We start from the raw sequence: 55587 nt of genomic DNA on the forward strand, positions 1-55587 counted from the left end.
AGAGTGACGGTGCTTTCCAACGATGCGCCGCGCCAGCCGGGCAGTGCCGTCTATGACGAAGCGCCGCCGATGGAGCGACCGGAATCCTCCTATGGCCCGCCCGGCCCTGCCGCCCCTTCGTCAGGCTTGGGCGACGAGCGGGAGAACGCCACTTTCGAGGCCGCCGTAATCGACCAGCTGGTGAGCGCGGGCTATGACACGCAGAGCGGCCCGCAGGGCCAGCTGGTGGAACTGCGCATTGCCCATGGCGTCGCCCAACCCGCGGAGCCGCCGCGCAAGCCGGTGAGCGGCGAGATGGATGTGGGCGTTTCCAATCGCGGCTCGATGGTGGGGCTCGGCCTCAATCTCGATTTCACCAAGCCGAAGAAGGCCCTGCTTTCCACAAAGCTGGAAGCGCGTATCCGCGACGAGGCAACCGGCACCGTCCTGTGGGAAGGCCGCGCGGAAATCGCCACGCGCGACGGCAGCGACAAATGGACCGGACAGGCTATCGCCAGCAAACTGGCCGAGGCGCTGTTCCGCAAATTTCCGGGCAAGAATGGCGAGGATTACAGCCTGCGCTAAACACGCCTGCCGCACGCCGCGCTTGCATCCGCGCCGCTTCGCACCCAGAATCGGCGGCACGGCCCAGGGAGGGGCACAGGAATGATCGATATCCGCACTGCCATCCTCGCCGCATCGGCCACGGCCCTGCTGGGCCTGTCGGGCTGCATGACGCCCATTGGCCCGGTGGAAGTGACCCGCTTTCACGATGCGGCGCGGCTTTCGCAGCTGGGCCATGGCACGATCGCGGTGGAAAGCGCTGCAGGGCTGGACCCCAAATCGCTCGAACTGGCGAGCTACAAGCTGGCCGTGGGGCGCGAACTGACCCGGCTGGGCTATGACGTGGTGGCAGAAGGCGCGGGCGCGCAGGTGGCCGTGGTGCGGCTGGAACGCGCCACGATCCAGCCCGATGGCGGGCGCAGCCCGGTGAGCGTGGGCGGCGGGGCTTCGGTCGGCTCCTATGGCTCGGGCGTAGGCCTCGGCATCGGGATCGACCTTTCGGGCAAGCCCAAGGCGCAGGTCGATACGCGGCTGGGCGTGATGATCCGCGACCGGGCGAGCGACCAGACCCTGTGGGAAGGCCGCGCCAGCTTCACCGTGCGCGCCGATGCACCGCTGGCGCAAAGCCAGCTGGGCGCGCCCAAGATGGCCGCCGCCCTGTTCAGCGATTTTCCCGGCAACAATGGCCAGACGGTTGAAGTGAAGTGAGCAAGCAACCCATCAGGATCGACGCGGCATTCGATGCCGGCAATATCGAAGTGCTGGAGATTTCCGGCGCCACAGCGAAGCTGGCGATCCGCAAGGATCACCTTTCGGACTTCTGCCAGTGGTTCCACTTCCGCGTCTCCGGCGCGGCGGGGCGCGAACTGGTGCTGAAGATCACCGGCCTCAATGCGTCAGCCTATCCCGATGGCTGGCCCGGCTATCGCGCCTGCGTTTCGGAAGACCGGGACTATTGGGCGCGCACGGAAACCAGCTTTGACCGGGCGGAGGAAAACGGCACGCTGACAATCCGCTACACGCCCGAAGGCGGCACGGCATGGTTCGCCTATTTCGCGCCCTATTCGATGGAGCGGCATCACGATCTGGTGGCGGAATCCGCCTGCTATGAAGGGGTGAGCCACCGCGTGCTGGGCACTTCGCTCGACGGGCAGCCGATCGACTGCCTCGAAATGGGCGAAGGCGAAACACAGGTGTGGCTCTATGCCCGCCAGCATCCGGGCGAGAGCATGGCCGAATGGTGGATGGAAGGGGCGCTGGAATGCCTCACCGATCCGGCCGATCCGGTGGGCCGCACCCTACGCGCCAAATGCCGCCTGCATGTGGTGCCCAATGCCAATCCCGACGGGTCACGGCGCGGGCATCTGCGCACCAATGCGGCAGGCATCAACCTCAATCGCGAATGGGCCGACCCGAGCGCGGAGAAAAGCCCCGAAGTGCTGGCCCTGCGCAATGCGATGGATGAAACCGGCGTGCACTTCGCCATGGATGTGCATGGGGACGAGGCGATTGCGGCCGTGTTCCTGGCAGGCTTCGAAGGCATCCCGTCCTGGACCGACGAACTGGGCGCGGCCTATGAACGCTACCGCTCGATCCTGAAGCGCCGCACGCCCGATTTCCAGACCGCCAAGGGCTATCCCGTGGCCCGGCCCGGACAGGCGAACCTCACCATGTCCACCAACCAGCTGGCCGAACGCTACGGCGCCTGTTCGATGACGCTGGAAATGCCGTTCAAGGACAATGACGATCTGCCTTGCGAAGAGCAGGGCTGGAGTGCGGAACGTTCGAAGATTCTCGGCCGCGATTGCCTTGCCGCGCTGGTGGAGTGGCTGGAGGGGTGAGGGACAGCACGTAACCCCGGGCATTGTGATTGCCCCGGTCGTTTTCATGCGGCATCCGTGTCGCAGGGGTAAAGTGGGGCGTTCATGAACATCTTCTCGTCACGCAAGGCGCGGATCGTCGCGGCCTTGCCGCTGCTCATGCTGCTGACGGCGGCGCGGGCCTCGGTCACGCAGTTGCCGGAAACGATCATACCGGCGGATTCGGGCATCGCCCTCAATACGCCGACAATAGTGCGCGAGGGTGACGTCGTTCTGCGCGCCAAGGTCTACGATACCGAAGTCGTGACGCTCGATGTGCCCGTTTCGGTCTCAATCGCGAAATTCTCCCAGGATATTGATGCCGGCACCCGGCTCGATCCCGTGCTGGTGCCCGAGAAGACTACCCGGCTGACGGGGGCAGACGGCCGGATCTATTGCGGCGAGGATCAACGCACCCGCTCGAAGTTCATGGCAGCGATGCTGGGTGACTGGTTTTCGAAATATGAGGCTGTAGTTCGCTTCTGCTTCGTCGATACCGATGACGACAAGAAGCTGGATCACGTCTTCCTCGCCGGAGCAAAAGACAAAGAGGATCTGGCGAGCGTCGAGATTCCGCCCACGCCCTACACATTGCGCATGTTCCAAAAGGACGATGACGCGGGCGTGCTCGAATTACGCGTCGACAAGATCAAGCCGGGGAAAGACGGCGACAAGATCCGCTTCAAACTGTTCATGACCAAGAACGGTGCCGCATACCCGTTCGATTATATCGTGACCGTCACTGACGGGAAAAGGGAACAGACCTATCCGCAGTTTGAGAGCAACCCTCGCAAGGTTCCGTACCCCGCCTATTTCAACGATATATTGGGGGCATCGGTCGGCATCACCCGGGTCGATGCGGCTGAGGGAGAGGCTGAGATCAATGTCTATCGTCGCTTCAAGACACAATTGTTCAAGCCGGTGAGCATTACGATCACATACGTCTACATCTATTACTGACGCCGGACGGGTGGCATGAAGCAAGTCATGCCTAGCGATCGTCGGATGGCTGGCGAGCCCCATTCCGGCGTTTGCGCTCCATCCGGTCTTCCAGCAGGCGCAGCGCGGTTATCATCACCAGGCTGATGGCCGTGCCCACTGCCACCAGTGGCCACTGGCCCGCCCCGCAAGCAATGCCCACCACGGCGGCAAGCCAGAGATTGGCAGCAGTGGTCAGATTGCGCAGGCGGCCCTTGCTGAACACGATCAGCCCGGCCCCGATGATCCCCACGAAGGAACCCGCCGCCTCGAAGATACGCAAGGGGTCCATCCGGCTGCCGGTATTGGGTGCGCCGAGTTGGAGGTAAAGCGCGATGACGGAGATCGTCATCGCCGCTGCGGAAAAACAGACCAGACCATGGGTACGCAGGCCCGCCGCGTGGCCACGGACTTCACGGTCGAACCCCAGCAGCAGGCCGATCAGGGCCGCCGCGCCAAGCCGCAGCAGGATTTCCGCATCAATGGCACCGAGCGGGGCGGATGGGTTGAGCAGCATGAATGTCTCTCCCTCCCCGTCCCGGTTCTGCCCTAGTCCAGACTGCCCGGTCCGAAGGCGCGGGGCAGCAATGCGGAAAGGAGCACCTGCTCCACATCTTCCGAACTGGCGCACCACACCGCAGGATCGGTCGCGCCCAGATCGGCCAGTTCGAACAACATCTGGCGGCAGCGGCCGCAAGGCGTCACCGGTTTCTTGCCCGATCCGATCACGGCCACGGCTTCCAGCCCGCCGCGATGCCCTTCGTTCATGGCCCGGGCCACCGCCGCCGCTTCGGCGCAGAGCGACAGGCCATAGCTGGCATTTTCCACATTGGCCCCGGTCACGATCGTACCGTCGGCAAAGCGCAGCGCGGCGCCCACGCGGAACTTCGAATAGGGCGCATAGGCATTTTCCTGAGCACGCCTGGCCGCAATCACCAGTTCGTCACGGTCAGAATCGTCGCTCATCGAAATATCCTCAAGGCTGTACCACTACCCAGCGCACCGGAACCGGGCTTGCTTCGGAGCGTAGCGCGGAATTGGCCGTCCACAAAGTCCACGGGCGCCCGGCATAGTCCGGTTCGAACCGGTCGCGCGTCAGCCACAGGTTGCGATCGAGCGCGGTGGCAAGGCGATAGCGCTTCTCGAAGGCGCTGGATATCTTGAGCAGCGCCGGCTTGCCCGCATGGCCTTCCACCTGATTGAGGAAAGTCATCAGCTCGCTTTCCACGGCCTGATCGCTCACTGGCTTGGCGCAATCGTCCGCCGTCTCGTCCAGTTCGATGGCCGGGGGCAGCAGGCTGTCGTCACGCGGCACGACAGTGACGAAATTGGCCGCCTGCCGGTCTGCCGGAACGCAGGGATCGTAATGATGCACCGCGCCAAACTGCATCCCGGCGGCGCGCACGGCCTCAAGGTTGCGGGCAAAGGCGGCATCGCGCTTCACCGCGCCGTTCGACGCTTCGAGATAGGCGAAATCCGCCCCGATGGCCTTGAAGGCGACAAAGCTGGTCCGCCCGTCGCCCGCGCTCACCAGAATGCCCTGCACCGGATAGGCCTCGCGCAGGGGGGTCCAGTGGATGAACTGCCACCACTGCCACGCACCGCCGATCAGCGCAGCCAGCAACAGCGCAGCCATCACGCGCCAGCGCGTGGGAAATCGCTTCTTTCTGCCCATCGGGGAATCGCCTTTCGCTCAGCCCTTGATATGCAGCACGCAGATCAGGGTAAAGAGCCGCCGGGCCGTGGCGAAGTCCGTTTCCACCTTGCCGTCCAGCCTTTCAAGCAAAAGCCGCGCGGCCTGATCGTGGATTCCGCGCCGGGCCATGTCGATCGTTTCGATTTCCTGCGCGGAAGCCTTGCGGATCGCCTGATAATAGGAATCGCAGATGGCGAAATATTCGCGGATCGGGCGGCGGAACCGGGCGAGGCCGAGCAGCAGGGTTTCCACCGGATTGCCCGCCTCGTCGGCAATATCCATCGCCAGCCGGCCATCCTGCACCGCCAGCCGCAGGCGCCAGGGGCCGGACAGGCCGGAAGCGGCGGCACGCACCGGCTTGAAGCGGTTTTCCTCGATCAGGTCGAAGATCGCGACGCGGCGTTCCTGCTCGATATCTGCGTTGCGCCACAGGATCGTCGCCTCGTCTAGCTCGATATGGCTGATGCGGTGGTCGTCCATGGCTGCCGTTCCTTTCGCACCCGGCAGGGAAGGCGGCAAGAAATTTGCAGGTGGCAGGAAATTTGCTGGCCGACCGGAATTTACTCCATCCCCGATATCCACAGCACCAAGGCCCGGCTGGCAGCTTGCGCCGCGCGGCAAGTCCGGCGCATGAGGGGCCGATGTCCGACGAAGACCTCCTGATCCGCTCCCCCGAAGCATCCCCCGAAGCGCGCCCGCGCAGCCTGCCCGCCAATATCGAGGCGGAGGCCGCCTTTATCGGCGCCGTGCTGATCGACAATCGCGTGATCGAGGAACTGTCCACGCCCCTGCGGCCGGACCATTTCTTCGAGCCGGTGCACCAGCGCATCTACGAACGGGTGCTGACCCTGCTGGATCGCAATGCTGTGGTCACTCCCGTGACCCTGCGCCCCTATTTCGAAGCGGACGAAGCGCTGAAGGAACTGGGCGGCATTGCCTATCTCGCGCGGCTGACGGCGGACGGGCAAGGCCTGCTCGCCCCGCGCGAACTCGCCTCGCAGATCTATGATCTCGCCTTGCTGCGCGAACTGGTGAATGTCGGCCGCAATCTGGTGGAAGAGGCGCTGGATACGTCCGAAAGCGTCGAACCGCTCAAGCAGATCGAATATGCCGAAGCCGCGCTCTACAAGGTGGCGGAAGGCGCCGCGACCGCCAATGAAGCCTCCAGCTTCCGCACCGCCACCCATACGGCGCTGAGCCAGATCGAGGCCGCGATCAATTCGGGCGGCCATATCTCGGGCAAGACCACCGGCCTTACCAGCGTGAACGAGAAGATCGGCGGCCTCCACGATTCCGACCTTATCATCCTTGCCGGCCGTCCGGGCATGGGCAAGACCTCGCTGGCCACCAATATCGCCTTCAACTGCGCCGAGCGCCTGCTGAACGACCGCGAGATGGGCATCGAACGCTCCGTGGGTGCGGGCGTGGTGTTCTTCAGCCTGGAAATGAGCGCGGACCAGCTGGCCACGCGTATCCTTGCCGAACAGGCGGAGGTTTCCAGCGAGGCGCTGCGCATGGGCCGCATCAGCCGCGACCAGTTCCAGAAACTGTCTTTCGCGGCCCAGCGCCTTGCCGAACTGCCGCTCTATATCGACGACACGCCCGCCCTTTCCATCGCCGCCCTGCGCGCCCGCGCGCGGCGGCTGAAGCGGCGGCATGACATCGGGCTGATTGTGGTCGACTATCTCCAGCTGCTGCAGGGCACCGGCCGGGGCAACGACAACCGCGTGAACGAAATCTCAGAAATCAGCCGCGGCCTGAAGACACTGGCCAAGGAACTGAGCGTGCCGGTGATCGCGCTTTCCCAGCTCAGCCGTGCGGTGGAACAGCGCGAGGACAAGCGGCCCCAGTTGTCCGACCTTCGCGAATCCGGCTCGATCGAACAGGACGCCGACATGGTGTGGTTCATCTACCGCGCCGAATATTACCACAATGCCCTTAAGCCCGACGGGCCGGGGCCGAACGGCTTCGCCAATGCCGAAGCCGAGGCGAAATACAGCGAGTGGGAGCAGCGCCACAGCGATCTGGTGAACCGCGCCACGCTGATCGTGGCCAAGCAGCGCCACGGTTCCACCGGCAATATCCCGCTCCAGTTCCAGAGCGAGATCACCAAGTTCTCCGACCTTGCCGAAAGCAGCCGCGGCTACGACGATTACGAGTAGGGCACTCAAGGACAGAGATCGTCATTGCGAGGACCGCAGGGGCGAAGCAATCCATGGCGCCTGCGCGCTGGGCCGTGGATTGCCGCGCTGCTTTGCTGCTCACAATGACGATCAACCGGCCTTAAGCCCCAGGTTCAGCCTGCGCGTGACGGTGTAATCCACCACCGTCACCAGGAACCAGCTGAGGCTCCAGCGGATGCGGGTCCACCACGTGCGGCGCCGGTGGTGCAGTTCGGGCGTGACTTCGGTGGAATAGGGCAGGTGCTGCGTGATGAACTGCCGCATCCGCTCGGCCAGCGCCTTGTCCTCGATCCGCAGCATGATCTCCAGGTTGAGATAGAGGCTGCGCATGTCGAAATTGGCCGAGCCGATATAGGTCACATCGTCCACCACGAAGATCTTGGCGTGCAGCTTGCACGGCTCGAATTCGTGGATCTGCACACCCCGGCGCAGCATGCGGCCGTAATTGGCTCGCGCCGCGCCGATCGTGGCCGCATTGTCGGATTTGGCCGCCAGCATCAGCCGCGCCTCGCCCCGTTCGGCAACATGGCCGATCCGCTGCACCATCGCCCGGCGCGGCGAGAAATAGGCGACCATCACGTCCAGCCTGCTGGCCATGGAAATATCGGTGACGATGCAGCGCGCCCAGGGACTCATCGTCTGTGAAGGGCCGCCCAGCAGCCAGCGCACCGATGTGGTGCCGGAATTCCAGCGCCGCACTTCTCGCCGCGTTTCCAGCAGGCGTACTGGCCGCTCGTCTGTCCAGCGGGCAAGGATGGCGAACCAATCGCACAGGCGCTTCACCGCATCGCCTTCCACCAGCACGCCCAGATCGTTCCAGCCGTTCTTCTCGGGCGGATCGAAATAGGCCTGTTCGATGTTGAACCCGCCGATCATCGCGGCCTCGCCATCCCGGATTGCCATCTTCTGGTGGTTGCGGATGAGATAGCGCACGTTCCAGTGCGAACTGAAACGCTGCACCACGCCGCCAGCCCCGGTCAGCGGTTCGAAGAAGCGGGCATCGGCGGTCGATCCGAAATCGTCCACGATCAGCGTCACCGCCACGCCGCGCCCTGCCGCCGCCGCCAGCGCATCGCGCACGGTGACGGCGCAGCGATCTGTGGCGAAGATGTAGTAATAGAGCTGCAGGCTGTGCTGCGCGGCGCGGATCAGGTCCAGCAGGGCGGCGAGCCGATCCTCCCCGCGGGGAAAGAAAGTCAGCTGCTGGTCCTGCGCGCGAATCGTGAAGGGATCGGGATCGCGATAGGGGGCCGGGCCTGCCGGTTCGGTACGCTCGCTCTCCATGACTGCAAGCAAAGAGCATAGCGGCTCCGCGCGGGCAACCCCGCGATCCCGCCGCGCACTTGCCATACGCCCGCCCCTTGGGGCCGTGCGGCGGCATTTCCTTGACTTTCGCGCCCCCCAAACCTAATTGGCGTGCTTTCCCGGCAGATTCATTTTCACTGGAGTGCCCATGGCGCGCGTTACCGTCGAAGATTGCGTCGACAAGGTTCCGAACCGTTTCGATCTCGTCCTGCTTGCCGCACAGCGTGCGCGCGAGATTTCCGGCGGCGCAGAACTGACCGTTGATCGCGATCGTGACAAGAACCCGGTGGTCGCCCTGCGCGAAATCGCCGACGAAACCGTGCGCCCGCGCGATCTGAAAGAATCGCTCACCCAGTCGCTGCAGCGCGTGCTGCCTGACGATGAGGATGAAGCGGATGAAATCGGTTCGCTGAGCCAGTCGGCCGAAGCGCTGCGCATCACTGCCGCGGCTCCGACCCGCTCGACTTCGATCGGCGCCGATTACGACGGCTGATCTTCCTCGCAGAAGATTGTCACGATCAAGGGGCCGCGCCGCAAGGTGCGGCCCTTTTGCTTTGCCCGCCCGCGATGTCCCTCCCCATGACCGGGGAATGACCGGGGGCCTCCCGGACTTGAATACCGTCATCGAACTGTAACAAAGTGCCCTCCAGCGGTTCGCACCGCACTGACTTGGGGGATAACCGGCATGGCCGTGATTGCGGTGTACAGCGTGAAGGGCGGCGTGGGCAAAACCACCATTGCCGCCAATCTGGCCTGGTGTTCCGCCGTGCAGGGTGAAAAGCGCACCCTGCTGTGGGATCTGGACCCGTCCAGCGGCGCCGCCTTCCTGTTCGGCGTGGAACCCAAGGCGAAGAAGAAAAGCGGTGCCGCCGGCATCTTCCGGGGCAAGGAAGAACCGCAGGACATGATCCTGCCCAGCGGATATTGGGGGCTGGACCTGCTGCCTGCAGATGACAGCCTGCGCGAGCTGGAACACAATCTGCTGGCGCTGGGCAAGAAGAAGCGGCTGGCCAAACTGGCCGAAGACCTGTCCGGCCAGTATCAGCGCATCATTCTGGATTGCCCACCGGTGCTGAACGAGATTTCCGCGCAAGTGATCCGCGCGGCGGATGTGGTGATCGTGCCCCTGCCGCCTTCGCCGCTGTCACAACGGGCGCTGGCATCCATCCGCAAGGAACTGGCCGCCAATCACAAACGCCATCCGCCGATCCTGCCGGTGCTGTCGATGTTCGATGCACGCCGGGGCCTGCACAAGCAGTTGAAGGCCGGAATGCCGGACTGGCCGGTGATCCCGATGAGCAGCGCGATAGAGCAGGTGGCGGAGCGGCAGGCCCCGCTCGGCAGCTTCGCCCCGAATTCACCCGGCGCCGCAGCTTTTGCCGGGCTGTGGCAGGCGATCGAGGCGAAGCTGGAAGAGCTTGGCGTGGCCTGAGAGGCCACACCCTCAATCTTATTCGGCCGCGGCTTCGCTGGCCGCGCCCTTCACATCAGCGGCAGTATCATTGGCCGCATCTTCCGCCGCGCCGATGGCATCTTCAACACCCTGCGATGCATCGTCCGCAGCCGAGCTGACCGTATCGCCCATGGCTTCGGCGGTATCGCCGGCCTGTTCCATCGCGGCATCGGCATTGTCTTCGGTTTCCTGCGAGCAGGCAGCCAAGGCAAGGCCGAGGATCGGGGCGGCCAGAAACAGCTTCTTCGCCATCAGCTTCTTCATCGCAATCTCCCTTTGTTGTCTGTGATCTGGGATTGTCGTGAAGGCACGCGCAGCGGCGCACCACCTTTGAAACGGCCGAACGGCGGACGGGGTTTCCCCATCCGCCGTTCCTGAGGCTCGCCCCACCCCGCAAGGGGCACTGCGCGCCGTCTGCCGTTATCAGGCCCCCTGCGGAGCCGCGCCACCGGAAAAGCGCTTGCCAGCCTTGGGAATGGCCGAACCATGCACCGGGCGGACGATGGACGGGCCGGAAGGATGTTCGGGCCGGTCGATCTTGCCTTCTTCCAGCAGCTGCTTGATTTCCTCGCCGCTCAGCGTTTCATATTCCAGCAGAGCCTGCGCCAGCAGTTCGAGCTGTTCGCGATGTTCGTTCAGCAGATCGGTCGCGCGCTTATGGGCGCCGTCCACCAATCCACGAATTTCAGCGTCGATCAGCTTGTTCGTTTCGTCCGACATCATGGTGCGGTGCGATCCGCCCATGCCCAGATAGCCTTCCTGCTGTTCTTCATATTGCAGCGGGCCAAGCTTGTCAGACATGCCCCATTTGGTGACCATGTTGCGGGCAAGGCTGGTGGCATACTGAATGTCGGAGCTGGCGCCGGAACTGACCTTGTCATGCCCGAAGATCAGTTCTTCCGCCACGCGCCCGCCCATGCTGACTGACAGGTTCGCATGCATCTTGTCGCGGTGATAGGAATAGCTGTCGCGTTCGGGCAGGCGCATCACCATGCCCAGCGCGCGGCCGCGCGGGATGATGGTGGCCTTGTGGATCGGGTCCGAAGCCGGTTCGTGGACGGAAACGATTGCGTGGCCGGCCTCGTGATAGGCGGTCATCTTCTTCTCGTCCTCGGTCATCACCATGGAGCGGCGTTCCGCACCCATCATGACCTTGTCCTTCGCGTCCTCGAATTCCTGCATGGCGACAAGGCGCTTGTTGCGCCGCGCGGCCAGCAGGGCAGCCTCGTTCACGAGGTTGGCAAGATCCGCACCGGAAAAGCCGGGCGTGCCGCGCGCGATGGTGCGCGGGTTCACGTCAGGCGCCAGCGGCACCTTCTTCATGTGAACCGAAAGGATCTTCTCGCGGCCTTCGATATCGGGGATCGGCACCACGACCTGGCGGTCGAAACGACCCGGGCGCAGCAGCGCCGGGTCCAGCACGTCAGGCCGGTTGGTGGCGGCGATGATGATGATGCCTTCGTTCGCCTCGAAGCCGTCCATTTCGACCAGGAGCTGGTTCAGCGTCTGCTCGCGCTCGTCATTCGAATTGCCGAGGCCATGGCCGCGATGGCGGCCCACGGCGTCGATTTCGTCGATGAAAACGATGCAGGGCGCGTTCTTCTTGGCCTGTTCGAACATGTCGCGCACGCGGCTGGCGCCGACGCCCACGAACATTTCGACGAAGTCGGAACCCGAAATGGTGAAGAATGGCACGCCCGCCTCACCCGCGATGGCGCGGGCCAGCAGGGTCTTGCCGGTACCGGGCGAACCGACCAGCAGCGCGCCCTTGGGAATCTGGCCGCCCAGCTTGGAAAAGCGCTGAGGGTCTTTCAGGAACTCGACGATTTCCTGCAGTTCCTCGCGCGCTTCATCGATGCCGGCGACATCGTCGAACGTCACGCGGCCATGGCGTTCGGTCAGCAGCTTGGCCTTCGACTTGCCGAAGCCCATCGCGCCCGAACCACCGCCCTTCTGCACCTGACGCAGCGCGAAATAAGCGACGCCCAGAATCAGCAGGAACGGCAGGGCATTGACCAGCACGACCATCAGCAGGTTCGGCTCGGCCGGGGCCTTGCCTTCATAGCGGACGCCGTTTTCCTCCAGCAGCTTGGGCAGTTCGGTATCGTTCGCCACCGGAATGGTGGTGAAGGGTTCCTTGTTCTTCAGCACACCGTTGATACGGTCGGCCGCGATCTGCACCTGCTCCACACTGCCTTCCGCCACCTTGGAGCGGAATTCGGAATAGGGCATCGAAGTGCCCTGCTGGGCCGCGCCGGAACCGAGCATGGAGACGACCAGCAGCAAAGCCACGAAGATCCCGCCCCATACGGCGAGATTCTTGATCCAGGGATTGCCACCCGGTTCGCGATCGGGGTCGCGGTTGGGATCGGGTCCGTCACTCATTGGTCTGTCCTGCCTTTCAACTCCCGATAATGTAGGTCGGGCGGCGTGAATGGCAAGCTAACGCGCGCAATTCCGCCTAAGGCCTTATGCCGTGGCGGGAATGAAGCTGCGTTCCCCATTGCGGGTTACTTCGATCCGGCAGATCAGCCCGTCACGCAGCGTGTAATCCGCAATCACCGGGGCAAGAAGCACATCGCCCTTGCGCATCGGCCCCAGCGGGCAGTGAGGCGCATCGCGCAGGGCTGTGAAGCGGCTGGTGGCTGTGGCGCGAATATGATGGTCGCTCGCCTCGATACTTTCGAAGGTCACTTCCTCGCGAATGTCGGCAAAGACCGGGCGGTAGAAGTCGATAATCGCCTGTTTGCCCTCGAAAGTCCCGAAAGAGTGGAGCGTGAACACCACATCGTCGGTGTAGAAAGTCGGCCATCGTTCGAAATCGGCATTCGAAAATGCCGCACCATATGCCCGGAAGGCCGCAAGCTGGCTGGCATGGGGGCCAAGGCGGGGCAGCTTGCTCACGCCCTGCTCGGGCGGCCAGACCATGGTTTTCAGTTCCACGATCCGGCCCTGATCGTTGAAGCGATAGCTGGCGAGAAACTTCACCGTTAGCAGATCGCCCGGATGCATCGCACCGAAGGGGAAATCGGGCCGGTGCTTCGTGGCGTGGAAATCCATGTCCACTTCGGCAAACAGCAGCCGGTCGTCGGAAAGGACCGCCTGCGGGCGGATAATCTCGCGCACCCCGTCATGCGCCCAGGCGAGGAATTCGCGCAGCCCCTGCTTGCCGTGGCGGGCGCCGCTGGCGCTCAGCATCACGCAATCCTCGGCATAGAAGCGCCGGATCACTTCCTCGTCATCGCCAGTGTTGAACAATTCCACATAGGTTGCGTAATCGAGCATCCGCCTGTCTCCCCCGAACGGCTCTGTCGCGGCCGCATTGGGCGGCACTATCGCCCTGCTGCGCGGCGTTGGAAAGCCCTGCCGACCATCCCGCTGGCCAAGCGATGCTTTCGCGCTAGGATCGCCAAAACATATTGGGAGACACCCGCCGCATGGCCGACCTTTCGCCGCTGTTCACGCCCTTCCGCCTCAAGGGGCTGGACCTGCCCAATCGCTTCGTCATGCCCGCCATGCAGCGCGGCATGTGTGAGGATGGCAGGCCCAGTGCGGCGCTGGCCGCCTATTACCGCCGCCGGGCGGAAGGGGGCGTGAAGCTGATCGTGGGTGAAAGCGCGGCAGTGGATCACCCCACTGCCACCCGCCAGCCATCCTCCGCCCATATCACGGCGGCCACGCGCGATGCATGGGCGCATTGCGTGGATGAGGTGGGCAAGGCAGGCGGCCACATGCTGATCCAGCTGTGGCACGAAGGCGCGGTGAGAAAGGACGACGGGCTTTCCATCAGTCCTTCCGGCATGGTCCAGCCCGGCCGCCCCAATGGCCGCCCCGCGACGGCGGAAGAACTTGGCGAACTGGTGGAAGCCTATGCCCGCTCCGCCCTCGTGGCGCAGGAAGCCGGCGCGGCGGGCGTGGAAGTGCATGCCGCCCATGGCTATCTGTTGGACCAGTTCCTGTGGGCCGGGATCAACCGGCGCGAAGATGGCTATGGCGGGGAGGACATCCGCAACCGCGCGCGCCTTCCGGCAGAGATCGTGGCCGCCATCCGCGCCGCCTGCGGGCCGGATTTCGTGATCTCGCTGCGCTTCTCGCAATGGAAGGAAGTGGATTATTCCGCCCGCATCGCCGCCACGCCGGAAGAACTGGAAATCTTCACCGGCATGATGAAGGCCGCCGGGGTGGACGTATTACATGCTTCCACCCGCCGTTTCTGGGAGCCGGAATGGCCGGGCGATGCGCGCAATCTGGCGGGCTGGACCAAGGCGAGCAGCGGCCTGCCCGTCATCACCGTGGGCAGCGTGGGGCTGGATACGGATGTGATGACCACTTTCATCGAAGGCAAGGATGCCCGCCCCCGCGTGGCAGAAGCGATCGACGATCTGGAAGCCCGCATCGCCGCCGGTGAATTCGATCTGGTTGCCGTGGGCCGCGCGCTGATCGGCGACCCGGATTTCGTGCGCAAGATCGAAGCGGGCGACCATGGCGCCATCCGCCACTTCGCCCGATCCGATCTCGGCGCGCTGGAATGGGACACAGATATTATCCACGCCGCCCACGCATGACAGGCATTTCCTGCCAATCGTATGCTTGCGACTGAACGGCGCTTGTTGCATGGCCGGGCGCGAGACTGGACTCGCAGGCAAAGGCAAACGGTACTGGCATGGCGAAGAGCGACCCGCTGAACGGAAAACTGGTGGTGCTGCTGGGCGGCAGCGGCTTCGTTGGCACCCATCTGGCGCAGAACCTGCTGGCGCGCGGCGCCCGCCTGCGCATTGCCAGCCGCCACCCGGAACGCGCCTTCAAGCTGAAGCCGCTGGGCAATCTGGGCCAGACCCAGTTCGTGGCCTGCGACGTGACGAAGCCCGACACTGTGCGCGCCGTGCTGACCGGCGCCGATGCGGCGATCTATCTGGTCGGTTCCTTCAGCGGCAATCTCGACGCCATTCAGGCCCGTGGTGCTGGCGTAGCGGCGGAAGCTGCGGCGCAGGCCGGACTGGACAGCTTCGTGCTGGTTTCCGCCATCGGCGCCGATGCCGCTTCGGAATCGGCCTATGCCCGCACCAAGGCTGCCGGTGAGGAAGCCGTGCTGGCCGCCTTCCCCAAGGCAACGATCATCCGCCCCGGCGTGCTGTTTGCCGAAGACGACAAGTTCGTGAACCTGTTCGCCGGCCTCGTCTCAGCCCTCCCGGTCCTCCCGGTGTTCGGCCCCGAAGCAAAGCTGCAGCCCCTGTGGGTGGACGATGCGGCGGAAGCCATCGGCAATGCGCTGGGCGATCCGAAGAAGCATGGCGGCAAGACCTACGAAATCGCGGGACCGGAAGTGCTCACCATGGGCCAGCTTCACCGCCTGATCGCCAAGGGCCAGGAACGCAATCCGCTGCTGCTCGACATGCCCGATGCCATGTCCGCCCTGTTCGCCGCCCTGCCCGGCACTCCGATGAACCGCGATCAGTGGATCATGCTCAAGGCAGGCAGCGTTCCGTCGGGCAAGCTGCCCGGCCTCAAGGCGCTGGGCGTCTCACCCAAGCCGCTGGAGCTGTTCCTGAACAAATGGATGGTCCGCTTCCGCAAGCACGGCCGTTTCGGCACGAAGATCAGCGCGGTGAAGCACCACGAGGGTTGAGCGGAGGGCGCGGCGCCCATTTCCTAGCCCCAACAAGCACCCCGCCCGTTCGTCCTGAGCCTGTCGAAGGACGCGGACGACGTTAATCCCAGGGGACTTCGACCCCGGAGAATTCGCATCACATAAACGGCTTGGCGTGAGCCTTGGTCTGATGCTTGCGCGCGTCCTTCGACAGGCTCAGGACAAACGGGTTTGAGAGGAGGCTCTCACTTCGCCTAAATCGGCTCCACCAACAGCACTGCGCCATCGCTGCCCGTGATCCGCACGCGAGCGCCCGCCGGGGCGTCGGCGCCCTTGGCCAGCCATTCGCTGTCGCCGTAATGGACCTTGCCCGAACCGGCCTCGATCGGCTGGCTGACAATGGCCACTTCGCCCACCAGACGCGCGCCGCGGCGGTTCATCTTGGGGTCGGCCTCGGCCACCGGATTATCGCGCAGATAGCGGCGGCCTAAGAAGACCGCGACGATGGCCAGCACTCCGAAGATCACGATCTCCAGCGGCAGGCCCAGCGGGACGAGCCAGGCAAGGATGCCGGTGATGATCGCTGCGCCTGCCAGCCAGATCAGGAACACGCCCGGCACGGCCATTTCGGCCGCCGCCAGAAACAGCCCGATGGCCAGCCATGCCCAGTGCGAATCGAGGCTGGAGAGTTCCTGCATCACTGCCCACCCCCTGCCGGCGGCACGCTGCGGCGCGGGGCAGGCGGCGGCGTGGGAGCCGGGGGCGCGCTGCCGCCGCCCACTGCATCCTTCACCAGCTCACCGATCCCGCCGAGCGATCCGATCAGCTGCGTCGCCTCAACCGGGAACAGGATCGTCTTGGCATTGGGCGAGGTGGCGAACTTGCCCACCGCATCTGTGTATTTCTGGGCGATGAAGTAATTGATTGCCTTGCTACCGGAGGAGGCAATGGCATCGGACACCATCTGCGTGGCGCGCGCTTCCGCCTCGGCCTCGCGTTCACGCGCTTCGGCATCGCGGAAGGCGGATTCGCGGCGCCCTTCGGCGGCGAGGATCTGCGACTGCTTGAGGCCTTCCGCGCGCAGAATGTCCGAGGCGCGCTTGCCTTCCGCTTCCAGAATCTCCGCGCGCTTCTCGCGCTCGGCCTTCATCTGGCGGGTCATCGCGTCGGAAATGTCGCGCGGCGGGCGGATGTCCTTGATCTCCACGCGGGTGATCTTCACGCCCCACGGCGCCGTGGCGTGATCCACCACGGACAGCAGCTTGGCATTGATCTCGTCACGCTTGGAAAGCGTCTCGTCGAGGTCCATCGAGCCCATCACGGTGCGCAGGTTCGTGGTCGTCAGCGCCATGATCGAGAGATAGAGGTTGTGCACCTCGTAAGCGGCCTTGCCCGCATCCAGCACTTGAAAGAACACCACGGCATCCACGCCAACCATGGCGTTGTCGCGAGTGATGATTTCCTGCCCCGGAATGTCGAGCACCTGTTCCATCATGTTCACCTTCTGCCCGACACGGTCGATGAAGGGGATGATCAGGTGCAGGCCCGGCTCTGCCGCCAGAGTGAACTTGCCCAGCCTTTCGATGGTGTAGACATAGCCCTGGCGCACCACGCGCACGCCCATCATCAGGAACATGAACACCACCACCAGGATGGCGATCAGAAAGCCGCTCATTGTCCGTTCTCCCCTTTGCAGACGGCACGATGTTACCGCAGCCCTGCCCCCGGGCAAGCAAAACCGGACAGGACGGCCCCGCCCCAACCGCTTCACGCCCAATGCCGAAAGGTGACGCAATCCCGCCCGTGAAATGCAAGGCCGTGCCCCGCGTGGAAGCGCCGGTTTTCCATGGTTTCCTGCCCGTCTCCAGTGACAAGATTTGTTACCTTTCGCGCCGTGGCATGAAGCCGAACGAAGAACATTCAGGCAGGCATTTCCTGCCATCCCCAAGGCCGAACCAGATTTGTCGCAAGTAGGAAAGCGGCGATTGTGCACGCCGCTTCAAAGGCCTAATGTGATTGCACAAGGCGCCGCGAACGCGCGAGCCGCATTGCAACAGGGGCTGGAAGAGCGGCCGCAACCGCTCCCGGCGGAAACGGGGATGAGGGAGTTTTCATGAAACGCGTCATTGGCTTGGCAATGGGTGCCGCGCTCGTCTGCACGGGTGCGATCGCTTCGGCACAGACCGACACTGCAACCGCTCCGGCGCCTGCCGCAGAGCCTGCTGCCGCACCGGCCGCGCCTGCCGCTCCCAGTGGCGACGAAGGCGATGCGCCCAAGGCACCCAATCCCTTCCTGCCCGTGCCGCTGGGCGACGGCCCGTGGGATTACCAGACCGAGAAGGCGAAGATCCACGTGGAGGTCGTCACCAAGGGGCTGGAACGCCCCTGGGGCATGGCCTTCCTGCCCAATGGCGACATGCTGGTGACTGAACGGCCCGGCCGCCTGCGCATCGTCAGCAAGGCGGGCGTGCTCGACCCCACTCCGATCGCGGGCCTGCCCGAAGTCTATCACGTCGGCATCGCCGGGCTGATGGACGTGGTGCTGCACCCCGATTTCGCGAAGAACCGGCTGATCTATCTCAGCTATTCCAAGGCCGATCCGAAAGACCCGAAGAACACCACCCTAGCCGTGCTGCGCGCCAAGTGGGACGGCAGCCACCAGCTGAGCGACGTGAAGGAAATCTTCGAGGCCGATGCCTGGTACGGCAAGGAGCCGGTGCCGGCCAAGTGCTGCGGCCAGGGCCCGGTCTACGGCAGCTATGGCGGCCGCATGGCCTTCGACACGGAAGGCTATCTGTTCATCGCCAGCGGCGACCGCAATTATGGCGAAATGGTGCAGAAGACCGACAATCATTTCGGCAAGATCCTGCGCCTGAACGACGATGGCTCCGTGCCTGACGACAATCCCTATGTCGGCGAGAAGGACTGGAAGCCCGAGATCTGGACCATCGGCCACCGCAACCCCACCGGGCTGACGGTCGATTCCGAATATGGCGAGATCTGGTCCACCGAATTCGGCCCGCGCGGCGGCGACGAGTTGAACCGCATCAAGCGCGGCGAGAATTATGGCTGGATGGATGTGACGCAGGGCCATCATTACGACGATACGCCCGCCAAGTTCATCAAGGACGAGCCCGGCTTCGTCGATCCGCTGGCTGTCTGGGGCCCGCCTTCGGCCAATCCCGGCAATCTGACCTTCTATCACGGCCGCAAGATCCCCGGCTGGGACGGCAATCTGTTCATCGCCATGATGAACAAGTCGCTGCTGCGGCTGGAATTTGATTCCAAGGGCGATCCCTCGGGCAAGCAGGAAGCCCTGTTGGAAGATCTGAAGCAGCGCCTGCGCGACGTGCGGCAGGGACCGGACGGCAACCTCTATGTCCTCACGGATGAAAACGCCGGGGTCATGCTGAAGATCACCGCCGGCAAATAAGACCGGCGGGACATACGGGAGAGGAGGACGAAACGATGCTGAACCAAGCCGATAACGAACTCCTCACCCGGATCGGGCCGGGCACGCCGATGGGCGCCATGCTGCGCGAATATTGGGTACCCGCCTGCCGTTCCGCAAAGCTTGAGGCCGATGGCGCGCCGGAGCGCATCCGCCTGTTCGGCGAAAACTTCGTCGCCTTCCGCGCAACCGATGGGCGCGTGGGCTTCATGCAGGAAGCCTGCCCCCATCGCTGCGCCAGCCTGGCCCTTGCACGTAACGAGGATAACGGCCTGCGGTGCATCTTCCATGGCTGGAAATTCAGCGTGGACGGCGTGTGCGTGGACGCGCCGACCGAGCCGCGCGGCCAGCGCGAGAAATTCGCCGAAAGCGTGCCCGTGCGCAGCCACCCCACCCATGAGGCGGGCGGGCTGGTGTGGGTCTATCTCGGGGCCAAGGCCAAGCCGCCGCGCTTCCCGGATTACGAGTTCACCGGCCTGCCCGACAGCCATGTGCAGCCCATGCGCGGCATCATCCGCACCAATTGGCTGCAAGGTCTGGAGGCATTGCTGGACAGCGCCCATGTCGGCTTCCTTCACGCCACCAACCTCGCCAGCGTGATTGGCCGCAATTACTTCAAGGCTGAGAGCGACTACATCCTGAACGATGGCGCGCCCGTATTCGAATTCGACGAGCGTCCCTATGGCTTCCGCGAAGGCGCGATCCGCGAGGAAGGGGAGCATCGGTCCTATGCGCGGGTGCGCGAAGTGGCTCTGCCCTTCTTCTCCTTCATTCCCGCCGCACCCAGCGGGCCGCGCGTAACCTGCTGTTCGATCCCCATCGACGATGTCACCACCGCGCAGTGGTATATCTCCTATGATACGCAGGCCCCGCTCGCTCGCCAGATGATGAGCGCCATGGGCGACTGGTCGGGCGATCCCGACCATTTCAATGCCGATATGGGCGATGCCTCCAACCTCTGGCACCAGGACCGGCAGGCCATGCGCGACGGGCACTGGAGCGGCATCGTCAATCGCAGCAATGCCTATGAGGATTTCGCGGTGCAGGAATCCATGGGCGCCATCGTGGACCGCACGCAGGAATATCTCGGCACCTGCGACCGGGTGATCTACCGCGCGCGGCGCCTGCTGCTCGATGCGGTGAACCGCCATCGGGAAACGGGCGAGCTGTCCTTCGTAGGCGAAGAGATCGACTATGGCGCGATCCGCGCCGTCTCCTTCGCCTTCGGGCGGGAGGAAGACTGGCGCGAGGTGGACTGGCAGGCGATGACGGCCGAAGCCGCCGAATAGCTCAGCGCGCCCCCCGCCCCAACTCGCCCATCTGTTCCAGCCATTGTTCTGCCTGCTTCGGCGCGGCGCCTTCCACCATGCCGATCAGGGTGGAACGCACCGGCTTGATGCCGGAGAATTTCAGGATGTTGCGCTCAAGGCTGCGCAGGCTGTGGGCGCGATAGAAGAAGCGATAGAACGCGGCCGGCATGCCCATGGTGATAACCACGCGGGCCGAGCGGCCTTTGAGCAGGGGCACCGGCATTTTGCCTTCCCCGATGGCGAAATTCGGCCGAGCGACCTGTTCGAAGAAACCCTTCAGCAGTGCGGGCATTTCGCCCAGCCACAGCGGATAGAAGATCGCCAGATGCTGCGCTTTGGTGATTGCCTGCTGCGCGGCAGCGATAGCGGGAACCGGCGGTTCTTCCGCCCATTCATGGCGGCTGCGCAACAGGGGGAAATCCAGCCCGGCAAGGTCGATCCGATCCACCGAATGGCCCGCACCGCGCGCGGCCTCTTCATAGGCATCGGCAAGGGCATGGCCCAGCCGCGCCGGATCGGGATCGGGATGGCCGTCGATAATCAGGATGTCGGTCATGCGGGCGCCTCCGCCGCCGGGGTAGCCGCAAGGAATTGCAGCCACATGACGGCGATGGCGCAGCCTATTGTGCGTTGCCGGGGCAGGCAAGCCGCCCCGGAACCAGCGCGGATCAATCCGCCCAGTAAAGCCGCATCGGATTATCGACCAGCAGCTTGCGCTGCAGTTCCTCAGTCGGGGCGATGCGGGGGATCATTTCCACCAGATGGCCGTCATCGGGGATCTTGTCCTGCATATTGGGGTGCGGCCAGTCCGTGCCCCAGATGCAGCGATCCGAATAATCGGCCACCAGCGGCGCGACTGCTTCGGCGAAGGCGTTCCACGGATCGCCCGTGCCATCGAGGCGATCGGGGCAGGTGGGCTTGAAGTGAATATCCGGCCGGCTGTCCAGCAGGTTGCGGAAGGCCTTCATGTCGGCGCCATCGGGGCCCTGCGTCACGTCGGGGCGGCCCATGTGGTCGATCACCAGCGGCACCGGGATCGCATCCATGAAGGGGCGCAGATCGTCGAGAATATCGGCCTCGAAATAGATCACCACGTGCCAGCCCGCGGGCAGGCGCTTGCTGACTTCAAGGAACTTGTCCTTGGGCGCATCGTCCACCAACCGCTTGAGGAAGTTGAAGCGGATGCCGCGCATGCCGCCTTCATGCAGCTTCGCCAGCTCCTCTTCCGAGATCGCGGGATCGACCACGGCCACGCCGCGCGCCTTGCCGTTGGACTTCGCGATGGCATCCAGCGTGGCGGAATTGTCCGTGCCGTGGCAGCTGGCTTGCACGATCACATTCTTGTCGAACCCCAGATGATCGCGCAGCGCGAACAGCATGTCCGGGCCGGCATCCTCGGGCAGGTACTTCGCCTTGGGGCTGAAGGGGAACTGCGCCATCGGGCCGAACACATGGCAATGCGCATCCACCGCGCCCGGGGGCGGAGTGAACTTCGGCTTCGAAGGGTTGGCATGCCAGCTGGTGATGCGATCGGTGCTCATTACCAATAACTCCGTCTGCCCCGAGTTTGTCGAAGGGCCGTTTTGTTCTTCACCCGTATCCCGGCCTCAAGGAGGAAAGGCGCTCCTTCGACAGGCTCAGGACGGACGGGTTGTGGAAGGGATCAAACGAACACCACCCCGTCCATCAGCTTGCGCGCGGTGCGCAGCAGGGCGGAGCTGGTGACTTCCCCGGCGTCGTTCACTTCCAGCACGCAGCTCATTTCGCCGGTGGGATGTTCCACCGACAGGGTCTTGCGGCTGCCTTCGGGAAGCTGCGCCACTGCATTGGCGGGCGATCCCTTGAGCAGGCTGGCCGTGGCCACGCTGACCGCGGCGAGCACGCCGATGGTCGCATGGGCGCGGTGCGGGATGAAGCTGCGGGTGTTGATCGCCCCGCCATTCTTCGGCGGCGAGACGAGGAACATCTTGGGGACGGACTTTTCCTTCACGTCGCCAAGGTTCATCAGTGGCCCGGCGGCAAGGCGGATGCTCTCGATCTTCGCGCGGATCGCGGCGAAGCCTTCGCCTTCCAGTTCCTCGCGCGTTTCATAGCCCGTGGCGCCAAGGTCTTCTGCCTTCATCACGATGCAGGGCATGCCATTGTCGATCAGCGTGCAGGCCACGCCTTCGATCACATCCACCACATTGCCCGTGGGCAGCAGCGCGCCGCAGGAAGAACCGGCCGTGTCGCGGAATTCCAGCGGCACCGGGGCATGAGTGCCCGGCACGCCGTCGATCCGGGCATCGCCTTCGTAGCTGACTACCCCGCCCGGCGTCTGCACCGTGGCGACGGCGGCCTGGCCGGTATTCTCCATGAAGATCGAAACCCTGGTTTCGTCCCCCGTGGCGGCAACCAGCCCACGCTCGATGGCGAAAGGGCCAATGCCCGCAAGGATATTGCCGCAATTCTGCGCATCGGTGACGATGGCCTGATCGACGAAGACCTGCAGGAACAGGTAATCGACATCGATCCCTTCCCGCTCGCTCTTCTTCACCACGCCTACCTTGCTGGTCAGCGGGTCGGCGCCGCCCATGCCGTCGATCTGGCGCGGATCGGGGCTGCCCATCACGCCCAGCAGGAAGGCATCGCGCTGCGCCAAATCGGCGGGCAGGTCGCTGGCGAGGAAGTACCCCCCCTTGGAGGTACCCCCGCGCATCCACATGACGGGTGCCGATTTCATGTCAGATCCACTTCAGGCCCATGTCGATCAGCTTCTGGCGGAAGCCATACATGTCGAGACCCAGTTCGCCCGATGCAAGGCGTTCGCGCTTGGAACCTTCGTTCGCTTCGCGCGCACGGGCCTTTTCCAGCACCATGGCGGCATCGGCACGCTTGACCACGCAGACGCCGTCATCGTCGGCCACGATCACGTCGCCCGGCTCGATATAGGCACCGGCGCAGACCACCGGCACGTTCACGCTGCCGAGGCTGGCCTTGATCGTGCCCTGCGCGAAGACGCGCTTGGACCAGACGGGGAAGTCCATTTCGGTCAGGTCGCGCACATCGCGCACGCCTGCGTCGATGATCAGGCCCTTCACGCCGCGCGCCTGTGCGCTGGTGGCCAGAAGGTCGCCGAAATAGCCGTCTTCGCAAGGGGAAGTCGGCGCGATCACGAGGATGTCGCCATCCTGGCACTGTTCGATCGCGGCATGGACCATGTAATTGTCGCCCGGGGGCACGCTGATCGTCACGGCCGAAGCGCCGATACGCGCGCCGGAATAGATCGGGCGCATATAGCTGGCGAGCAGGCCGGTGCGGCCCTGCGATTCATGGACGGTGGCGACGCCGCAGGCGCCCAGCCCTTCGACCACTTCGCGTTCCGCACGCTCGATCTTCTGGACGACGACTCCGCTCATCTCGGCTCTCCTCAAGGACTGGTGCCTGTGCATCGACCGACGCACATACAGAAAACACAGCCGGGCGCTTGCATCCGGCAGCGCCCCCGCGTCAAGCCTTCCTTGGGCCGGAAAGCCCTCCCGCCAAACTTGTAAGTAACACTTACATTCTGTAGATCGCCCGCGAGAGAGGAATCGGCGAATCCGAATCATGAGTGCGAACCTGCCCCGTCTGGCCCTGATCGGCTTCGGCGAAGCCGGATCGACCTTTGCCCGCGCCGGGCAATGGGGCGGCAGCGCCCGCGCTTTCGACATCAAGGCAGAACGCGGCGCAATCATGCAGCAATGCGGCATCACTGCCTGCACCAGCGCGGAACAGGCGCTGAGGGATGCGGTGCTGGTCCTGTCCCTTGTTACGGCCGATTCCGCCCTGCCAGTCGCTCGCGATTACGCGCCCTTCCTCACGCCCGGCACCATCTGGTGCGACATGAACTCCGTCTCGCCCGACACGAAGCGCAAGGCCGCGGCCAGCGTGGAGGAAATGGGCGGGCGCTATGTCGATGTGGCGGTGATGGCCCCGGTCGATCCCAAGGCGCTGGCAGTGCCCCTGCTGATCGCGGGCAAGGCCGCGCAAGAGGCAATGGGTCATCTGAACAGGCTGGGTTTTGCCAATACACCCATCGTGGGCGAGGAAGTGGGCCGCGCCAGCGCGATCAAGATGATCCGTTCCGTCATGGTCAAGGGGCTGGAGGCGCTGAGCTGGGAATGCGCGCAGGCGGCGCGCGCCGCCGGCGTGCTGGACGAAGTGACCGCCTCGCTCGACGCCAGCGAGAAGCACGAACCCTGGGCGGAGCGTTTCGCCTATAATCGCGAGCGGATGGAAACCCACGGCCTGCGCCGCGCCGCAGAAATGGAAGAGTCGGCCAAGACCCTTCTCGACCTCGGCATCGAACCCGTTATGACACGCGGCACTGTAGTGCTGCAGCGCCGGGCGGCCAAAGGCTGACAGGCCTGGCCGCACAGAGCGCATTTAGAAAAGGAACCGCACAGCATGACAATGGTGATCGACTGCCACGGCCATTACACCGTCCTGCCCAAGGGGCACGATGCCTGGCGCGAGGAGCAGAAGGCCGCCTTCAAGGCAGGCGTGGCCGCGCCGGCCTATCCCGAAATCTCCGATGACGAGATCCGCGAGACGATCGAGCAGAACCAGCTGCGCCTGATCAAGGAACGCGGCGCGGACCTGACCATCTTCTCCCCCCGCGCCAGCGCCATGGCCCCGCATGTGGGCGACCAGTCGGTCGCCGTGCCGTGGGCGCGCGCCTGCAACGACCTGATCGCGCGCGTGGTCGGCCTGTTCCCCGAAACCTTCGTGGGCGTGTGCATGCTGCCCCAGTCGCAGGAAGCGGACATGACCAGCTCCATCGCGGAGCTGGAACGCTGCGTTACCGAACTGGGCTTCATCGGCTGCAACCTGAACCCCGACGCCAGCGGCGGCTTCTTCAAGCAGCCGGCATTGACCGACAAGTTCTGGTATCCCTTCTACGAGAAGATGGTGGAGCTGGACGTTCCGGCGATGATCCACGTTTCGGGCAGCTGCAACCCGGCGATGCACGCCACGGGCGGCTATTACCTCGCGGCCGATACGGTGGCCTTCATGCAGCTGCTGGAAGGCGATCTGTTCTCCGATTTCCCGACCCTGCGCTTCATCATCCCGCATGGCGGCGGCGCGGTGCCCTATCACTGGGGCCGTTATCGCGGTCTGGCCGATATGCTGAAGAAGCCTGCGCTCGATCAGCATCTGATGAACAACATCTTCTTCGATACCTGCGTTTATCACCAGCCGGGCATCGACCTGCTGGCCGACGTGATCGAGAACAAGAACATCCTGTTCGGCAGCGAAATGGTGGGCGCGGTGCGCGGCATCGACCCGACCACCGGCCATTATTTCGACGATACGAAGCGTTATATCGACGCGCTCGATATCTCTGACACAGAGAAACACGCCATCTTCGAAGGCAATGCGCGTAAGGTGTTCCCGAGGCTTGATGCCAGACTGAAGGAACGTGGCCTATGACCGCAAACGAAACCGCCGCCATTGCAACCGGCCTTGCGCGCTGCGCAAAGCCGGAACGGTATATCCAGCAGCTTGTCAGCCACTGGGGCCACAAGATGGCCACCAGCTATGCCGACGGACTGGGCGCGTTTCCGTTTTCCGAGATCGAGAATGCCACCATGCAGGTGCATGGCGAAGGGATCGCGATCACCCTCGTCACCGGCGATGCGGAACGCAATGTCCACCTGCGCGGCGTGATAGAACGCCATATCGACCGTTTCGCCTTCAAAGAGGCGCCCCTGAGCTACGAATGGAAAGAACAATGAGCGACAAGAAGCAGAGGATCGACATCCACGAATACCTCGCGGCCTTCGACGATATCCCGGGCACCCGGGTGTTCACCGCGAAGCGCGCGCGCAAGGGCTATTGGCTGAACCAGTTCGCGATGAGCCTGATGAAGGCCGAAAACCGCGAACGCTTCAAGGCCGACGAAAGCGCCTATCTCGACGAGTGGAACCTGACCCCGGCGGCCAAGCAGGCCGTGCTGGATCGCAATTACAATGCGATGATCGATGAAGGCGGCAACGTCTACTTCCTGTCCAAGCTGTTCTCCACCGACGGCAAGAGCTTCCAGTTCGCCGCCGGTTCGATGACGGGCATGACTCAGGAAGAATATGCACAAATGATGATCAACGGTGGCCGTTCGCCCGAAGGCGTGCGTTCGATCAAGGGAGGTTTCTGATCATGGCACGCGTTACCACTGGCATTACGTCCAGCCACATTCCCGCGCTGGGCGCCGCCCTGCAGACGAAGACTTCGGACAATGAATATTGGGGCCCGGTCTTCAAGGGCTACGAACCGATCAAGGAATGGATCAAGCAGCCGGGCAACATGCCCGACGTGGTGGTGCTGGTTTATAACGACCACGCTTCCGCCTTCGACATGAACGTGATCCCCACCTTCTCGATCGGTTGCGCCGAAAGCTTCAAGCCCGCCGACGAAGGCTGGGGCCCGCGCCCGGTTCCCGACGTGATCGGCCACCCCGATCTTGCCTGGCACATCGCCCAGAGCCTGATCCTCGACGATTTCGACATGACCATCTTCAACAAGATGGATGTCGACCACGGCTGCACCGTGCCGCTCTCGATGATCTTCGGCGAGCCGGAAGAATGGCCGTGCAAGGTCATCCCCTTCCCCGTCAACGTGGTGACCTATCCGCCGCCGTCGGGCCGCCGCTGCTTCAACCTGGGCGATTCCATCCGCGCCGCGGTGGAAAGCTTCCCGGAAGACCTCAACGTCCATGTCTGGGGCACGGGCGGCATGAGCCACCAGCTGCAGGGTCCGCGCGCGGGCCTGATCAACAAGGAATTCGATCTCAACTTCATCGACAAGCTGATCGAAGACCCCGAAACGCTCAGCAAGATGCCGCATATCGAATATCTGCGCGAAGCAGGCAGCGAAGGCATCGAACTGGTGATGTGGCTGATCATGCGCGGCGCGCTGGGTGACAAGGTGAAGGATCTCTACACCTTCTACCACATCCCGGCTTCCAACACCGCGCTGGGCGCCCTGCTGCTCCAGCCGGAAGAAACCGCCGGCACCCCGCTCGAACCGCGCAAGGTGATGAGCGGCCACAGCCTTACCGCCGAGGCCTGATCGGTCAGGCAGATTTCACGGGCGCCTGCAACAGCGGGCGCCCGTCCCTATTTTCAACTCTAGCGAGACAGGAGAGCAGACATGCGCATTGCACTCGTGGGCGCCGGTGCTTTCGGTGAGAAGCACCTCGATGGCCTGAAGAACGTCGAAGGCGTCGAAATCACCTCCGTCATTTCCCGCCGGGCCGAACAGGCTGCGGAAGTGGCCGCCAAATATGGCGCGAAGCATTCGGGCACCGAACTTTCGGAAGCGCTGGAGCGCGACGATGTGGACGCGGTGATCCTGTGCACCCCCACCCAGATGCACGCCGAACAGGCCATTGCCTGCATGAACGCGGGCAAGCACGTGCAGGTGGAAATCCCCCTGTCCGACAGCTGGGCCGATGCCGAGGCAGTCGAAGCCAAGCAGAAGGAAACGGGCCTGGTCTGCATGGTGGGTCACACCCGCCGCTTCAACCCCAGCCACCAGTATGTTCATAACAAGATCGCAGCGGGCGAACTGAACATCCAGCAGATGGACGTTCAGACCTACTTCTTCCGCCGCAAGAACATGAACGCCAAGGGCGAGCCGCGCAGCTGGACCGACCACCTGCTGTGGCACCACGCGGCCCACACGATCGACCTGTTCGCCTATCAGGCGGGCAAAATCGTGACGGCCAACGCCATCCAGGGCCCCAAGCACCCGGAACTGGGCATCGCCATGGACATGTCGATCCAGCTCAAGAGCGAAACGGGCGCGATCTGCACCCTCTCGCTGTCGTTCAACAATGACGGCCCGCTGGGCACCTTCTTCCGCTACATCGGCGACAATGCGACCTACATCGCCCGTTACGACGATCTCGTCACCGGCAAGGAAGAGCCCATCGACCTGACCGGCACGACCATTTCGAACAATGGCATCGAACTGCAGGACCGTGAATTCGTCGCCGCGATCCGCGAAGGTCGCGAGCCGAATTCCTCGGTCTCCAGCGTGCTCGATTGCTACCGGGTGATCGGCGAACTGGCCGCCAGCCTCGAAGCGCAGGACGGCTGGTCCTGATTTCCGCACCGGCGCGCCGATTCTCCAACGTTTCGGCGCAGTTACGGTTGCGGATTTAGCGGCTAAGGCTAAATCATGACACGGGCTCAACGTAACAGACGTTGGGCCCGTGTTTATTTTGCGGAACTTGGGGGAGTATTCGCTTTGGCTGAGCTTGAGCGTATTTTAGGCGTGATGGAACAGATCAATCGTGAGATGCGGATCGTCGTCCACAAGGCCGGTCCGGACCTCAATGGCCGGATCGTAACCCTGCGCCAGGAATTCTCCACCGAGACGGGCAATCTGATCGGTTGCATGCCCGGCGACGAGCGCCTGCGCTATCGCCCTGACCTGTTCGCGGAATTCCAGCACCGGCTGGACGGCGTGCGCACCAGACTCACCAGCCATCAGGCCCGCTGGTCGCTCCATGCGATCAACACACAGCGCGACGATTACGTTCATTCGGCCGAAGCTGTGCATTCCAGCATCGCCGATTATCTCGACTGGGCGAAGGGCGCACTCTCTTCGCACTGAGCGCGCATCCGGCATCAGCAGCCATTTGCCATCGCGCGCCGTGTGGCTAAAGAGGGCCGGCACGGCGGCATACGCCGCCATCCGCTGAGCCCCATCACGCTCCAGACGAGGAAATCCATGAAGCGCCAACTGGCAAACCGCTCCGTCCATCCCGTCGGCCTCGGCTGCATGAACCTGTCCTGGGCCTATGGCACTCCGCCCAGCCAGGAAGACGGGATCAAACTGCTCAACCGCGCACTCGATCTGGGTTACGATCACCTCGACACTGCCCGCATCTATGGCGCGGGCAAGAACGAGGCGCTGATCGCCGAAGCACTGAAGGGCCGCCGCAAGGAGTTCTTCCTCGCGTCCAAATGCGGCATCGTGGTGGAAGGCCCCAAGCGCGGCGTGGATTGCAGCCCCGAGGCGATCGAAAGCGCGGTCGAGACCAGCCTGAAGCTGCTCGATACCGATCATATCGATCTCTATTACATGCACCGTTTCGATCCCAAGGTGCCGATTGCGGATTCCGTGGGCGCGCTGAAGGCCGCCATCGATGCGGGCAAGATCGGCGCCTATGGCGTTTCCGAATGGAGCTCCGCCCATATTCGCGAGGCCCATGCAATCCATCCGGTGGGCGCGGTGCAGACCGAATATTCGCTGTGGACCCGCAATGTCGAACTGGGCGTGCTGGATACCTGCAAGGAACTGGGCATCCCGCTGGTTGCCTTCTCCCCGGTGGGTCGCGGCGCGCTGGGCGGCGTTCTGAAAGACCCGACCACGCTGGAAGAAGGCGATCTGCGCAACATCATGCCGCGCTTCAACGCGGAAAACTGGCCGAAGAACCTGGCGCTGATCGAACAGTTCGTGGCCCTGGCCGCCGAAGCGGGCGTAACGCCGGGCCAGCTCGCCAATGCCTGGGTGCTGAGCCGCGGGGACAATGTCCATGTCATCCCCGGAACCACCAGCCTCCAGCATCTGGAAGACAATTACAACGCCGCCAACGTTGCCATCGCGCAGGATGTGCTTGACCGGGCGGATGCACTGATCAACCAACAGACCGTTGCCGGCCACCGTTATCACGACGCGATCCGGCCGACGATCGACACGGAAGATTTCGCCTGATCAGGGCGAACACCGCTAGGAGAGGGTAAGGGACATATGGCAGGCGGAAGCGTGCGCGCGGCAATCGGCTATACCGAGGATACCGGCAAGCAGCCCTATTTCTATGCCAATGCGCATGAGAAGGATTATGTCCCCCTCGCCCCGGTGGAAATGGAGATTGCGGACGCGCGAGGCATGGAAACCTCGCTCGACCGTGAGGGTTTCATTCTGGTGGAACATGCCAGCTCCGTTCCCGACCTGACCGATCTGGATGCGGTCGTCCGCATTCATGCCGGTGAGGTGGAGCAATTGCTGAAGGACGTCAGCGGGGCGGATCATATCGTCATGATGCCTCGCGGCATCCTGCGCTTTTCCGAAAGGCTGGGCCAGAACGCCGCGCATGACAATTCGCACCCGGCGCGCTTCGCCCATGTCGACATGTCGATCTCCGCTGCCGAGGAGGCCCGCGACAAGGGCGCACCCGGCCCGGAAATCACCGGCGGACGCAAAATCGTGCGCAGCGCGCAATACAATGTGTGGCGCGTGCTTTCCGGCCCGCCGCAGGACGTGCCGCTGGCCCTGTGCGCCTGGCCGAGCGTCGAGGATGGCGATCTGATCGATTGCCTGGCGATCTTCGATCCACCGGATGGCGGCCCAGAATGGAGCTTCGGCAATTACGTCATCAAGCACAATCCGAACCACCGCTGGTATTATTACAGCAACATGCGCCCCGATGAGGCGATTGTGTTCAAGACCAGCGAGAGCGATACCGGCAAGGCCCGCCTGATGCCGCACGGCGCTTTCGACAATCCGGAAGTCGGCGCCGATGCGCCTGCCCGCGTCAGCCTGGAAATGCGCGGGACCGCTTATTGGTTCGAATAAGCGGTCCCGGCCAAATCGGTCGGCAGATCAGCCCATCTTGCCGTAATTCCACAGCGAGAGCGTACGGGCGCGTTCGGCTTCCACCTGCTCGTATGCGGCGGAATCCACCGTGCACCAGCCGTGATCCGCGGCGAATACTTCGACCCGGGCGCCAACGCCCGCATCTTCCGCCGCGTGGCGCAGGGCCACCTTGTCGTCAGGGCTGCGCTTGTCGTCATTCTGGGCGATGGCGAACAGATAGAGCGCCTTGGTGCCCTTGAGCATCTTGTGCGGGCTGTCCGGCGCCGGAGTGACGAGGCCGCCACCGTGGAACGAGCTGACTGCGCCGACCCGGTCGGGAACGGCAGCGGCAGTGCGCACGGCGTAGGAGCCGGTCATGCAATAGCCTTCGGCCGCGATCTTCTTGCTGGCATCGACTGCAGGGTTGGCATCGAGCCAGGCGACGATTGCCTTGGCATCGCTGACGATGGCCGGAACAGTCAGCTTGGCCATCATCGGCCCCAGCTTCTCGCGCCCTTCCGGGGCAAAGAATTCGGAGATGGTGTTCATCACCGGCGCCTTGGCGCTGCGGTAATAATGGTTCACCGCCACTACGGCATAGCCCGATGCGGCCAGCGTGCGGGCCATCACCTTATAGGCATCGCGCAGCCCGGCAATGTCGGGATACATGATGACGGCGGGATGCTTGCCTTCGGCCGGGTGGACGAAGAACGCATCCATCTTGCCATCGGGCGTGGTGATCGTAACGGTCGATTCGGTCAGCGCCGGGCCGTTGCCCTGCGCGGCGCAAGCAGTGCTGACGGTCAGCGTACCCATCGCTGCCGCACTGATCGCCGCAAAGTCCCTGCGGCTAAGGCCCCGTTTCGCCAGCGTGGCATCATCGGCCACAGCCGTGAAATCATCGCACATCGATTCTCTCCTTGTCTTCTCCCGTCCAGCCGGTGGACGAAGCCCCGCCGGATCGCCTGCCACTATGTTGTTTTTGTCCGGGCCTGCCAATGCCCAATCAGGCACTGGCAGGCACCGAAAGGTGGCTGAGCCTCAGGTCAGATCGTCAAGGCTGATGACCAGCCCGGCTTCGGCGGCCTTCATTGCATCGCGGCGCAGCTGCTCGATCTTCAGGCGGCCAGCGGGCGCCTCTTCCTGCGGCAGGGCGGCCATGGTGGCGGCGTGGATTTCCTCGAAATCAGGCCCATGTTCGGGATGGGTCAGGATCAGGCCCTTCTGCTCCGTCATGCCGGCGAGGATTTTCGTGCCCACTTCATAGGGGTCCATTCCTTCCTCAAACGCGGTGCCGAACTGTTCCAGCTCGCCCTTGGCGACATCGGGGAAGCCGCTGGTGCCGAAACCGTCCGGGCGCTTCAGCGCGCTGGTCCAGGCATTGGTGCGGGTCAGCGCGGGGCAGCACAGCGAACAGCCGATCTTGTGCGGTGCAAGATTGTAACGCAGCGATTCCGTCAACCCGCGCACGGCGAACTTGCTGGCCGTGTAGATGCCCGCCTGCGGGCCGGGCAGGAAGGCGGCCATGCTGGCGATGTTCACCACATGGCGGCGGCCGTGGCTGGCCTTGATCTTGGGCAGGAAGGACACCAGCCCGTTCACCACCCCGCCGAAATTGACGCCCATGATCCAGTCATAATCGTCATAGCTGGCCTCGTCCGTCGGCCCGAAGACCGAAACGCCAGCATTGTTCACCAGCACGTGGACTTCGCCGAAATGCTGCACCACTTCCTCGGCCACTTGTGCGAAGCGGGCGCGGTCGGTCACGTCGAGTTTCAGGAACAGCGGCTGTTCGTAGCCCTTGGCCTTGAACCATTCGGCCACGCGGTTCTTGTCATCCTCGTTGCGGTAGGACAGCGCCAGCCGCATCCCCGCATCCGCAAAGGCCTGCGCCACGCCCAGGCCAATGCCGGTGACTGCGCCAGTGATGAAGGCAACCCGGCCTTCCCAGGGCCGATCAGCAGTGCTCATATTCCGAAAATCCTCTCGCCAAAATTGTCACGGTCGTTAGTAACGTCCCAAACGCAAATTGGGAGAGAGCAAATGAGCGACGTTGAAGCCCGCCTGGCCGAACTGGAACACAAGGTCGGCGTGCTGGAGGACGTGCAGGCCATCCGCCGACTGCACTGGGCCTATGGCTATTACATCGATTTCAACCGCCCTGACGAAGTGGCGGACCTGTTTGCCGAAGACGGCGCGGTGGTGTTCCTTTCGGGCGAATATATCGGCCACGCTGGTGTGAAGCGCCTCTATGGCGACTGGATCGCGGGCCGCTTCACCGGCGGACGTCCCGGCCCGGTCAACGGGTTGCTGCTCGACCATTTCCAGATGCAGGACATCATCACCGTCGCGCCTGACCGGCAGACCGCCAAGGGCCGCTTCCACGGCATTCTGCTGGGCGGCTGGCATGACGACTTCCAGGACACCAAGGAAGAGATGATGCCGCAGCAGTTCATGGAAGCCGGCATTTACGAGAACGATTACGTGAAGGTCGACGGGATCTGGAAGATCAAGCGGCTGGACTACATGATGCAGTGGCAGGGCGATTACGAGCAGGGCTGGGCGCACACCACCGCACACCTCCAGCCGGCGGAAAAGACCTTCCCCGAAGATCCGCTCGGCCCGGACGTGCTGCTGCCCGCCGACCAGCATCGCCAGACCTGGCCCTATCGTCAGGACGTGCCGATGCACTTCGCACATCCCAAGTTCGGCTCGGTTCTGGCCGGACAGGAGAAGAAGTGAGATTGGCCCTGTTTGCGGCGCTGCTGGCATTGCCTGCAGCGCCGTCGCTGGCCGGGGAAGGCCCGGCTGGCGAGGCGGAGAAGCCATGCACGACGCGTGACGTCGCCAATGGCTTTATTCCGCTGTTCTATGAACAGGGCAAGATCCGCGAGGCCTACGAGGCCTGGGTGGCCGAAGACTACATCCAGCATAACCCCCATGCCACCGATGGGCGCGATGCCGCCATCGCCTTTCTGGAACCCTTCTATCAGCGCAATCCCACGCACCGGATGATCGTGCACCGGGTTCTGGTGGATGGGGATCTGATCGCCGTGCACCTGCATGGCCAGACCGGCCCGGACGACCGGGGCGCTGCCGCTGTCGACATATTGCGCGTGAAGGATTGCAAGATCGTGGAGCATTGGGACGTAACCCAGCCCGTGCCCGAACATTCCGCCAATCCGAACGGCATGTTCTGACGGCGAAGAGGGAGACGCATGAAATGACCGATCCCGCCGATACATCAGACCGCGAAAATCTGTCCGTCCGCGAAGTGGCGGAACGCTTCATCGAACTGTTCCACCATCAGGATAATCCGGCCGCCGCCTTCAAGGCCTGGGTCCACCCGGATTATATCCAGCACAATCCCAATGCCCCCACCGGGCGCGATGCGACGCTGGAAGTGCTGGATGCCGCCGTGCGCAACAATCCCGAACTGACGCATGACGTGAAACGCGTGATCCATGGCGAGGAGAAGGATGGCGAAGGGCTGGTAATGGTCCACCATCATTTTCGCCGCCGGCGCGACGACCGCGGCTATGCCGTGGTAGATATTCTGCGGATCAAGGACGGCTATGTCGTCGAACATTGGGACGTGATGCAGGAAGTGCCGGAGACGGCACGCAACGAAAACGGAATGTTCTGACTGACCGGCCCCAAGGCCGGCTGTGGAGGGGAGAGAAGAATGCCGCTTCTGCCGGATGGTAGCGAAAAGGGCCTGAAGGGCCACTTCAAGGAAGATTTCAGCCACCGCACCCGCATCGGGCTTGCCCCGCGTGCCGGCCATATCGACCGCGACGCACCCTATAAGCGCATCGCCACGGAAGAGGCATGGACCTTCCCCTCGCTGGTCGAGGCGCAGGTGAAATATCTGGAAAGCGGGGCAGCCTCGGGCGACGACTCGCTCAAGATGGCGGGCATGTTCGCGAAGATGCCGTCCCTGCAGGAAATGCTGCAGGATCTGGGCGAGCTGCGCATTTCGCACATGGATGAATTCGGGATCGACCGGCAATTGCTGCTGCTCACCGCGCCCGGTGTGCAGGTGGTGAAGCCCGGCGAAGGCACGCCTTTGTCGCGCGAGGCGAACGATATTGCCGCCGATGCCTGCGCCCGCCATCCGTCCCGCTTTTCCGCCCTTGCCGCCTTCGATCCGCGCGACGTGGCCGGATCGGTGAAGGAACTGGACCGCGCACTGGGCACGCTGAAGCTCAATGGCGCGGTGCTCAACTCGCACTGGCAGGGCCATTATATCGACGAGCAGGATTACTGGCCGATCCTTGAGGCGCTGGAGGCGCATGACGGCGCGCTCTACATCCACCCCACCGCCCCCTATAATGCCCCGCATTACGAGACGCGCGGCTTCTTCGGCGCGCTGGGCGGCTTCCCGCACGATGTGTGGCTGCACACGATGGGCCTGATCTTCTCCGGCGCGTTCGACCGTTTCCCGAAGCTCAAGCTGGTGATCGGCCATCTGGGCGAATGCCTGCCGCTGCATCTCTATCGCTTCGACTGGATGCAGGGGAATGCGGATAACCGCCCCGGCCTGCGCGGCGGGCAGCCGCCGGTGAAGCTGAAGCATCCGGTGAGCCACTATTTCCGCAACAATATCTGGGTCACCACCAGCGGCGTGGGTTGGGAGCCGGGGATCAAGTTCTGCATGGACGTGCTGGGGCCAGAGCGCGTGCTCTACGCCATGGATTATCCCTATCAGCAGTCGAGCGACGAAGTGGCCGCCTATGACCGGCTTTCGATCAGCGACGAGCACAAGAAGATGTTGATGGAAGGCAATGCCCGCAGGGTGTTCAACCTTCCCGCGTAACACCCGCCTGCCTTCCGGCCTTTGATGGACGGCAGGCATTTTTCGAAACCCTGACAGCGAGGAAAGGAGAAAGCGCGCATTTACAACTGGATATCCGAAAAATCGGGGCCGGTTCGTACCGAGAAATGCATCTAAGAATTTGGAGAGGGTATCATGACTGACACACTGAATCTGCGCACCGCTCTGGTGCTCGGCGCATCCGCACTTGCAATCGGGATCGCAAGTCCGGCCTTCGCCCAGGCAGAGCAAGAGGACACGTCCGGCAATCACGACATCATCGTGACCGCACAGTTCCGCGAACAGAACCTGCAGGATACGCCGCTGGCCATCACGGCCGTCACGGCGGAAACCATGGAAGCCAAGAGCCAGACCAATCTGGCCCAAGTGGCCGACAGCGCCCCCAACGTCACACTCAAGCCGCAGGGCGCCTCTTTCGGGCCGTCCATCGCGGTGTCGATCCGCGGCATCGGCGGGGCGGACTTCAACCCGGCCTTCGAACCCGGCGTGGGCATCTATATCGACGATGTCTATTATCCGCAGCTGACCGGCGCGGTGTTCGACCTGCTCGATCTGGAACGGGTGGAAATCCTGCGCGGCCCGCAGGGCACGCTTTCCGGGAGAAATTCCGAAGGCGGCTCGATCAAGATGTTCACCCGCAAACCGCAGGGGAGCAACACCGGCTATCTTGAAGGGACCTATGGCAGCCGCAATCGCATCGGGTTGCGCGGCGGGTTCGACTTCAAGCTGACCGACGACCTCTCAGGCCGCGTATCGGGCGTCTACAAGCATCAGGAAGGCTATGTCGAACGCTACGATTTCGGCTGCGTCTATCCGGCTGGTGGATCGGCCACCTTCAAGGCGAATGACGGCACGACGCAGCTGGCCAATCCAGCCGGCGGCATTCCGTCGCTAAGGCCGGACGGCGCTTGCCTGATCGATAAGCTCGGCGAAGTCGGCTATCAGGCAATCCGCGGCGCGCTGCGCTACAATCCGTCCAGTGACATCGATATCAACCTGTCTGCCGAATACATCCACGATTCCCACACTGCGGCGGGCGAAGTGCTGGCGGCGACCGATGTGATCGACAACCCCAACACGAATATCGGCGGCGTGCCTTACGACAACCGCTTCATCTGCGGGCGGTTCTGCAACTTCTCGTCCTATTCGTCCCCGGCGATCACCTATTTCGGCGTGGCCACCCCGCCCGACGGGCAGCCCCTGCTGGCGACGAACAATTCCGACCAGAGCGTCTATGACGGTTACAATCTGGCCGCGAATTTCCACTTCGGGCTGAGCGACATGTTCTCGATCGACAATATCCTGGCCTATCAGGCCTGGGATACGACCTTCGGGGTGGATGACGACCTGTCGCCGATCCCGCTTTCGGGCGGGTATAACAGCCTGACCCACTGGAACTGGAGCGAGGAACTGCGGCTGAACGCACAGCTGGCGGAAAACATCACCGCGGTGCTGGGCGGCTACTACTTCAAGCAGCGGACCGACTATTATTCCTATCAGGACCTGCGCTACCTCAACGTCGCGCCGGGCGTGGGCCTGTTCCCGCTGCAGTTCATCCAGCCGGACGAAACCCCTGCGGAAGCGAAGGCCGTGTTCGCGAATGTCAGCTGGGAAATCACCCCCGGCCTGACCTTTGACGGCGGCATCCGCTACACGGACGAGAGCAAGGAATATCACTATTTCCGGCTCAATCCCGACGGGACGATCAACCCCTATCTCGACCCGGTCGGCGCAGTGGATGGCGCAGGGGCACCCGGTGCGCTCACCGGGCTGGTGGCCACTTACAAGGGCCAGAGGTGGGACTGGCGCGCCGCGCTCAATTACCGCTTCTCGCCCGACGTGATGGTCTATGGCAGCGTGGCAACCGGCTTCAAGGGTGGCGGCACCAATCCGCGGCCCTTCTATGCCAGCCAGGCGATCAGCTTCGCCCCCGAAGTGCTGACCAATTACGAAGTGGGCATGAAGGCCGATCTGTTTGACCGCAGGCTGCGGCTGAACATGAACGCGTTCTACGGCAAGCTGAGCGACCTGCAGATCGGCGTTTCGGTCTGCCCCGACGGTTCCACTCCCTGCGCCGCGCTGGTCAATGCCGGCAATGCGGAGGAAAAGGGCGTCGAGGCGGAATTCAGTGCCCGTCCGGTCGACGGCCTGAGCATCGACGGTTCGATCAGCTATCTGGACTTCAAATATACCAAGCTCGATCCGTCGGTCAGCGGCACGTCGCTTGACGATCCGCTGGCAGGTGCGCCCAAGTGGAAATGGACGCTGGGTGCGCAATACGAGATCGACGCCGGTTCGCTGGGCTGGATCACTCCGCGCGTGGATGCGACCTATCAGGGGGACATCTATACCGGCTTCAAGTATAATGGCGTGGCCCAGAACATCGATGCCTACACCATCGTAAATGCTCGACTCACCTGGCAGAATCCCGACCGGGACCTGTCTGTGTCGCTTGAGGTGACCAACCTCACCGACGAGTATTATTACGTTACCCTGTTCGACCTGCGTGGCGCCGGTGCCGGGCTGGATAAAGCCCAGCCGGGCCGTCCGCGCGAATGGGCGGTGAGCGTCAAGAAAACGTTCTGAGCCGATTACCCATGCGGCAAGATCTGAAGGGCGGCCCCGCGTGGCCGCCCTTCATTTATTCGTTCACATAAAACTTCAATAATTGTATGCAATACATACAATTAACTTTCCGCATTCCGGCATTTATTGTAGCACCCAACCCGCTCCAGGCGACTGTTAATAGGTTAGATTGCCAACGAAAAACTGTTCTACTTACAAGGCCGGTCAGGCCCCTTCCAGTTTGCCGCCGTCAAACTGTTGATTTCCTGCATCACTTGTTGCGCGCATGCGCAAACCGCCCCCTAAATGCTTGCGAAAGCAACCTTCCGCGATATGGGCGGCCTCACCAGGGGATTCATTAGCTATGCAATTGCACCCCCCGCGATTGCGCCCTTCTGGAGAGGTACATGACCACATACAACCGTTCCACGGCTGCACGCCGTGCGCTCACCCTCGCCGTTTCGACGCTCGCCGTCGTTGCGGCCACTCCCGCATTTGCCCAGGACGAAGCTGAGGAAACTCACGGCAACGAAATCATCGTTACCGCACAGTTCCGCGAACAGTCCCTGCAGGACACCCCGCTGTCCATCACTGCCGTCGACGCTTCGCTGCTCGAATCGCGCAATCAGGACGACATCAAGGCTGTTGCCGCCCAGGCTCCCAGCGTGACGCTGACCGAACAGGGCGGTGCCTATGGCGCTTCCATGTCGGCCTCGATCCGCGGCATCGGCCAGTACGACTTCAACCCCGCCTATGAACCGGGCGTGGGCATGTATATCGACGATGTCTATTACCCCACCCTGACCGGCGCCAACTTCGACCTGCTCGACCTCGAGCGCGTCGAAATCCTGCGCGGCCCGCAGGGCACGCTGACCGGCCGCAACTCCATCGGTGGTGCGATCAAGCTCTTCTCGAAGAAGCCCGGCCCGGATTCGGAAGCCTATGCCGAAGCCAGCTACGGCAGCCGCAACCGCGTGGAACTGCGCGCCGGTGCGAACTTCGCGATCACCGACAACCTGTTCGCGCGCTTCTCGGCCGTTCACAAGAACCAGGACGGCTATGTCGACCAGGTCGACTATGGCTGCGCCAATCCGAACAACCCGGAAGGCATCGCCCCGAAGATCGCGGCACACCCCGGTTCGGACGACAGCTGCGTCGTCGACAAGCTCGGCGAACAGAACTACACCGGCCTGCGCGGCGCGCTGCGTTACGAAGGTTCCAAGCTGGAGCTGATGGTAACGGCTGACTACCAGAAGTCTGACCGCACCAGCTCGGCTGACGTTCTTTCGGTGACGAACAACGCCCAGTCGAACTTCATCTGCGGCGATTACTGCACCTATGCCAGCTGGTTCCTGGACGCCAAGGGCCAGACGGGCGACTGGTACACCGGCAACCGCAACGTGTTCGAAGGCTGGGGCGTGTCCGGCCATGCGAACTACGAAATCAGCGATTCGCTGAACATCCAGTCGATCACCGCCTACCGCGCCTACAACAACACCTGGGGTTCGGATGACGACTTCACGCCGAACCCGGCAATCGCCGCGGGCGGCTACAACGATCTGGATTTCTGGTTCTTCAGCCAGGAACTGCGCCTGAACGGCAAGATCGGCGATCTGGCTGAATATACCCTGGGCGGTTTCTATTCCGACCAGAAGAGCACCTACTACACGATCCAGGACATCCGCTACGGTCCCTACTCGGGCACCCCGCTGCAGTTCGTGGGTAACGACCCGGTCAATGCCGACACGGTTGCCGCTTTCGGTACCGTGATCGTCCACCCGACCGACAACATGACCCTGACGGGCGGCCTGCGCTACACCAACGAGCACAAGGACTACACCTTCGTGCGTCGTCGCCTGGACTACAGCCAGGGCCCCGTGGGCGGTGGCGTCGAAAACCTCGACGGCCTCGTGTCGATCTATGACGGCGACCGCGTCGACTGGCGCATTTCGGCTGACTATCGCTTCAGCCGTCAGCTGCTGGCCTATGCAACCGTCAGCACCGGCTTCAAGGGCGGCGGCGTCACGGCGCGTCCGTTCTACCCGGCACACGCCACGATGGGCACCTTCCAGCCCGAAACCGTCACGTCCTATGAGCTGGGCCTGAAGTCCGACCTGTTCGATCGCCGCCTTCGCCTGAACGTTTCCGGCTTCTACAACAACTACAAGGACATCCAGCTCGGCCTGTCCGACTGTACCGCTTACGGCGGCATCGCGGCGCCTTGCGCCGTCCGTGCCAACGCTGGCGACGGTGAGATCTGGGGCGTGGAAGCGGAACTGTTCGCAGAACCGATCGACGGCCTGACCATCGACGGCTCGGTCAGCATCCTGGATTCCAAGTACACCTATCTCGCGCCGGAAGTCGGCACGAGCGTGACGCTGAACGATCCGATCGTTTCGCCGACCTTCCAGGGCAGCTTCGGCATCCAGTACGAAGTCGATCTGGGCGACAAGGGCACGATCACGCCGCGCTTCGACGTGTCGTATCGCGACAAGCAGTACATGGGCCACCAGCTGGACTCGATCTCCACCGATCTCCAGTATCTGGACGCCTACACGCTGGGCAGCGCCCGCCTGACCTACCGCAATGCGGACAAGGACGTGGAAGTTGCACTCGAAGTGACCAACCTCTTCGACGAATACTACACCCCGACCCGCTTCGCGTCGGTCTTCGCCCTCAGCGGCACGGCCTACTCGACCGTGGGTGCACCGCGCGAATGGCGCGTTTCGGTGAAGAAGTCCTTCTGATCCGAAACTCCGGCAAACCGGAAAACGAAAGGGCGGCCTCCCGAGGCCGCCCTTTTTGTTTGTGCGCCTTGGTGGGCCCCCTCCCCGCACCCGTCCGTCACCGCACCCGCTCATCCTGAGCTTGTCGAAGGACACGGGAAACCGACAGCCCGGCACTCCTTGTTGGGCGAAGGCCGGTGCGCGTCCTTCGACAAGCTCAGGATGAACGGAGGGTGGAAGAACTCGTCATTCCCGCGAGCGCAGGCACCCGACCGCAACCGTCTGGTGGCAATTCCGCGCCGGACCGACCATAAGCCGAGCAAAAGAGGCGATGAAGCCAGGGGGAGAAACACCGATGCCGCAGCTGACGTCAGGTTCGTGCCAATGCGGCGCGGTGCAGTTCGAGATTGAAGGAGCGTTCGAAAGCTTCTTCCTGTGCCATTGCGGCCGCTGCCGGAAAGACACTGGCTCCGCCCATGCGGCGAACCTGTTTTCAACGACGGCGACGCTCACATGGCTAAGCGGTGAGGAGAAGATCGCGCACTATCAGGTGCCCGCCACGCGCCATGCGAAAAGCTTCTGCTCCATTTGCGGAGCGGCCGTGCCGAGCATCCAGATGGGTGGCGCCTTGCTTGTGGTGCCCGCAGGCAGCCTCGATGGCGAGCCGGGCATTGCCCCTGTCGCCCATATTTGCACTGCCAGCCGGGCAGGCTGGGAAGATGCGATGCAGGATATTCCGCGCTTCGAAGGCCTTCCGGCCTGACCTGCCCCGCTTGTCGCTGCGAGGGACCAAAGCCCCTCGCAGCGACGAAACAGGTGACCGGGCTTAGCCCCAGACTTCTTCGGCCACTTCGACAACCAGACGGATCTTGGCCGCCTGCTGCTCGGTGGTGATGTCATTGCCATGCACCGTGCTGGCGAAACCGCATTGCGGCGAGAGAGCCAGCTGGTCGAGCGGGGCGAACTTGGCCGCCTCGTCGATCCGGCGCTTGATATCGTCCTTGGTTTCCAGCTCGCCGAGCTTGGTGGTGACGAGGCCCAGCACCACGGTCTTGCCCTTGGGCAGGAAGCGCAGCGGGGCGAAATCGCCCGAGCGGGGATCGTCATATTCAAGGAAGAAGGCGTCGATATCGAGTTCGTTGAACATGATCTCGGCCACCGGCTCATAGCCGCCTTCGGCCGCCCAGCTGGAGCGGAAATTGCCCCGGCACAGGTGGACTGCCTTGATCATGTCGGCCGGCGCGCTGGAGAAGCTCTCGTTGATGAGCTTGGCATATTGGCGCGGCGTTTCGTTGGGATCGACCCCGCGCGCCGAGGCATCCGCCCGGTGGGTATCGTCGCACAGATAGGCCAGGTTGGTGTCATCCATCTGGATGTAACGGCAACCGGCCGCTGCGAGACTGTCCACTTCCGCGCGATAGGCGGCGGCCACGTCGGCGTAGAATTCGTCCATCGTGGGATAGACGTCTTCAGGAATACCGCTGCGGCCTGCACGGAAATGCAGCATGGTGGGCGAAGGGATCGCAACCTTGGGCATGCCCTTGGTCAGGCTGGCGAGATATTGGTAATCGGCCAGCTGGATCGGCTCGACATGGCGGATCTTGCCGGAAACGACCATCTTGGGCGGGGCGAAATGCACGTCCTTGCCGGTGTCGTTCTTGAAGGCCTTGGCGATGCCGCCCTGTTCTTCCACCCCGTCCAGCTTCAGCAGGAAGTCGGTATGGAAGAAATAGCGGCGGAATTCGCCATCGGTGATCGCCTTGAGGCCGAGTTCCTCTTCCCACTTCACGAGGTCGGCAATCGCCTTGTCCTCGATCTTGCGCAGGGTGGCATAGTCGATGTTGTTGGCCGCGCGATGCTCGCGCGCTTCGATAATCTCGCGCGGACGCAGGAAGGAGCCGACATGGTCGGCGCGCGAGGGCAGTTTAGTGGTCATGTGAGAGTTTCCTGATCTTAAGCTGTAGCAGTGCTAAGCCAGGGTCATAACGCGGGCTCGCGCTCTTCTGACCTCAATCGGATACAGGCAATCGCCCGGCCGAAGCAATCGGAATTTGTGCGCCGCAGCGCAGATAATCGCGCATTTTCGCCGCTTGACCGGACTCGCGGGCAAACCGTAAGTGTTGCTTACAAACGAGCGCCGCAACAGGCGCCGTCGGAGGATGTGGATGGCTGACGTGACGCTCTATCACTGGGAGCCCAACGCCAATTCCGGCAAGCCCATGCTTGCGCTGGTGGAAAAGGGCGTCCCGTTCGAGAGCCGCTACATCAACATGCTGGAGTTCGACCAGCACAGGCCGGAATATCTGGCGATCAATCCGCAGGGCACGATCCCGGCCATGACCCATGGCGAAAAGGTGCTGACCGAAAGCACCGCGATCATGGAATATGTGAACGAGGCGTTCGCCGGCCCGGCCCTGATGCCCGCCGATGCACAGGATCGCTGGCGCATCCGCTGGTGGATGAAGTTCATGGACCAGTGGCTTGGCCCCAGCTTCTCCATGATCGGGTGGAGCGCCTTCGTCGGCCCCAAGGTGCGCGAGAAAGACCCGGCGGAGCTGGAAGCCGCCATCGACCGCATTCCCCTGCCCGAACGCCGCCGCGCATGGCGCAAGGCGATCTACGGCCAGTTCTCGCCGGAGGAGCTGGCCGAAAGCCGCCGCCGCGTGGCGCTGGGCATCGACATGCTGGAAGCGGAACTGGGCAAGCGCGATTACGTGGCGAGCGACAGCTATTCGCTGGCCGACATCAACGTGTTCAATTCCACCTATTCGCTGCCCGTCAGCCAGCCCGATCTGGCCAGCGTGGAAAAGACGCCGAACATCATGGCCTGGCTGCGGCGCGTCTATCGCCGCCCGGCCGTGAAGCAGACCTGGGCCATGGGCACGACGGACCTCGCCAAACGCTATGGCCTCGTGATGGAGGAACTGGGCGAATGAGCAGCGCGATCCTTTATCACGGCGAACCCAATGGCCCCTCGCTCAGCGTGCTGGCCGCGCTGGAGGAAAGCGGGCTGGCCATCGAATGCCGCCCGATCGACCTGCTGAAGGGCGAACGGCATGCCCTGCCCGGCATTACCGAAAGCGTGGCGCTGGACTTTGCCGTGGAAGGCGAAGGGCCGGTGCTGGTGATCGGCGGCGAGGCCATGACCGAGGCCGTGTTCCTTGCCCAATATCTCGACGAGCAGGCAGGCGGCTGCGGCCTCCAGCCGGAAGATGCCTATGCCCATTGGCAGATGATGATGTGGTGCCGGCAGGTGACCGAGCGGCTCAGCCCCGCAGTCGCATGGCTGGGCGCGCTGGCCTATGCGCAGGCCGATCTGGCGGCACGGGACGACAGCGAGTTCGCTGCCCTGTCCGCCGCCATCGTCAGCGACGATCTGCGCCAGCGCTGGCAGGACTTGCGCAGCGGCGTGGCGGAAGAGGCGAAAAGCGAGGACAGCCGCGCCAAGATCGCCCAGTTCGCCCAGCGCGCCGCCGAACAGCTGGCCGATGGGCGCGACTGGCTGATGGGCAGTTTTTCCATCGCCGATCTGGAAACCTATGCCTGGCTGGCGCCTGCCGCCCTGCTCGAACCGGAGGCCTTTTCGGGCAAGCCGCAACTGGCGGCCTGGATGGACCGGGTCCGCACGCGGCCCAGCGTCCGGCGCGCCCTGGCACGGACGCAGTCGGGCGACCCGTTCCGCAGCTTCGCGCCGGGGCCGGAAATCAATCGCTGGGGCTGAATGAGATAGTGACAGGCCTGCGCCGGAGGGATCACGGCAGGGCCATTGTGGAGGTGTGAATGCGGTTAGGATTTATCGCGGCACTGGCCGCTTCGCTGGCCCTGACGGGATGCAGCAAGAGCGAAAGCGCCGATGGCGGCGTGACGGAGGCGATGATCGTCTCCCCGCCCGATGGCGAGTGGCTGACCTATGGCCGCGATTATGGCGAGCAGCGTTATTCCCCGCTCGACAAGATCAACCTCGACAACGTCAAGGATCTGGGCCTCGCCTGGTCGGCCGATCTGGATACGGCGCGCGGGCAGGAAGGCACGCCGCTGGTCATCGGCGGCAAGATCTACATCACCACGGCCTGGAGCAAGGTGAAGGCCTATGACGGCAAGACCGGCAAGCTGGAATGGGAATACGATCCCAAGGTGCCGGGCGAAACGGGCGTCAAAGCCTGTTGCGACGTGGTCAATCGCGGCCTTGGCGCATGGGGCGACAAGCTGTTCCTGGGCACACTGGACGGCCGCCTGATCGCGCTGGACCGCAAGACCGGCAAGGAAGTGTGGTCGCAAGTTACCGTTGACCAGACCAAGGCCTACACCATCACCGGCGCCCCGCGCGTGGTGAAGGGCAAGGTGATCATCGGCAATGGCGGCGCGGAATATGGCGTGCGCGGCTATATCACGGCCTATGATGCCGATAGCGGCAAGCAGCTGTGGCGCTTCTACACCGTGCCCGGCGCGCCGGACGAGGCGAAGGACGAGCCGGCATATCTGGCCGAAGCGCGCAAGACGTGGAACGGCGAGTTCTGGAAGCTGGGCGGTGGCGGCACCGTGTGGGATTCCATGGCCTACGATCCCGATCTGGACCTGCTCTATATCGGCGTGGGCAATGGCTCGCCCTGGAACCAGTCCTACCGCTCGCCGGGCGGCGGGGATAATCTCTATCTCAGTTCCATCGTGGCGGTCCGCCCGGATACGGGCGAATATGTCTGGCACTATCAGGAAACGCCGGGCGAGACGTGGGACTTCACGGCCACGCAGCATATCATGCTGGCGGACCTGAAGATCGACGGGAAAGACCGCAAGGTGCTGATGCAGGCGCCCAAGAACGGCTTCTTCTATGTGATCGACCGCGAGACCGGGAAGCTGATCTCCGCCAAGGCCTATACCCACCAGACCTGGACCAGTGGGGTGGACATGAAGACCGGGCGGCCGATCGAAAATCCGGATGCCCGCTATGACAAGACAGGCAAGCCCTTCGTCTCCACGCCCGGCGCGGGCGGCGGGCATAGCTGGCACCCCATGGCGTTCAGCCCGAAGGAAGGCCTGGTCTATATCCCGGTGATCGAGGCGGCCTTCCCCTATTTCCCGGAAAAGAACTGGAAGCCCAACATGAAGCGCGGCTTCAACGTGGGCGTCGATCAGGCCGCAGGCGGCATGCCCGCCGACCTTGCCGCCCGCAACGGCGCCCGCGCGGCGACCAAGGGCGCGCTGGTTGCATGGGATCCGGTGGCGCAGAAGGAACGCTGGCGCGTGGCCTATCCCGGCCCGTGGAACGGCGGCCTGCTCTCAACCGCGGGCGGCCTGCTGTTCCAGGGCACGGCCTCGGGCAATCTCGTCGCCTATGATGCCAAGGACGGCAAGCAGCTGTGGACCTTCGGCGCGCAGACCGGCGTGGTTGCCCCGCCGATCACCTATACGATCGATGGCGAGCAATATGTGGCCGTTCTGGCCGGCTGGGGCGGCATCTGGCCGCTGGCGCCCGGAGGCATCCTGAACGAGGTGGCAGGGCCGGTGCCCAATATCTCGCGCCTGCTGGTGTTCAAGCTGGGCGGCACTGCCAAGCTGCCCCCGGCACCGCCGCTGGCACGCATGCCGCTCGATCCGCCGCCCTTCACCGGCGACAAGGCCAAGCTGGCATCGGCGACCTATAATTACGGCCGCTATTGCGGGCAGTGCCATGGCGATGCTGCGGTAGGCTCCACTGTGCTGCCCGATCTGCGCCGCAGTGCCCTGCTGGGCGATGCCGCCGGCTGGGCCACCGTGGTGCATGACGGCGCATTGCAGGATAACGGCATGGTCAGCTTTGCCGGCACTCTTTCGCGCGACGAGATCGAAGGTATCCGCCAATATGTGATCATGCGCGCCAATGAGGACAAGAAGCTGGGCGGCCCCGGATCGTGAGGGGGAACCTTGCGCGATCCGGCCGCATTTGAAGGCTGATCCGGCGCATTTCTGAATCGACAGGGATGCGCCGGAGATTATAACGCGCGTTACGTTGAGGCCCCTTCCCAATTGCCAGGCGCGGTGGGCAGGGGCATGGATTTTGTGGTAGTTTGAGCGAGCAATAGGGAATCGCTTCGGGAAAGGACCTGAGATGAACGAGATCACCACCATCGACCGCACCCAGCGGGAATATTCGGACGCCGTGAAGGCGGCCCTTGCGCGCAAGCCGCAGCTCTACATCAACGGCGAATGGGTCGACAGCTCGGGCGACAAGACCATCGACGTGGAAGATCCCTCGTCGGGCAAGGTCATCTCCAGCTTCGTGGAAGCCACCGACAAGGACGTGGACAGGGCCGTTGCCGCTGCCCGCGCCGCTTTCGACGATGGCCGCTGGCGCAACCTGCCCCCGATCGTGCGTGAAAAGACCATGCACAAGATCGCCGATCTGATCGAAGCCCATGGCGCCGAACTGGCCGAGCTGGAAGCGATCGACGTGGGCAAGCCCGTGGGCATGGCCGGCGCCGTGGACGTGCCGGGCGCTGCCGCCCACTTCCGCTACATGGCTGGCTGGGCCGGCAAGATCGGCGGCGAAACGCAGGCCCCCTATTCGCTGCCGGGCGGCACGATGTTCGCCTATACGGTCAAGGAACCGGTCGGCGTCTGCGCCCAGATCGTGCCGTGGAACTTCCCGCTGCTGATGGCCTGCCTCAAGATCGCCCCGGCTCTGGCTGCTGGCTGCACCACCGTGCTGAAGCCTGCCGAACAGACCAGCCTTACCGCGCTGCGCCTGGCCGATCTGATCAATGAAGCAGGCGTGCCCGCCGGCGTCGTCAACATCATCACCGGCTATGGCCACACCGCGGGTGACCGCATGGTCAAGCACCCCGATGTCGACAAGGTGGCCTTCACCGGCTCGACCGAAATCGGCAAGCTGATCAACCGCAACGCCACCGAAACGCTGAAGCACGTCACGCTGGAACTGGGCGGCAAGAGCCCGGTGGTGGTCATGCCCGACGTCGACGTTGCCGAAACCGCCCCGGGCGTTGCCGGCGCGATCTTCTTCAACTCGGGCCAGGTCTGCGTCGCCGGTTCGCGCCTCTATGCGCACAAGTCCGTGTTCGACAAGGTGGTTGAAGGCATGGCCGAAACCGCCGATTTCTGGGCACCGCGCCCCTCGCTCGACCCGGCCGGGCACATGGGCCCGCTGGTGTCGAAGGAACAGCATGAACGCGTGCTCGGCTATATCGAAGCAGGCAAGCGCGATGGCGCTTCCGTGCTGATGGGTGGCGATGTGCCTTCCAACAATGGCGGCTATTATGTCAGCCCGACGATCCTGACCGACGTGAACCCGCAGATGAGCGTCGTTCGCGAGGAAATCTTCGGCCCGGTCGTGGTCGCCCAGCGCTTCGAAGATCTCGACGAAGTGGTGAAGGAAGCCAACGACACGCCGTTCGGCCTTGCCGCCGGTGTCTGGACCAAAGACGCCAGCGCCGCCGTGCGCATCGCCAGCCAGCTCAAGGCCGGCACCGTGTGGGTCAACTGCCACGCAATGATCGACCCCGCGCTGCCCTTCGGCGGCTACAAGGAAAGCGGCATCGGCCACGAACAGGGCCGCCTGGGTCTCGAGGCTTACCTCGAAACCAAGTCGGTGCTGATGAAGCTGTGATTTCCAAGGCCCACCCCGGTACTCATCGGGGTGGGCCTAGTATTGCTCGAGAAAGCTCCAGGGTATGCAGGCAAATCCTCCTTGGGTGTCGGCAATTCCGATAATTGTTGCCACCCTCGCCCTCATCGGAGTTCTTCTCACAATTTCTATACAATGGCGCAATTTCAATAAGCAGTTGCGATCTTTACACTCATTAAAAATATCAGAAATTCATCAGGCTCGGATAAATAATTTGCGCGACGCGATGGCTATGTTCCAATCTTATGGCGTCACACCTGATTTAGATAATTTTAGAACTCGCGAGTGGTATGAGTCTGGTACCAAAATTGAGCTTCTAATGAACCCAGAAGATCCAGATTATGAGGAACTACAGAATGCGATGTATGCGTTTCTTGGAGTTGCCGATATTGAATCCCGGTATGGCGCAAACCCTCATTATATCACGGTTTGTCAGCGAATACTGAAACGTGAGTTGAGCTCTCTAGAGCAAAAAATCTGGCAGGCTGCAAAAACTGACGGTCCGCTTAATTAGCAATCTTAGATTTTTAATGCGCATGTTACCTCAACTTGGAAAATCCCATGCCAATCGACCTGAACAAAATCCGCGCCATCGACGTCCACGTTCATGCAGAGGTTTCGTGCCACGATCCGGAAGATCCGGTGATGGGCGAATTCTTCGATGCCGCCAGCACCTATTTCAAGGCGCCGCGCGAACGGCCCAAGATGCCCGAGATCATCGAACTGTACCGCGAAACCAACATCGCGCTGGTGCTGTTCACGGTGGACTGTGAAAGCGGCATGGGCGCCAAGCGCGTCAGCAATTACGAAGTGGCCGAACAGGCGCTGAAGAACGACGATATCTGCATCGCCTTCGCCAGCATCGATCCGCACAAGGGCAAGTATGGCGCCCGCGAAGCCCGCGACCTGATCGAGAATTACGGCGTGAAGGGCTTCAAGTTCCACGGCATCGCCCAGAACGCCCACCCGGCGGACCGGATGGCCTATCCCATCTATGAAGTGATCGCCGAATATGGCCTGCCCGCCATCTTCCATACCGGCCATTCCGGCATGGGCACCGGCATGCGCGGCGGCGGCGGCATGCATCTGAAGTTCGGCCAGCCCATGCTGATCGACGATGTCGCGGTGGACTTCCCCGACATGAAGATCATCCTGGCCCATCCCAGCTGGCCCTGGGTGGACGAGAGCCTGTCCATGGCCCTGCACAAGACCAATGTTTACATCGACCTGTCGGGCTGGAGCCCCAAATACTTCCCCAAGCAGGTGATCCAGTACGCCAACACCCAGCTGAAGCATAAGATGCTGTTCGGCAGCGACTTTCCGCTGATCCACCCCGACAAGTGGATCGCCACCGCACAGGAAGTGGGCTTCCGCGAGGAAGTGATGCCGCTGATCATGAAGGACAACGCCGCCAAGGTGCTGGGGCTGGTCTGACGGATAATCGGGCGGGTCTGGCAAAGACCCGTCCGGGCTGAGCCTGTCGAAGCCCCGCTTTTCCTTCTCGTCCGGCCCGGAAGAAAGAAGAGCCGCCCTTCGACAAGCTCAGGACGAACGGAGGTTGGGAATTGGTGGACCCGGAGGACATCAGAGGCTGGCAACGCCTTTCCCCCCGGATCACCACTTCCGGGCGGATCGAGGATGCTGACATTGCCCGGCTGAGCGCAATCGGGGTTGCCCATGTCATCAATCTGGCGCTGGACGACCATCCCGATGCGCTGGCCGATGAGGGCGAAAAGCTCGCCGTCGCGGGGATCGGCTATACTCACATCCCCGTGCCCTTCGATGCGCCGGGCGAGGATCACTTCCGCGCCTTCGTGGATGCGCTGAGTGCCGTTGAGGCGCCGGTGCATGTCCACTGCATCGCCAACTGGCGGGTCTCCGCCTTCTTCTATCGCTATAATCTGGCGCGCGGCATGGCCGAGGGCGAAGCCCGCGCGCTGATGGAACGCCAATGGTCGCCGCAGAAGAGCGACCACCCCGCCGCCCCTGCCTGGGCGGCCTTCATTGGAGAGAGTGAAACCTGATGCACTTCAAGGGAATGCACATCGTCGTCACCGGCGCATCCAGCGGCATTGGCCTGGTCAGCGCGCGGATGCTGGCGGAGCGAGGCGCGCGCGTTTCGCTGATCGCGCGGCGCAAGGAAATGCTGGACGAAGCGGTCGCCTCGCTCGGCGCCAATGCCGCAGGCTTCGCCGCCGATGTGGGCGACAAGGCCCAGCTGGAAGCCGCGCTAGAAGCCGCCGCCGCCCATTTCGGGCCGATTGAGGGCCTGTTCGCCAATGCCGGGCTGACCGGCGGCTTCACGCCCGCCGTCTCCTTCGATCCCGATGTGTTCGAACAGACGATCAAGGTGAACCTCACCAGCGTGTTCTGGGCAATCCAGAAAGTGCTGCCCGCCATGATCGAGGCGAACAAGGGCGCGATCCTCGTCACCGGATCGATGGGTTCCAAGCGCGGCATGGCGATGAACCCGGCCTATGTCGCCTCCAAGCATGGCGTGCTGGGCCTGACCCGCGCCATCGCGGTGGAAATGGCCCCGCATAGCATCCGCGCCAATTGCATCATTCCCGGCTTCATCCGCACCGAGGCGCTGGACCGCATCCCGCCCGAACAGGCCGACAGGATCGCTGCCCGCGTCCCACAGCGCCGCATGGGCAGCCCGGAAGAACTGGCCGAAGTCGCCTGTTTCCTGCTGTCAGACGCGGCGAGCCATGTGACCGGTCAGGACTGGGCCGTGGACGGCGGCGTGCTGGAGAGCATCGAGGTCTGAAGGAGGGCGGAATGAAACCCAACGGTCATTTTACCTACAACGAATGGGCCAAGCATACTGTCGAGAAGATCGTTTCCATGGGATTGCCTTTGCCTGAGGAACACCGGGCCGACTATTTCCGCGTCCAGATTACGCAGGCGTTGGAGCAGGCGCTCAGGCATGGGAGGTCGGGCCGTTCAAATAACGATCCGGTGATTGACTGATAGACGCGAAGACGCGCTGGAGAGGAAATGAAATGGCCCTGAAATATTACCACGCCGAGCCGCTGGCCAATTCGCTCAAATCGATGATCCCCTTGAAGGAAAAGGGGCTCGCTTACGAGAGCCACTATGTCGACCTGCACAAGTTCGAGCAGCATTCCGACTGGTTCGTGGCCATCAATCCCGAAGGGCAGGTCCCGGTGCTGGACCATGACGGGACGATCGTCACTCATACCACGGTGATCAACGAATATCTGGAAGACGCCTTCCCCGATGCCAATCCGGAAAGCGGCCCGCTGCGCCCCCGCACTCCGCTGGGCGCGGCGCGGATGCGCTACTGGAACAAGTTCGTGGACGAGCATGTGATGAACCATGTCTCCATGCATGGCTGGCACCGCATGGTGGGCGTGATCGCGCGCAATATCGATGCTGGCACTTTCGAGGAATTGCTGAGCCACATCCCCCTGCCCGACCAGCGCAAGAAATGGGCCGCCGCCCGTTCCGGCTTCTCCGAAGCGGAACTGCAGAACGCGACCGACAAGATCGTCTATGCCCTGCAGAAGATCGAACGGCAGCTGCAGGAAACCGAATGGCTGGCTGGCGATTCCTATTCCCTCGCCGACATCAATTTCTTCGCCCATTGCGGGCTGATGGTGGCGCGCATGTTCCCCGAAATGGAAGTGGATACGACCTATCCGCGCCTTGTCGCCTGGCGCGAGGCGGTGATGGCCCGCCCCGCCGTTCAGGCCGCGCTGGCGGGTGAGGATCGCACCACGCCGGGCCTGCGCACCTGGAGCGGGGACCGCTGAGAGCGCGCGCGGATTATTCCGCCGCGCCGGATGGCCAAATATGGGAAAGGCCCTAAAACCCTTCCATTGATCTGACATCGAGAAGATTGGGAGAACGATAATGCGCGCATGGCTGATGCCTGCCGGGTCCGACGGTTTCGACAAGCTCTATCAGGATACCCTGCCCGATCCCACGCCCGGCCCGGGGGAAGTTCTGGTGGCGCCCAAGGCGTGGTCCATCAATTATCGCGACTTCGCAGTGGTGGCCGGCAAATATTTCGGCGGCGTGCTGCAGAAGCCCGCCGTGCCCCTGTCCGACGGTGCCGGTGAAGTGGTGGCCGTGGGTGCGGGCGTTACTTCGGTGAAGGTGGGCGACAAGGTCCAGTCCAGCTTCTTCCCCCTGTGGATCGAAGGGCCGCCGCGCATGGGCCCCGCCCTGGGTGACGGCATTTCGCCCGGCATGCTGGCCGAATTGGTGGTGCTGCCCGCCAGCGGCGTAGTGCCGATGGCCGAGAGCCTCAGCTATGCCGAAGCTGCCTGCATGCCCTGCGCGGGCGTTACGGCGTGGAATGCGCTGCATGAAGGGCCGCGCGCCCTGAAACCCGGCAATCGCGTGCTGGTGCTGGGCAGCGGCGGCGTTTCCACCATCGCCCTGCAGATCGCGCGGGCCAGCGGCTGCGAAGTGATCGCCACTTCCTCTTCCGATGCCAAGCTGGCGCGCCTGAAGGAACTCGGCGCGGCGCATGGCGTGAATTACAAGGAAGTGCCCGATTGGGGGGCGCATATCGCCCGCACTTTCGGCGGCGTGGACAAGGTGATCGAAGTGGGCGGCGCGGGCACGGCGGAACAATCCATGTCGGCCCTGCGCACTCTGGGTGAAGTGGCCTTCATCGGCGTGCTTTCGCCCGAAGGCGGGCCCAATCCGCGCGCCCTGATGATGACCGGCGGTTCCCTGCGCGGCATCTTCGTCGGCTCGGCCGCGATGGCGCGCGAACTCAACGCCGCAGTGGACGTAAACGGCATCAGGCCGGTGATCGGCAAGAGCTTCGGCTTCGATCAGGCCAAGGACGCCTATGCCCATGCCTGGGGGCCGGAGAGCTTCGGCAAGACCGTGATCGAATTGTAAGACCAACCCTTCACGCCGGGCGAGACTTCGAAACGAAGCCGCCCGGCGCGCAAGGTCCGTGTTTGGGGAGAGGATCTGATGGCAAGTGTGGAGGCGGGCCAGGCGCCCGCGCGCAGCCGCTCGTACGAGTTCGGCCTGCTGATCGTGCTGACTCTGGCCAATGGCGTCGTCGGGTTCGACCGGCAGACCGTGGCCTTCCTCGCCCCCTTCATCGTGGACGATCTGGGGCTGAACAACACGCAGGTGGGCTGGACGGCCAGTGCGCTTTCGCTGGCCATCGCGCTCAGTTCCTTCTTCGGCAGCCAGATCGCGGATCGCACGGGCAAGCGCCGCACCGTGCTGATCATCTGCACCCTGCTGTTCTCGCTGCTGTCAGGCGTCAGCGGGCTGGCCACCACCTTCCTGGTGCTGCTGCTGGCGCGCTTTGCACTGGGCGCGGCGGAAGGGCCGATCGTGCCGATCAGCCAGACGCTGATCCTGCAGACCAGCAGCCCGGAACGGCGCGGCCTGAACATGGGCTTCATGCAGATGGTGGGCGCCTTCGGCATTGCCGGCTTCATCGGCCCCATCGTGGCGACCCAGCTGGGCGCGACCCATGGCTGGCGCACGGCCATGTTCCTTTCCATTCTGCCCGGCCTTGCCGTGGCGGCGATGATGCTGTTCCTGATCCGCCGCGATCCGCCACAGGCGGCTCGCCCCGCCGAGCATCAGGGATCGACTTTCGCGGCCTTCGGCGTGCTGCTGAAGAACCGCAACATGCGCGCCTCGCTCCTCATCGCGGGCCTGTTCACCGCATGGCTGGTGCTGCAGAGCACTTACCTCACCCTGTTCCTCACCAAGGCCAAGGGGCTGGAGCCGACCACGGCCGGCTGGGTAGTCGGCATGGGCGGCTGGGCCGGGCTGATCGGCGGCATTGCCCTGCCGCTGCTGTCGGACAGGATCGGGCGCAAGCCGGTGCTGGTATGGGGCGCTCTGGCAGGCACGCTGGGCCCCGCAGCCCTGCTGCTGCTGCCGCCTGACCCGATGGTGCTGGCGCTGGCCGTGCTGCTCGGCTGGCTGCCTCTGGGCATTGCTCCGCTCTATTGCGCCGCCGTGCCGACCGAAAGCGTCAGCCCGGCGCTGGCGACCACCGCCGTGGGCCTTTCCATGGGCACGGCGGAATTGTTCGGCGGGGTGGCCGCGCCGCTGATCGTGGGGCCGCTGGCCGATGCATTCGGGCTGGAGGCTGTGTTCCTCACCTGCATCGGCCTTGCACTGACGGCCGCGCTTGTTGCACTGTTCCTGAAAGAAACCGCGCCTCGCAAGGTCGCGGCAATGGAGAGCTGATACGATGTGGGAAGTGCGCGTCACGCCATGCGGCGATTTCGACAATCATCCGCGCGAATACCGGAACTTCACCGTTGAACCGCTGGCAGCCGCCATGGGCGCGGAAGTGGTTGGCGTGCGCCTGCCCGACCTTTCCGACGAGGGGATCGAGGAACTCAAGCAGGCGCTCTACCGGCACAAGATGATCTACCTGCGCGACCAGCACCTCAGCCATGCCGAGCATGAACATTTCGCATCGCGCCTCGGGCCCTTCGCGGTGGATGCCTATACACAGGGCGTGCCCGAACATCGCGACGTGCACCCGATCATCAAGGAAGCGGACGAGGTCACTCCCTCGCTGTTCGGCGGCGGCTGGCATACGGACAGCCCCTTCCTGCCCGAACCGCCCAGCATCACCACGCTGCGGCAGGTGGAAGGCCCGCCCTATGGCGGCGATACCTGCTGGACAAATTGCGCGCTGGCCTTCCGCCATTTGTCAAAGACCTATCAGGATATGCTGCGCGGCCTTCGCGTGCACATGAGCGCAGCAAACAACTTCGCCACTCAGGCCAAATTGCGCGGCGAGGCGATCGGTTTCGGCGATGCGGGCAAGCAGGAACAGGGGCTGAAGGGCAGCTTCCACCCGCTTGTGCGCACGCACCCCGAAACGGGCGAGGAATCC

The 55587-nt window shown here is 63.4% G+C and carries 57 protein-coding genes (2 of these 57 cut by a window edge); 40 read left to right on the top strand and 17 right to left on the bottom strand.

Annotation, left to right across the window (positions count from 1 at the left end; genetic code table 11):
• The 4 genes from SZ64_RS12145 to SZ64_RS12160 form a co-directional block, all read left to right on the top strand.
• Window positions 1–564, top strand: partial view of a hypothetical protein gene (locus tag SZ64_RS12145; RefSeq protein ID WP_054531058.1) — the 3' portion only. It extends 291 nt beyond the left edge of the window; the window shows 564 of its 855 coding nt (coding positions 292–855); the start codon falls outside the window, past its left edge; it ends in the stop codon at window positions 562–564.
• An 81-nt stretch (window positions 565–645) separates the two neighbouring features.
• A complete protein-coding gene (locus SZ64_RS12150; protein WP_054531059.1) occupies window positions 646–1251 on the top strand; it encodes a DUF4136 domain-containing protein in 606 nt (201 codons plus the stop codon).
• The gene (locus SZ64_RS12155) at window positions 1248–2384 is read left to right on the top strand and encodes a M14-type cytosolic carboxypeptidase (RefSeq protein WP_054531060.1); all 1137 of its coding nucleotides are present in this window, start codon (window positions 1248–1250) and stop codon (window positions 2382–2384) included. The genes SZ64_RS12150 and SZ64_RS12155 overlap by 4 nt, the downstream gene beginning before the upstream one ends.
• Before the next feature lie 84 nt (window positions 2385–2468).
• Entirely contained in the window at window positions 2469–3362 is an 894-nt protein-coding gene (locus tag SZ64_RS12160) for a hypothetical protein (RefSeq protein ID WP_054531061.1), read from the top strand.
• 31 nt (window positions 3363–3393) lie between these two features.
• Here SZ64_RS12160 and SZ64_RS12165 read toward each other — a convergent pair whose 3' ends face one another.
• The 4 genes from SZ64_RS12165 to SZ64_RS12180 are packed head-to-tail and all read right to left on the bottom strand — an operon-like array spanning window position 3394 to window position 5556.
• A complete protein-coding gene (locus SZ64_RS12165) occupies window positions 3394–3897 on the bottom strand; it encodes an MgtC/SapB family protein (RefSeq protein ID WP_054531062.1) in 504 nt (167 codons plus the stop codon).
• A gap of 32 nt (window positions 3898–3929) precedes the next feature.
• Window positions 3930–4346 (bottom strand): cytidine deaminase, encoded by a 417-nt coding sequence (locus SZ64_RS12170; protein ID WP_054531063.1) that lies wholly within the window; start codon window positions 4344–4346, stop codon window positions 3930–3932.
• Window positions 4347–4356: 10 nt separating this feature from the next.
• Window positions 4357–5055, bottom strand: coding sequence for a glycoside hydrolase family 25 protein (locus tag SZ64_RS12175; protein WP_054531064.1), 699 nt, complete (start codon window positions 5053–5055; stop codon window positions 4357–4359).
• An 18-nt stretch (window positions 5056–5073) separates the two neighbouring features.
• Window positions 5074–5556, bottom strand: coding sequence for a UPF0262 family protein (locus SZ64_RS12180; protein WP_054531065.1), 483 nt, complete (start codon window positions 5554–5556; stop codon window positions 5074–5076).
• A 161-nt stretch (window positions 5557–5717) separates the two neighbouring features.
• On the opposite strand from SZ64_RS12180, the gene SZ64_RS12185 reads away from it, so the two are divergent.
• Window positions 5718–7238 (top strand): replicative DNA helicase, encoded by a 1521-nt coding sequence (locus tag SZ64_RS12185; protein WP_054531066.1) that lies wholly within the window; start codon window positions 5718–5720, stop codon window positions 7236–7238.
• 111 nt (window positions 7239–7349) lie between these two features.
• On the opposite strand, the gene SZ64_RS12190 is transcribed toward SZ64_RS12185, so the two are convergent.
• Window positions 7350–8543, bottom strand: a complete 1194-nt coding sequence (locus SZ64_RS12190; protein WP_054531067.1) for a phospholipase D-like domain-containing protein — start codon at window positions 8541–8543, stop codon at window positions 7350–7352.
• Between the two features lie 169 nt (window positions 8544–8712).
• On the opposite strand from SZ64_RS12190, the gene rpoZ reads away from it, so the two are divergent.
• Window positions 8713–9057: a DNA-directed RNA polymerase subunit omega gene (rpoZ, locus tag SZ64_RS12195; protein WP_054531068.1), complete on the top strand. Its 345-nt coding sequence runs from the start codon at window positions 8713–8715 to the stop codon at window positions 9055–9057.
• 192 nt (window positions 9058–9249) lie between these two features.
• A complete protein-coding gene (locus tag SZ64_RS12200; RefSeq protein WP_054531069.1) occupies window positions 9250–9996 on the top strand; it encodes a ParA family protein in 747 nt (248 codons plus the stop codon).
• A gap of 18 nt (window positions 9997–10014) precedes the next feature.
• On the opposite strand, the gene SZ64_RS12205 is transcribed toward SZ64_RS12200, so the two are convergent.
• From SZ64_RS12205 to SZ64_RS12215, 3 genes are all read right to left on the bottom strand, one after another.
• The gene (locus SZ64_RS12205; protein WP_054531070.1) at window positions 10015–10281 is read right to left on the bottom strand and encodes a hypothetical protein; all 267 of its coding nucleotides are present in this window, start codon (window positions 10279–10281) and stop codon (window positions 10015–10017) included.
• A gap of 159 nt (window positions 10282–10440) precedes the next feature.
• Window positions 10441–12402: an ATP-dependent zinc metalloprotease FtsH gene (gene ftsH / locus SZ64_RS12210; RefSeq protein WP_054531071.1), complete on the bottom strand. Its 1962-nt coding sequence runs from the start codon at window positions 12400–12402 to the stop codon at window positions 10441–10443.
• A gap of 84 nt (window positions 12403–12486) precedes the next feature.
• Window positions 12487–13302 carry a nuclear transport factor 2 family protein gene (locus SZ64_RS12215; protein WP_054531072.1) on the bottom strand — a complete coding sequence of 272 codons (816 nt, stop codon included), beginning with the start codon at window positions 13300–13302 and terminating at the stop codon, window positions 12487–12489.
• 152 nt (window positions 13303–13454) lie between these two features.
• On the opposite strand from SZ64_RS12215, the gene SZ64_RS12220 reads away from it, so the two are divergent.
• Window positions 13455–14582, top strand: a complete 1128-nt coding sequence (locus SZ64_RS12220) for a hypothetical protein (RefSeq protein ID WP_054531073.1) — start codon at window positions 13455–13457, stop codon at window positions 14580–14582.
• Between the two features lie 98 nt (window positions 14583–14680).
• On the top strand, window positions 14681–15643 hold the full coding sequence (locus SZ64_RS12225) for a complex I NDUFA9 subunit family protein (RefSeq protein ID WP_054531074.1): 963 nt from the start codon (window positions 14681–14683) through the stop codon (window positions 15641–15643).
• Between the two features lie 215 nt (window positions 15644–15858).
• On the opposite strand, the gene SZ64_RS12230 is transcribed toward SZ64_RS12225, so the two are convergent.
• Window positions 15859–16302, bottom strand: coding sequence for an NfeD family protein (locus SZ64_RS12230; RefSeq protein WP_054531075.1), 444 nt, complete (start codon window positions 16300–16302; stop codon window positions 15859–15861).
• Complete coding sequence (locus SZ64_RS12235) at window positions 16302–17279, bottom strand: SPFH domain-containing protein (RefSeq protein ID WP_054531076.1); 978 nt, start codon at window positions 17277–17279, stop codon at window positions 16302–16304. Before SZ64_RS12235 ends, SZ64_RS12230 begins: the two co-directional genes overlap by 1 nt.
• Before the next feature lie 438 nt (window positions 17280–17717).
• Between SZ64_RS12235 and SZ64_RS12240 the strand changes: the two genes are divergently transcribed.
• Together SZ64_RS12240 and SZ64_RS12245 are read left to right on the top strand one after the other, a co-directional pair.
• Entirely contained in the window at window positions 17718–19037 is a 1320-nt protein-coding gene (locus SZ64_RS12240; protein ID WP_054531077.1) for a PQQ-dependent sugar dehydrogenase, read from the top strand.
• Window positions 19038–19072: 35 nt separating this feature from the next.
• Window positions 19073–20344, top strand: coding sequence for a Rieske 2Fe-2S domain-containing protein (locus tag SZ64_RS12245; protein ID WP_054531078.1), 1272 nt, complete (start codon window positions 19073–19075; stop codon window positions 20342–20344).
• A 1-nt stretch (window position 20345) separates the two neighbouring features.
• Here the strand turns inward: SZ64_RS12245 and SZ64_RS12250 are convergent, their stop codons facing one another.
• The 4 genes from SZ64_RS12250 to SZ64_RS12265 all read right to left on the bottom strand — a co-directional run bounded on the left by SZ64_RS12250 (window position 20346) and on the right by SZ64_RS12265 (window position 23763).
• On the bottom strand, window positions 20346–20921 hold the full coding sequence (locus SZ64_RS12250) for an NAD(P)H-dependent oxidoreductase (protein ID WP_054531079.1): 576 nt from the start codon (window positions 20919–20921) through the stop codon (window positions 20346–20348).
• 112 nt (window positions 20922–21033) lie between these two features.
• Window positions 21034–21906 carry an amidohydrolase family protein gene (locus SZ64_RS12255; protein WP_054531080.1) on the bottom strand — a complete coding sequence of 291 codons (873 nt, stop codon included), beginning with the start codon at window positions 21904–21906 and terminating at the stop codon, window positions 21034–21036.
• 122 nt (window positions 21907–22028) lie between these two features.
• Complete coding sequence (locus SZ64_RS12260; RefSeq protein WP_054531081.1) at window positions 22029–23087, bottom strand: 4-oxalomesaconate tautomerase; 1059 nt, start codon at window positions 23085–23087, stop codon at window positions 22029–22031.
• Window position 23088: 1 nt separating this feature from the next.
• The gene (locus SZ64_RS12265) at window positions 23089–23763 is read right to left on the bottom strand and encodes a 4-carboxy-4-hydroxy-2-oxoadipate aldolase/oxaloacetate decarboxylase (RefSeq protein WP_054531082.1); all 675 of its coding nucleotides are present in this window, start codon (window positions 23761–23763) and stop codon (window positions 23089–23091) included.
• Between the two features lie 190 nt (window positions 23764–23953).
• Here SZ64_RS12265 and SZ64_RS12270 point away from each other — a divergent pair, with 190 nt between their 5' ends.
• The 9 genes from SZ64_RS12270 to SZ64_RS12310 all read left to right on the top strand — a co-directional run bounded on the left by SZ64_RS12270 (window position 23954) and on the right by SZ64_RS12310 (window position 30970).
• Complete coding sequence (locus tag SZ64_RS12270) at window positions 23954–24748, top strand: NAD(P)-dependent oxidoreductase (RefSeq protein ID WP_054531083.1); 795 nt, start codon at window positions 23954–23956, stop codon at window positions 24746–24748.
• Between the two features lie 45 nt (window positions 24749–24793).
• Window positions 24794–25819 carry an amidohydrolase family protein gene (locus SZ64_RS12275; protein ID WP_054531084.1) on the top strand — a complete coding sequence of 342 codons (1026 nt, stop codon included), beginning with the start codon at window positions 24794–24796 and terminating at the stop codon, window positions 25817–25819.
• A complete protein-coding gene (locus SZ64_RS12280; protein WP_054531085.1) occupies window positions 25816–26124 on the top strand; it encodes a DUF2218 domain-containing protein in 309 nt (102 codons plus the stop codon). Before SZ64_RS12275 ends, SZ64_RS12280 begins: the two co-directional genes overlap by 4 nt.
• On the top strand, window positions 26121–26540 hold the full coding sequence (ligA, locus tag SZ64_RS12285) for a protocatechuate 4,5-dioxygenase subunit alpha (protein WP_054531086.1): 420 nt from the start codon (window positions 26121–26123) through the stop codon (window positions 26538–26540). The genes SZ64_RS12280 and ligA overlap by 4 nt, the downstream gene beginning before the upstream one ends.
• A gap of 2 nt (window positions 26541–26542) precedes the next feature.
• Entirely contained in the window at window positions 26543–27454 is a 912-nt protein-coding gene (locus SZ64_RS12290; protein WP_054531087.1) for a class III extradiol dioxygenase subunit beta, read from the top strand.
• Window positions 27455–27535: 81 nt separating this feature from the next.
• Window positions 27536–28492 carry a Gfo/Idh/MocA family oxidoreductase gene (locus tag SZ64_RS12295; protein ID WP_054531088.1) on the top strand — a complete coding sequence of 319 codons (957 nt, stop codon included), beginning with the start codon at window positions 27536–27538 and terminating at the stop codon, window positions 28490–28492.
• 144 nt (window positions 28493–28636) lie between these two features.
• Complete coding sequence (locus tag SZ64_RS12300) at window positions 28637–29005, top strand: hypothetical protein (RefSeq protein ID WP_162225117.1); 369 nt, start codon at window positions 28637–28639, stop codon at window positions 29003–29005.
• A gap of 117 nt (window positions 29006–29122) precedes the next feature.
• Entirely contained in the window at window positions 29123–30109 is a 987-nt protein-coding gene (locus SZ64_RS12305; RefSeq protein ID WP_054531090.1) for an aldo/keto reductase, read from the top strand.
• Window positions 30110–30145: 36 nt separating this feature from the next.
• Window positions 30146–30970 carry a CmcJ/NvfI family oxidoreductase gene (locus tag SZ64_RS12310; RefSeq protein ID WP_054531091.1) on the top strand — a complete coding sequence of 275 codons (825 nt, stop codon included), beginning with the start codon at window positions 30146–30148 and terminating at the stop codon, window positions 30968–30970.
• Window positions 30971–30997: 27 nt separating this feature from the next.
• Here SZ64_RS12310 and SZ64_RS12315 read toward each other — a convergent pair whose 3' ends face one another.
• Complete coding sequence (locus tag SZ64_RS12315; RefSeq protein ID WP_054531092.1) at window positions 30998–31879, bottom strand: dienelactone hydrolase family protein; 882 nt, start codon at window positions 31877–31879, stop codon at window positions 30998–31000.
• 132 nt (window positions 31880–32011) lie between these two features.
• A complete protein-coding gene (locus SZ64_RS12320; protein ID WP_054531093.1) occupies window positions 32012–32941 on the bottom strand; it encodes an SDR family oxidoreductase in 930 nt (309 codons plus the stop codon).
• Between the two features lie 72 nt (window positions 32942–33013).
• On the opposite strand from SZ64_RS12320, the gene SZ64_RS12325 reads away from it, so the two are divergent.
• From SZ64_RS12325 to SZ64_RS12355, 7 genes are all read left to right on the top strand, one after another.
• Window positions 33014–33712, top strand: coding sequence for a nuclear transport factor 2 family protein (locus SZ64_RS12325; protein ID WP_054531094.1), 699 nt, complete (start codon window positions 33014–33016; stop codon window positions 33710–33712).
• Window positions 33709–34170: a nuclear transport factor 2 family protein gene (locus tag SZ64_RS12330; protein ID WP_082384575.1), complete on the top strand. Its 462-nt coding sequence runs from the start codon at window positions 33709–33711 to the stop codon at window positions 34168–34170. Before SZ64_RS12325 ends, SZ64_RS12330 begins: the two co-directional genes overlap by 4 nt.
• Before the next feature lie 23 nt (window positions 34171–34193).
• Window positions 34194–34616 (top strand): nuclear transport factor 2 family protein, encoded by a 423-nt coding sequence (locus SZ64_RS12335; RefSeq protein WP_054531096.1) that lies wholly within the window; start codon window positions 34194–34196, stop codon window positions 34614–34616.
• 39 nt (window positions 34617–34655) lie between these two features.
• Window positions 34656–35789, top strand: a complete 1134-nt coding sequence (locus tag SZ64_RS12340) for an amidohydrolase family protein (protein ID WP_054531097.1) — start codon at window positions 34656–34658, stop codon at window positions 35787–35789.
• Window positions 35790–35942: 153 nt separating this feature from the next.
• Window positions 35943–38393 carry a TonB-dependent receptor gene (locus tag SZ64_RS12345; RefSeq protein ID WP_054531098.1) on the top strand — a complete coding sequence of 817 codons (2451 nt, stop codon included), beginning with the start codon at window positions 35943–35945 and terminating at the stop codon, window positions 38391–38393.
• Window positions 38394–38779: 386 nt separating this feature from the next.
• Entirely contained in the window at window positions 38780–41119 is a 2340-nt protein-coding gene (locus tag SZ64_RS12350) for a TonB-dependent receptor (RefSeq protein ID WP_054531099.1), read from the top strand.
• Window positions 41120–41453: 334 nt separating this feature from the next.
• On the top strand, window positions 41454–41861 hold the full coding sequence (locus SZ64_RS12355; RefSeq protein ID WP_054531100.1) for a GFA family protein: 408 nt from the start codon (window positions 41454–41456) through the stop codon (window positions 41859–41861).
• A gap of 63 nt (window positions 41862–41924) precedes the next feature.
• Here the strand turns inward: SZ64_RS12355 and SZ64_RS12360 are convergent, their stop codons facing one another.
• Window positions 41925–43034, bottom strand: a complete 1110-nt coding sequence (locus tag SZ64_RS12360; RefSeq protein ID WP_054531101.1) for a 5-methyltetrahydropteroyltriglutamate--homocysteine S-methyltransferase — start codon at window positions 43032–43034, stop codon at window positions 41925–41927.
• 229 nt (window positions 43035–43263) lie between these two features.
• On the opposite strand from SZ64_RS12360, the gene SZ64_RS12365 reads away from it, so the two are divergent.
• The 13 genes from SZ64_RS12365 to SZ64_RS12420 all read left to right on the top strand — a co-directional run.
• Window positions 43264–44034, top strand: coding sequence for a glutathione S-transferase family protein (locus tag SZ64_RS12365; protein WP_054532238.1), 771 nt, complete (start codon window positions 43264–43266; stop codon window positions 44032–44034).
• Window positions 44031–44819, top strand: a complete 789-nt coding sequence (locus SZ64_RS12370) for a glutathione S-transferase family protein (protein ID WP_054531102.1) — start codon at window positions 44031–44033, stop codon at window positions 44817–44819. Before SZ64_RS12365 ends, SZ64_RS12370 begins: the two co-directional genes overlap by 4 nt.
• Window positions 44820–44878: 59 nt before the next feature.
• Complete coding sequence (locus SZ64_RS12375) at window positions 44879–46990, top strand: PQQ-dependent dehydrogenase, methanol/ethanol family (protein ID WP_054531103.1); 2112 nt, start codon at window positions 44879–44881, stop codon at window positions 46988–46990.
• 193 nt (window positions 46991–47183) lie between these two features.
• Entirely contained in the window at window positions 47184–48698 is a 1515-nt protein-coding gene (locus tag SZ64_RS12380; protein WP_054531104.1) for an aldehyde dehydrogenase family protein, read from the top strand.
• Window positions 48699–48762: 64 nt separating this feature from the next.
• Window positions 48763–49230 carry a hypothetical protein gene (locus tag SZ64_RS18640; RefSeq protein ID WP_156313636.1) on the top strand — a complete coding sequence of 156 codons (468 nt, stop codon included), beginning with the start codon at window positions 48763–48765 and terminating at the stop codon, window positions 49228–49230.
• A 47-nt stretch (window positions 49231–49277) separates the two neighbouring features.
• Window positions 49278–50150 (top strand): amidohydrolase family protein, encoded by an 873-nt coding sequence (locus SZ64_RS12385; RefSeq protein ID WP_082384576.1) that lies wholly within the window; start codon window positions 49278–49280, stop codon window positions 50148–50150.
• A gap of 134 nt (window positions 50151–50284) precedes the next feature.
• Complete coding sequence (locus SZ64_RS12390; RefSeq protein WP_241773102.1) at window positions 50285–50740, top strand: protein tyrosine phosphatase family protein; 456 nt, start codon at window positions 50285–50287, stop codon at window positions 50738–50740.
• Window positions 50740–51486, top strand: coding sequence for an SDR family NAD(P)-dependent oxidoreductase (locus tag SZ64_RS12395; protein ID WP_054531106.1), 747 nt, complete (start codon window positions 50740–50742; stop codon window positions 51484–51486). The genes SZ64_RS12390 and SZ64_RS12395 overlap by 1 nt, the downstream gene beginning before the upstream one ends.
• Window positions 51487–51497: 11 nt before the next feature.
• Complete coding sequence (locus SZ64_RS12400; protein ID WP_054531107.1) at window positions 51498–51689, top strand: hypothetical protein; 192 nt, start codon at window positions 51498–51500, stop codon at window positions 51687–51689.
• Window positions 51690–51721: 32 nt separating this feature from the next.
• Complete coding sequence (locus tag SZ64_RS12405) at window positions 51722–52495, top strand: glutathione S-transferase family protein (RefSeq protein WP_054531108.1); 774 nt, start codon at window positions 51722–51724, stop codon at window positions 52493–52495.
• Window positions 52496–52595: 100 nt separating this feature from the next.
• Window positions 52596–53600, top strand: coding sequence for an NAD(P)-dependent alcohol dehydrogenase (locus SZ64_RS12410; RefSeq protein ID WP_054531109.1), 1005 nt, complete (start codon window positions 52596–52598; stop codon window positions 53598–53600).
• Window positions 53601–53678: 78 nt separating this feature from the next.
• Window positions 53679–54926: an MFS transporter gene (locus SZ64_RS12415; protein WP_054531110.1), complete on the top strand. Its 1248-nt coding sequence runs from the start codon at window positions 53679–53681 to the stop codon at window positions 54924–54926.
• A 4-nt stretch (window positions 54927–54930) separates the two neighbouring features.
• Window positions 54931–55587: the 5' portion of a TauD/TfdA family dioxygenase gene (locus SZ64_RS12420; RefSeq protein ID WP_054531111.1), read on the top strand. It continues 243 nt past the right edge of the window; only the first 657 of its 900 coding nucleotides appear in the window; its start codon is at window positions 54931–54933; the stop codon falls past the right edge of the window.

This window comes from Erythrobacter sp. SG61-1L, assembly GCF_001305965.1.
In the GTDB taxonomy this organism is placed as follows: domain Bacteria; phylum Pseudomonadota; class Alphaproteobacteria; order Sphingomonadales; family Sphingomonadaceae; genus Andeanibacterium.

What these genes read in the sequence shown, in the direction of transcription:
- SZ64_RS12255 (WP_054531080.1), bottom strand. Translation starts at nt 21,906, where the DNA reads ATGAGCACCGATCGCATCACCAGCTGGCATGCCAACCCTTCGAAGCCG.
- SZ64_RS12240 (WP_054531077.1), top strand. Translation starts at nt 17,718, where the DNA reads ATGAAACGCGTCATTGGCTTGGCAATGGGTGCCGCGCTCGTCTGCACG.
- SZ64_RS12185 (WP_054531066.1), top strand. Translation starts at nt 5,718, where the DNA reads ATGTCCGACGAAGACCTCCTGATCCGCTCCCCCGAAGCATCCCCCGAA.
- SZ64_RS12230 (WP_054531075.1), bottom strand. Translation starts at nt 16,302, where the DNA reads ATGCAGGAACTCTCCAGCCTCGATTCGCACTGGGCATGGCTGGCCATC.
- SZ64_RS12380 (WP_054531104.1), top strand. Translation starts at nt 47,184, where the DNA reads ATGAACGAGATCACCACCATCGACCGCACCCAGCGGGAATATTCGGAC.
- SZ64_RS12205 (WP_054531070.1), bottom strand. Translation starts at nt 10,281, where the DNA reads ATGAAGAAGCTGATGGCGAAGAAGCTGTTTCTGGCCGCCCCGATCCTC.
- SZ64_RS12385 (WP_082384576.1), top strand. Translation starts at nt 49,278, where the DNA reads ATGCCAATCGACCTGAACAAAATCCGCGCCATCGACGTCCACGTTCAT.
- SZ64_RS12170 (WP_054531063.1), bottom strand. Translation starts at nt 4,346, where the DNA reads ATGAGCGACGATTCTGACCGTGACGAACTGGTGATTGCGGCCAGGCGT.
- ftsH (WP_054531071.1), bottom strand. Translation starts at nt 12,402, where the DNA reads ATGAGTGACGGACCCGATCCCAACCGCGACCCCGATCGCGAACCGGGT.
- SZ64_RS12160 (WP_054531061.1), top strand. Translation starts at nt 2,469, where the DNA reads ATGAACATCTTCTCGTCACGCAAGGCGCGGATCGTCGCGGCCTTGCCG.
- SZ64_RS12190 (WP_054531067.1), bottom strand. Translation starts at nt 8,543, where the DNA reads ATGGAGAGCGAGCGTACCGAACCGGCAGGCCCGGCCCCCTATCGCGAT.
- SZ64_RS12235 (WP_054531076.1), bottom strand. Translation starts at nt 17,279, where the DNA reads ATGAGCGGCTTTCTGATCGCCATCCTGGTGGTGGTGTTCATGTTCCTG.
- SZ64_RS12370 (WP_054531102.1), top strand. Translation starts at nt 44,031, where the DNA reads ATGAGCAGCGCGATCCTTTATCACGGCGAACCCAATGGCCCCTCGCTC.
- SZ64_RS12260 (WP_054531081.1), bottom strand. Translation starts at nt 23,087, where the DNA reads ATGAAATCGGCACCCGTCATGTGGATGCGCGGGGGTACCTCCAAGGGG.
- SZ64_RS12415 (WP_054531110.1), top strand. Translation starts at nt 53,679, where the DNA reads ATGGCAAGTGTGGAGGCGGGCCAGGCGCCCGCGCGCAGCCGCTCGTAC.
- SZ64_RS12395 (WP_054531106.1), top strand. Translation starts at nt 50,740, where the DNA reads ATGCACTTCAAGGGAATGCACATCGTCGTCACCGGCGCATCCAGCGGC.
- SZ64_RS12245 (WP_054531078.1), top strand. Translation starts at nt 19,073, where the DNA reads ATGCTGAACCAAGCCGATAACGAACTCCTCACCCGGATCGGGCCGGGC.
- SZ64_RS12405 (WP_054531108.1), top strand. Translation starts at nt 51,722, where the DNA reads ATGGCCCTGAAATATTACCACGCCGAGCCGCTGGCCAATTCGCTCAAA.
- SZ64_RS12295 (WP_054531088.1), top strand. Translation starts at nt 27,536, where the DNA reads ATGCGCATTGCACTCGTGGGCGCCGGTGCTTTCGGTGAGAAGCACCTC.
- SZ64_RS12150 (WP_054531059.1), top strand. Translation starts at nt 646, where the DNA reads ATGATCGATATCCGCACTGCCATCCTCGCCGCATCGGCCACGGCCCTG.
- SZ64_RS12365 (WP_054532238.1), top strand. Translation starts at nt 43,264, where the DNA reads ATGGCTGACGTGACGCTCTATCACTGGGAGCCCAACGCCAATTCCGGC.
- SZ64_RS12335 (WP_054531096.1), top strand. Translation starts at nt 34,194, where the DNA reads ATGACCGATCCCGCCGATACATCAGACCGCGAAAATCTGTCCGTCCGC.
- SZ64_RS12215 (WP_054531072.1), bottom strand. Translation starts at nt 13,302, where the DNA reads ATGCTCGATTACGCAACCTATGTGGAATTGTTCAACACTGGCGATGAC.
- SZ64_RS12275 (WP_054531084.1), top strand. Translation starts at nt 24,794, where the DNA reads ATGACAATGGTGATCGACTGCCACGGCCATTACACCGTCCTGCCCAAG.
- SZ64_RS12375 (WP_054531103.1), top strand. Translation starts at nt 44,879, where the DNA reads ATGCGGTTAGGATTTATCGCGGCACTGGCCGCTTCGCTGGCCCTGACG.
- SZ64_RS12165 (WP_054531062.1), bottom strand. Translation starts at nt 3,897, where the DNA reads ATGCTGCTCAACCCATCCGCCCCGCTCGGTGCCATTGATGCGGAAATC.
- SZ64_RS12350 (WP_054531099.1), top strand. Translation starts at nt 38,780, where the DNA reads ATGACCACATACAACCGTTCCACGGCTGCACGCCGTGCGCTCACCCTC.
- SZ64_RS12305 (WP_054531090.1), top strand. Translation starts at nt 29,123, where the DNA reads ATGAAGCGCCAACTGGCAAACCGCTCCGTCCATCCCGTCGGCCTCGGC.
- SZ64_RS12280 (WP_054531085.1), top strand. Translation starts at nt 25,816, where the DNA reads ATGACCGCAAACGAAACCGCCGCCATTGCAACCGGCCTTGCGCGCTGC.
- SZ64_RS12180 (WP_054531065.1), bottom strand. Translation starts at nt 5,556, where the DNA reads ATGGACGACCACCGCATCAGCCATATCGAGCTAGACGAGGCGACGATC.
- SZ64_RS12315 (WP_054531092.1), bottom strand. Translation starts at nt 31,879, where the DNA reads ATGTGCGATGATTTCACGGCTGTGGCCGATGATGCCACGCTGGCGAAA.
- SZ64_RS12265 (WP_054531082.1), bottom strand. Translation starts at nt 23,763, where the DNA reads ATGAGCGGAGTCGTCGTCCAGAAGATCGAGCGTGCGGAACGCGAAGTG.
- SZ64_RS12225 (WP_054531074.1), top strand. Translation starts at nt 14,681, where the DNA reads ATGGCGAAGAGCGACCCGCTGAACGGAAAACTGGTGGTGCTGCTGGGC.
- rpoZ (WP_054531068.1), top strand. Translation starts at nt 8,713, where the DNA reads ATGGCGCGCGTTACCGTCGAAGATTGCGTCGACAAGGTTCCGAACCGT.
- SZ64_RS12290 (WP_054531087.1), top strand. Translation starts at nt 26,543, where the DNA reads ATGGCACGCGTTACCACTGGCATTACGTCCAGCCACATTCCCGCGCTG.
- SZ64_RS12175 (WP_054531064.1), bottom strand. Translation starts at nt 5,055, where the DNA reads ATGGGCAGAAAGAAGCGATTTCCCACGCGCTGGCGCGTGATGGCTGCG.
- SZ64_RS12355 (WP_054531100.1), top strand. Translation starts at nt 41,454, where the DNA reads ATGCCGCAGCTGACGTCAGGTTCGTGCCAATGCGGCGCGGTGCAGTTC.
- SZ64_RS12345 (WP_054531098.1), top strand. Translation starts at nt 35,943, where the DNA reads ATGACTGACACACTGAATCTGCGCACCGCTCTGGTGCTCGGCGCATCC.
- SZ64_RS12200 (WP_054531069.1), top strand. Translation starts at nt 9,250, where the DNA reads ATGGCCGTGATTGCGGTGTACAGCGTGAAGGGCGGCGTGGGCAAAACC.
- SZ64_RS12310 (WP_054531091.1), top strand. Translation starts at nt 30,146, where the DNA reads ATGGCAGGCGGAAGCGTGCGCGCGGCAATCGGCTATACCGAGGATACC.
- SZ64_RS12320 (WP_054531093.1), bottom strand. Translation starts at nt 32,941, where the DNA reads ATGAGCACTGCTGATCGGCCCTGGGAAGGCCGGGTTGCCTTCATCACT.
- SZ64_RS12325 (WP_054531094.1), top strand. Translation starts at nt 33,014, where the DNA reads ATGAGCGACGTTGAAGCCCGCCTGGCCGAACTGGAACACAAGGTCGGC.
- SZ64_RS18640 (WP_156313636.1), top strand. Translation starts at nt 48,763, where the DNA reads ATGCAGGCAAATCCTCCTTGGGTGTCGGCAATTCCGATAATTGTTGCC.
- SZ64_RS12220 (WP_054531073.1), top strand. Translation starts at nt 13,455, where the DNA reads ATGGCCGACCTTTCGCCGCTGTTCACGCCCTTCCGCCTCAAGGGGCTG.
- SZ64_RS12270 (WP_054531083.1), top strand. Translation starts at nt 23,954, where the DNA reads ATGAGTGCGAACCTGCCCCGTCTGGCCCTGATCGGCTTCGGCGAAGCC.
- ligA (WP_054531086.1), top strand. Translation starts at nt 26,121, where the DNA reads ATGAGCGACAAGAAGCAGAGGATCGACATCCACGAATACCTCGCGGCC.
- SZ64_RS12250 (WP_054531079.1), bottom strand. Translation starts at nt 20,921, where the DNA reads ATGACCGACATCCTGATTATCGACGGCCATCCCGATCCCGATCCGGCG.
- SZ64_RS12340 (WP_054531097.1), top strand. Translation starts at nt 34,656, where the DNA reads ATGCCGCTTCTGCCGGATGGTAGCGAAAAGGGCCTGAAGGGCCACTTC.
- SZ64_RS12360 (WP_054531101.1), bottom strand. Translation starts at nt 43,034, where the DNA reads ATGACCACTAAACTGCCCTCGCGCGCCGACCATGTCGGCTCCTTCCTG.
- SZ64_RS12410 (WP_054531109.1), top strand. Translation starts at nt 52,596, where the DNA reads ATGCGCGCATGGCTGATGCCTGCCGGGTCCGACGGTTTCGACAAGCTC.
- SZ64_RS12400 (WP_054531107.1), top strand. Translation starts at nt 51,498, where the DNA reads ATGAAACCCAACGGTCATTTTACCTACAACGAATGGGCCAAGCATACT.